This window comes from Mycolicibacterium lutetiense, assembly GCF_017876775.1.
In the GTDB taxonomy this organism is placed as follows: Bacteria; Actinomycetota; Actinomycetes; order Mycobacteriales; family Mycobacteriaceae; genus Mycobacterium; species Mycobacterium lutetiense.
Genome location: NZ_JAGIOP010000003.1, coordinates 1 through 57,671, shown reverse-complemented (window position 1 = coordinate 57,671; position 57,671 = coordinate 1). Strand labels below are relative to the sequence as shown.

At 64.7% G+C, this 57,671-nt stretch carries 52 protein-coding genes and 1 pseudogene (1 of these 53 running past the window's edge); 22 read left to right on the top strand and 31 right to left on the bottom strand.

What is annotated here, in order from left to right; translation table 11 throughout:
• The 3 genes from JOF57_RS30515 to JOF57_RS30505 all read right to left on the bottom strand — a co-directional run.
• Positions 1 to 20 carry the 5' end (the start) of a hypothetical protein gene (locus tag JOF57_RS30515; protein WP_209923886.1) on the bottom strand. The gene continues 517 nt to the left of window position 1, outside the view, so only the first 20 of its 537 coding nucleotides appear in the window; it begins with the start codon at positions 18 to 20; its stop codon lies beyond the left edge, outside the window.
• A gap of 261 nt (positions 21 to 281) precedes the next feature.
• Entirely contained in the window at positions 282 to 521 is a 240-nt protein-coding gene (locus JOF57_RS30510; RefSeq protein WP_307870146.1) for a helix-turn-helix domain-containing protein, read from the bottom strand.
• A 73-nt stretch (positions 522 to 594) separates the two neighbouring features.
• Positions 595 to 1,800, bottom strand: coding sequence for a hypothetical protein (locus JOF57_RS30505; RefSeq protein WP_234939128.1), 1,206 nt, complete (start codon positions 1,798 to 1,800; stop codon positions 595 to 597).
• A gap of 209 nt (positions 1,801 to 2,009) precedes the next feature.
• Here JOF57_RS30505 and JOF57_RS30500 point away from each other — a divergent pair, with 209 nt between their 5' ends.
• The 9 genes from JOF57_RS30500 (at position 2,010) to JOF57_RS30460 (ending at position 7,858) form a co-directional block, all read left to right on the top strand.
• Positions 2,010 to 2,795, top strand: a complete 786-nt coding sequence (locus tag JOF57_RS30500) for a hypothetical protein (RefSeq protein ID WP_209923883.1) — start codon at positions 2,010 to 2,012, stop codon at positions 2,793 to 2,795.
• Positions 2,792 to 3,055 carry a hypothetical protein gene (locus JOF57_RS30495; RefSeq protein WP_209923881.1) on the top strand — a complete coding sequence of 88 codons (264 nt, stop codon included), beginning with the start codon at positions 2,792 to 2,794 and terminating at the stop codon, positions 3,053 to 3,055. The genes JOF57_RS30500 and JOF57_RS30495 overlap by 4 nt, the downstream gene beginning before the upstream one ends.
• Before the next feature lie 162 nt (positions 3,056 to 3,217).
• On the top strand, positions 3,218 to 4,831 hold the full coding sequence (locus JOF57_RS30490; RefSeq protein ID WP_209923880.1) for a DNA cytosine methyltransferase: 1,614 nt from the start codon (positions 3,218 to 3,220) through the stop codon (positions 4,829 to 4,831).
• Between the two features lie 94 nt (positions 4,832 to 4,925).
• Entirely contained in the window at positions 4,926 to 5,159 is a 234-nt protein-coding gene (locus JOF57_RS30485) for a hypothetical protein (protein WP_209923879.1), read from the top strand.
• Complete coding sequence (locus tag JOF57_RS30480) at positions 5,153 to 5,629, top strand: hypothetical protein (protein WP_209923877.1); 477 nt, start codon at positions 5,153 to 5,155, stop codon at positions 5,627 to 5,629. Before JOF57_RS30485 ends, JOF57_RS30480 begins: the two co-directional genes overlap by 7 nt.
• 451 nt (positions 5,630 to 6,080) lie before the next feature.
• A complete protein-coding gene (locus JOF57_RS30475; RefSeq protein ID WP_209923876.1) occupies positions 6,081 to 6,344 on the top strand; it encodes a redoxin NrdH in 264 nt (87 codons plus the stop codon).
• Positions 6,341 to 6,766, top strand: a complete 426-nt coding sequence (locus JOF57_RS30470; RefSeq protein ID WP_209923875.1) for a hypothetical protein — start codon at positions 6,341 to 6,343, stop codon at positions 6,764 to 6,766. The genes JOF57_RS30475 and JOF57_RS30470 overlap by 4 nt, the downstream gene beginning before the upstream one ends.
• A 41-nt stretch (positions 6,767 to 6,807) precedes the next feature.
• Positions 6,808 to 7,188, top strand: a complete 381-nt coding sequence (locus JOF57_RS30465; RefSeq protein ID WP_209923874.1) for a hypothetical protein — start codon at positions 6,808 to 6,810, stop codon at positions 7,186 to 7,188.
• Positions 7,189 to 7,219: 31 nt separating this feature from the next.
• Entirely contained in the window at positions 7,220 to 7,858 is a 639-nt protein-coding gene (locus JOF57_RS30460; protein WP_209923873.1) for a hypothetical protein, read from the top strand.
• Here the strand turns inward: JOF57_RS30460 and JOF57_RS30455 are convergent.
• The 3 genes from JOF57_RS30455 to JOF57_RS30445 form a co-directional block, all read right to left on the bottom strand.
• The gene (locus JOF57_RS30455) at positions 7,793 to 8,149 is read right to left on the bottom strand and encodes a hypothetical protein (protein WP_209923872.1); all 357 of its coding nucleotides are present in this window, start codon (positions 8,147 to 8,149) and stop codon (positions 7,793 to 7,795) included. The genes JOF57_RS30460 and JOF57_RS30455 overlap by 66 nt on opposite strands.
• Positions 8,150 to 8,400: 251 nt before the next feature.
• A complete protein-coding gene (locus tag JOF57_RS30450) occupies positions 8,401 to 8,766 on the bottom strand; it encodes a hypothetical protein (protein ID WP_209923871.1) in 366 nt (121 codons plus the stop codon).
• A 33-nt stretch (positions 8,767 to 8,799) separates the two neighbouring features.
• Complete coding sequence (locus JOF57_RS30445; RefSeq protein WP_234939127.1) at positions 8,800 to 9,357, bottom strand: hypothetical protein; 558 nt, start codon at positions 9,355 to 9,357, stop codon at positions 8,800 to 8,802.
• A gap of 325 nt (positions 9,358 to 9,682) precedes the next feature.
• On the opposite strand from JOF57_RS30445, the gene JOF57_RS30440 reads away from it, so the two are divergent.
• Both JOF57_RS30440 and JOF57_RS30435 read left to right on the top strand, forming a co-directional pair.
• The gene (locus JOF57_RS30440) at positions 9,683 to 9,946 is read left to right on the top strand and encodes a site-specific integrase (RefSeq protein ID WP_225330463.1); all 264 of its coding nucleotides are present in this window, start codon (positions 9,683 to 9,685) and stop codon (positions 9,944 to 9,946) included.
• A 30-nt stretch (positions 9,947 to 9,976) separates the two neighbouring features.
• The gene (locus tag JOF57_RS30435) at positions 9,977 to 10,603 is read left to right on the top strand and encodes a tyrosine-type recombinase/integrase (protein ID WP_011331207.1); all 627 of its coding nucleotides are present in this window, start codon (positions 9,977 to 9,979) and stop codon (positions 10,601 to 10,603) included.
• Positions 10,604 to 10,938: 335 nt separating this feature from the next.
• Here the strand turns inward: JOF57_RS30435 and JOF57_RS30430 are convergent.
• The 7 genes and pseudogenes from JOF57_RS30430 to JOF57_RS30400 all read right to left on the bottom strand — a co-directional run.
• Positions 10,939 to 11,178: pseudogene (locus JOF57_RS30430) on the bottom strand (MaoC/PaaZ C-terminal domain-containing protein); the annotation flags it as partial.
• The gene (locus tag JOF57_RS30425) at positions 11,175 to 11,933 is read right to left on the bottom strand and encodes a 3-hydroxyacyl-CoA dehydrogenase (RefSeq protein WP_011331213.1); all 759 of its coding nucleotides are present in this window, start codon (positions 11,931 to 11,933) and stop codon (positions 11,175 to 11,177) included. The gene JOF57_RS30425 and the pseudogene JOF57_RS30430, both read right to left, overlap by 4 nt.
• A gap of 91 nt (positions 11,934 to 12,024) precedes the next feature.
• Entirely contained in the window at positions 12,025 to 13,185 is a 1,161-nt protein-coding gene (locus tag JOF57_RS30420) for an acyl-CoA dehydrogenase family protein (RefSeq protein WP_011331214.1), read from the bottom strand.
• A gap of 8 nt (positions 13,186 to 13,193) precedes the next feature.
• The gene (locus JOF57_RS30415; protein WP_011331215.1) at positions 13,194 to 13,982 is read right to left on the bottom strand and encodes an enoyl-CoA hydratase/isomerase family protein; all 789 of its coding nucleotides are present in this window, start codon (positions 13,980 to 13,982) and stop codon (positions 13,194 to 13,196) included.
• Positions 13,979 to 15,646 carry a long-chain-fatty-acid--CoA ligase gene (locus tag JOF57_RS30410; RefSeq protein ID WP_011331216.1) on the bottom strand — a complete coding sequence of 556 codons (1,668 nt, stop codon included), beginning with the start codon at positions 15,644 to 15,646 and terminating at the stop codon, positions 13,979 to 13,981. The genes JOF57_RS30415 and JOF57_RS30410 overlap by 4 nt, the downstream gene beginning before the upstream one ends.
• Before the next feature lie 7 nt (positions 15,647 to 15,653).
• Positions 15,654 to 16,829, bottom strand: a complete 1,176-nt coding sequence (locus JOF57_RS30405; RefSeq protein ID WP_011331217.1) for a thiolase family protein — start codon at positions 16,827 to 16,829, stop codon at positions 15,654 to 15,656.
• Positions 16,826 to 17,692, bottom strand: coding sequence for a CoA transferase (locus tag JOF57_RS30400; protein ID WP_011331218.1), 867 nt, complete (start codon positions 17,690 to 17,692; stop codon positions 16,826 to 16,828). The genes JOF57_RS30405 and JOF57_RS30400 overlap by 4 nt, the downstream gene beginning before the upstream one ends.
• Positions 17,693 to 17,793: 101 nt before the next feature.
• Between JOF57_RS30400 and JOF57_RS30395 the strand changes: the two genes are divergently transcribed.
• Positions 17,794 to 18,381 (top strand): TetR/AcrR family transcriptional regulator, encoded by a 588-nt coding sequence (locus JOF57_RS30395; protein ID WP_011331219.1) that lies wholly within the window; start codon positions 17,794 to 17,796, stop codon positions 18,379 to 18,381.
• 126 nt (positions 18,382 to 18,507) lie between these two features.
• Here the strand turns inward: JOF57_RS30395 and JOF57_RS30390 are convergent, their stop codons facing one another.
• Entirely contained in the window at positions 18,508 to 21,543 is a 3,036-nt protein-coding gene (locus JOF57_RS30390) for a Tn3 family transposase (RefSeq protein ID WP_011331220.1), read from the bottom strand.
• Positions 21,544 to 21,559: 16 nt separating this feature from the next.
• Positions 21,560 to 21,976 (bottom strand): hypothetical protein, encoded by a 417-nt coding sequence (locus tag JOF57_RS30385; protein ID WP_209923870.1) that lies wholly within the window; start codon positions 21,974 to 21,976, stop codon positions 21,560 to 21,562.
• A gap of 293 nt (positions 21,977 to 22,269) precedes the next feature.
• Between JOF57_RS30385 and mobF the strand changes: the two genes are divergently transcribed.
• Positions 22,270 to 23,298 carry a MobF family relaxase gene (gene mobF, locus JOF57_RS31140; RefSeq protein WP_234939126.1) on the top strand — a complete coding sequence of 343 codons (1,029 nt, stop codon included), beginning with the start codon at positions 22,270 to 22,272 and terminating at the stop codon, positions 23,296 to 23,298.
• Positions 23,264 to 28,132 (top strand): AAA family ATPase, encoded by a 4,869-nt coding sequence (locus JOF57_RS30380; protein WP_307870149.1) that lies wholly within the window; start codon positions 23,264 to 23,266, stop codon positions 28,130 to 28,132. Before mobF ends, JOF57_RS30380 begins: the two co-directional genes overlap by 35 nt.
• 74 nt (positions 28,133 to 28,206) lie before the next feature.
• Here JOF57_RS30380 and JOF57_RS30375 read toward each other — a convergent pair whose 3' ends face one another.
• Entirely contained in the window at positions 28,207 to 29,898 is a 1,692-nt protein-coding gene (locus JOF57_RS30375) for an AIPR family protein (RefSeq protein WP_209923869.1), read from the bottom strand.
• A 97-nt stretch (positions 29,899 to 29,995) separates the two neighbouring features.
• On the opposite strand from JOF57_RS30375, the gene JOF57_RS30370 reads away from it, so the two are divergent.
• Both JOF57_RS30370 and JOF57_RS30365 read left to right on the top strand, forming a co-directional pair.
• The gene (locus JOF57_RS30370; protein ID WP_234939137.1) at positions 29,996 to 31,069 is read left to right on the top strand and encodes a DNA adenine methylase; all 1,074 of its coding nucleotides are present in this window, start codon (positions 29,996 to 29,998) and stop codon (positions 31,067 to 31,069) included.
• Positions 31,066 to 31,911, top strand: coding sequence for a hypothetical protein (locus JOF57_RS30365; protein ID WP_209923867.1), 846 nt, complete (start codon positions 31,066 to 31,068; stop codon positions 31,909 to 31,911). The genes JOF57_RS30370 and JOF57_RS30365 overlap by 4 nt, the downstream gene beginning before the upstream one ends.
• Positions 31,912 to 32,278: 367 nt before the next feature.
• On the opposite strand, the gene JOF57_RS30360 is transcribed toward JOF57_RS30365, so the two are convergent.
• Positions 32,279 to 33,417, bottom strand: a protein-coding gene (locus JOF57_RS30360) for an IS3 family transposase (protein ID WP_209923866.1) whose coding sequence is annotated in 2 segments (ribosomal slippage) — positions 32,279 to 33,144 and positions 33,144 to 33,417 — 1,140 coding nt in all. Because the reading frame shifts where the segments join, the coding sequence is not laid out codon by codon here.
• A 188-nt stretch (positions 33,418 to 33,605) separates the two neighbouring features.
• Between JOF57_RS30360 and JOF57_RS30355 the strand changes: the two genes are divergently transcribed.
• Complete coding sequence (locus tag JOF57_RS30355; protein ID WP_234939124.1) at positions 33,606 to 35,045, top strand: type IV secretory system conjugative DNA transfer family protein; 1,440 nt, start codon at positions 33,606 to 33,608, stop codon at positions 35,043 to 35,045.
• A gap of 198 nt (positions 35,046 to 35,243) precedes the next feature.
• Here JOF57_RS30355 and JOF57_RS30350 read toward each other — a convergent pair whose 3' ends face one another.
• Positions 35,244 to 36,242, bottom strand: a complete 999-nt coding sequence (locus JOF57_RS30350) for a hypothetical protein (protein WP_209923865.1) — start codon at positions 36,240 to 36,242, stop codon at positions 35,244 to 35,246.
• A gap of 1,176 nt (positions 36,243 to 37,418) precedes the next feature.
• Here JOF57_RS30350 and JOF57_RS30345 point away from each other — a divergent pair.
• Positions 37,419 to 37,580 carry a hypothetical protein gene (locus tag JOF57_RS30345; RefSeq protein ID WP_209923864.1) on the top strand — a complete coding sequence of 54 codons (162 nt, stop codon included), beginning with the start codon at positions 37,419 to 37,421 and terminating at the stop codon, positions 37,578 to 37,580.
• Positions 37,581 to 37,911: 331 nt separating this feature from the next.
• Here JOF57_RS30345 and JOF57_RS30340 read toward each other — a convergent pair whose 3' ends face one another.
• From JOF57_RS30340 to JOF57_RS30300, 9 genes are all read right to left on the bottom strand, one after another.
• Entirely contained in the window at positions 37,912 to 38,478 is a 567-nt protein-coding gene (locus tag JOF57_RS30340; RefSeq protein ID WP_209923863.1) for a hypothetical protein, read from the bottom strand.
• A 28-nt stretch (positions 38,479 to 38,506) separates the two neighbouring features.
• Positions 38,507 to 40,342 carry an AAA family ATPase gene (locus JOF57_RS31395; protein ID WP_209923862.1) on the bottom strand — a complete coding sequence of 612 codons (1,836 nt, stop codon included), beginning with the start codon at positions 40,340 to 40,342 and terminating at the stop codon, positions 38,507 to 38,509.
• The gene (locus tag JOF57_RS30330; RefSeq protein WP_209923861.1) at positions 40,339 to 42,471 is read right to left on the bottom strand and encodes a TrbL/VirB6 family protein; all 2,133 of its coding nucleotides are present in this window, start codon (positions 42,469 to 42,471) and stop codon (positions 40,339 to 40,341) included. The genes JOF57_RS31395 and JOF57_RS30330 overlap by 4 nt, the downstream gene beginning before the upstream one ends.
• Positions 42,468 to 45,014 carry an ATP-binding protein gene (locus tag JOF57_RS31390; RefSeq protein ID WP_209923860.1) on the bottom strand — a complete coding sequence of 849 codons (2,547 nt, stop codon included), beginning with the start codon at positions 45,012 to 45,014 and terminating at the stop codon, positions 42,468 to 42,470. The genes JOF57_RS30330 and JOF57_RS31390 overlap by 4 nt, the downstream gene beginning before the upstream one ends.
• The gene (locus JOF57_RS30320; RefSeq protein ID WP_209923859.1) at positions 45,001 to 45,444 is read right to left on the bottom strand and encodes a hypothetical protein; all 444 of its coding nucleotides are present in this window, start codon (positions 45,442 to 45,444) and stop codon (positions 45,001 to 45,003) included. The genes JOF57_RS31390 and JOF57_RS30320 overlap by 14 nt, the downstream gene beginning before the upstream one ends.
• A complete protein-coding gene (locus tag JOF57_RS30315) occupies positions 45,444 to 45,719 on the bottom strand; it encodes a hypothetical protein (protein ID WP_209923858.1) in 276 nt (91 codons plus the stop codon). Before JOF57_RS30315 ends, JOF57_RS30320 begins: the two co-directional genes overlap by 1 nt.
• A 70-nt stretch (positions 45,720 to 45,789) precedes the next feature.
• Positions 45,790 to 46,764: a conjugal transfer protein gene (locus JOF57_RS30310; RefSeq protein ID WP_209923857.1), complete on the bottom strand. Its 975-nt coding sequence runs from the start codon at positions 46,762 to 46,764 to the stop codon at positions 45,790 to 45,792.
• 10 nt (positions 46,765 to 46,774) lie between these two features.
• Positions 46,775 to 47,914: a hypothetical protein gene (locus tag JOF57_RS30305; protein WP_209923856.1), complete on the bottom strand. Its 1,140-nt coding sequence runs from the start codon at positions 47,912 to 47,914 to the stop codon at positions 46,775 to 46,777.
• The gene (locus tag JOF57_RS30300; protein WP_209923855.1) at positions 47,911 to 48,279 is read right to left on the bottom strand and encodes a hypothetical protein; all 369 of its coding nucleotides are present in this window, start codon (positions 48,277 to 48,279) and stop codon (positions 47,911 to 47,913) included. The genes JOF57_RS30305 and JOF57_RS30300 overlap by 4 nt, the downstream gene beginning before the upstream one ends.
• Before the next feature lie 109 nt (positions 48,280 to 48,388).
• Between JOF57_RS30300 and JOF57_RS30295 the strand changes: the two genes are divergently transcribed.
• The 4 genes from JOF57_RS30295 (at position 48,389) to JOF57_RS30280 (ending at position 51,891) form a co-directional block, all read left to right on the top strand.
• Positions 48,389 to 48,808 carry an XRE family transcriptional regulator gene (locus tag JOF57_RS30295; protein ID WP_209923854.1) on the top strand — a complete coding sequence of 140 codons (420 nt, stop codon included), beginning with the start codon at positions 48,389 to 48,391 and terminating at the stop codon, positions 48,806 to 48,808.
• On the top strand, positions 48,809 to 49,633 hold the full coding sequence (locus JOF57_RS30290; protein ID WP_209923853.1) for a hypothetical protein: 825 nt from the start codon (positions 48,809 to 48,811) through the stop codon (positions 49,631 to 49,633).
• Between the two features lie 67 nt (positions 49,634 to 49,700).
• Positions 49,701 to 50,420, top strand: a complete 720-nt coding sequence (locus tag JOF57_RS30285) for a DUF2637 domain-containing protein (RefSeq protein ID WP_209923852.1) — start codon at positions 49,701 to 49,703, stop codon at positions 50,418 to 50,420.
• Positions 50,421 to 50,568: 148 nt separating this feature from the next.
• Positions 50,569 to 51,891 (top strand): helix-turn-helix domain-containing protein, encoded by a 1,323-nt coding sequence (locus JOF57_RS30280; protein WP_209923851.1) that lies wholly within the window; start codon positions 50,569 to 50,571, stop codon positions 51,889 to 51,891.
• A 170-nt stretch (positions 51,892 to 52,061) separates the two neighbouring features.
• On the opposite strand, the gene JOF57_RS30275 is transcribed toward JOF57_RS30280, so the two are convergent.
• From JOF57_RS30275 to eccD, 4 genes are all read right to left on the bottom strand, one after another.
• Positions 52,062 to 52,769: a hypothetical protein gene (locus tag JOF57_RS30275; protein ID WP_234939123.1), complete on the bottom strand. Its 708-nt coding sequence runs from the start codon at positions 52,767 to 52,769 to the stop codon at positions 52,062 to 52,064.
• A gap of 285 nt (positions 52,770 to 53,054) precedes the next feature.
• Positions 53,055 to 54,773, bottom strand: coding sequence for a type VII secretion protein EccE (gene eccE / locus JOF57_RS30270; protein WP_209923849.1), 1,719 nt, complete (start codon positions 54,771 to 54,773; stop codon positions 53,055 to 53,057).
• A complete protein-coding gene (locus JOF57_RS30265; protein WP_209923848.1) occupies positions 54,764 to 56,449 on the bottom strand; it encodes a S8 family serine peptidase in 1,686 nt (561 codons plus the stop codon). The genes eccE and JOF57_RS30265 overlap by 10 nt, the downstream gene beginning before the upstream one ends.
• Positions 56,449 to 57,671, bottom strand: a 1,223-nt coding sequence (gene eccD, locus JOF57_RS30260) for a type VII secretion integral membrane protein EccD (RefSeq protein ID WP_209923847.1), incomplete at its 5' end; no start/stop codon positions are given. The genes JOF57_RS30265 and eccD, both read right to left, overlap by 1 nt.

Genomic DNA, 57,671 nt, shown 5'->3' with positions numbered 1-57,671 from the left:
CGGTGGTCGAGATTGGCCATGAGAACACGTTCAAACGCGCCGTCGTCCAATGCGCTGACGTCGGCATCGTGATCGCGCTGATTCCGTGCTCCGATATCGGGAGCCTACGACACAGTAGCGGCTCATTGAGCCGCTACTGCCGACCCGGCGTGCGGCGTGCGAGACATCCTGGCGCGGCGCCACTGTGCATCCGTCGTATCGGACGGATAACGAGGCATCCGCACCTCAATGCCGTTTGCAGACGTCGGTCGGGCTGGTGTGACCTGCTCAGGGCAGGATTGTCAATCGATGTCGAGCACGAGCACCGAGGCGCTGGTGTTGAGTTCTCTGGCTAGCCGAGCCAGGACGGTCACGGTGCATCCGCGGTGGCCGTTTTCCAGTTGGTTGAGGAAAGTCCGATGGATGCCTGCGCGTTCGGCGAGCGCGCCCTGGCTCAGACCGACCTTTTCTCGCCGGAGCCTGATGTTTGCGCCGATGCGGCCCTGGACTGCTGCTTCGTCAAATTCTTCGCCAGCACTCACGAACGTCCTCTGGTCGGTATCCCAGCATTCTTGTCGCTCATAGTCTACAAGCGCAGTCGGCTCCTGGGACAAATCAGAACAGCGCATCGCCGGTGGCCTCCTGCCACCACTGTTCGAAACCCGAACGCTGCTTGTCCTGGGCGCCGGCCGGTGCCGCCACGTAGAGATGGTCAACCTTGGACAAGTCGGTCGCTCGGTCACGCAGAATGTGCCGCACGATGCCGTCAGCGCCCTGCACCCGTCGCCCTGGCTGGCTCGCGAGCTGGCGTGCCATCTCGTCTCGTGAACCGGTCGCGGCGACGCGCAAGGACCGAGCGGTGATCCCCTTCCCGCCGCAGCGGCCCGGGCGCACCAGCCGCCGCACCTCATACAGCGACCAGTCACACATGTCTAGATGGGCGTCGAAACGTTGCTGCACTTCTCTTAGCCCTGCTGTTGCGACGAGATCGGCGGCGCTGCTGCCCTCGATGAGTGTTTGAGACGGGTTGACGCTTCTCGCTAGGTGCTCGAGCACGAGTGCTTCTACTCCCAGCTCCGGTTCCTGCCGGTACCGTTGCACCGTCGCCGCCCGACCGTTGGCTGTGCTCATCGCGAATACGCAGAAACCGCAGCAGGACTTGGGAATCGACTCACCGAAGGTCTCGATGACGAAGTCGGTGCAATCCGCTCGGGTCCAGCCCCATTCCCGCAATGGGTACCACCCGGTCCGCAGCTCGGTGTCGAAGAGGCGATCTTTGTCGGCCCGGGCCCGTTCGTTGGCCTCGAAGCCAATGACGTGCCGGAATGGCCGGCCCCGGGTGATCCGGGCGATCACCGGGTCCAGTAGGTCGCCCTTAGAATGTACTGAGCACAGCCTAACGCCCCCGCGCTGCGGAAGTGTTGCTGCCGAGCGCATTTCATCACCGAGAGTGTAGAGGCCTTCGGCGTAGAGCTGGCGGGGGAATCGAGAGTCGTCGAGCACCACCACGCCGTCGCCGACCCGGGTGGTCTTGCGTTGGTTGCGCGCTATCTGGATGAAGCGCACGGAGCTGGCTTGGAACAGTGGCAGCATATGACGAGTCACCGCGCCGATGGTGGCGGCGCTCTCGTGGCCGGTCATCGCGGTGAGGACAACCATGTCTTCGAGTGCGAAGTCGCGGCTGGACGGGTCGGTCAGCCACCGCGCGAGCAGGGCTGAACTGTCCAGTCCCATGCCGAACGAGACGCACACCGTCGGCGTTCGCTCATCCTCGACGAGGCCCGACAGGCGTGGTGTGAATTCGACTGTGGTGCTGCCCATTCCGGCCGCCTCCCTCTTGCTTCTGTTGCCTATAGGCTACAGTAGATGTAGCCTATAGGCAACAGGTTAAGCGCCGGGAAGGGAGATCCAAACCCCATGACCACTAATGCCCGAAATCCACACGGACCCTCCGCAAGTGGTTACTCGCGAATCCGCGCCGCACTGTTCAGGCTCTCCAGAACCCATCGCGCCCCCAAGGGTGATGCGTGATGGCCAGGCCGGCGTTGACCGAGGACCAACGGTGGCTGCTGCGCTCGATCGGTGGATGGGCGATGCGCGACTGCCTACTCGGGCCCGAAGGTGTCGCGGACTTGATGTCACGCTGCTCCAGCAGTACCGGTAGCCGTATCGACGGAGGGCCGGAATGGCTAGCGAACGGCTACACCTGCGGCAGAGGGAAAATCGTGTGCCCATGGTGGACCACCGATATCGGCAGACCGCCAGTCAAATCAGTGACAATCACTACCGCGCAAATCAACCGGTACGCCCGCAGCCTGCCCCAGGATGTCACCGACGAACTCCGCGCAGTACGTCGCGCATTCAACGCCGAGAACATCCGACGCGACTGGTGCCGCTGCGGCCGGGAGGCCGAATGCCACAGGCGCAACGAAGGCGACCCGATCTACGGCGCCAAGTATCACCCGACCGAGGAAGAAGTCGACACCCACTACCGCGAGCTACGCCGCATCCAGGCATGGCAGGATCGAGTCCTTGATCGCGCGCTGGGATTCCACATGGTCGAGGACGACCTGGACAGCCCGGAGAATGAACGCGCCGGCCATTGCGCTACCTCGCTAGATGAGTTCAGCATCGGCCAGCACGTCAAGGTGGTCCTCGGCCAGGGAACTGTGAAATCCGGTGTGGTCGCAGACATCACCCCCAACCAGGTGAAGGTGCAATTCAGCGACGGCGCCGCAGGGCTCTACCGCCCCTACGAGGTGATGCCCGGACTGCTGCCGGTCGGCCAACTCGAACTCTTCACGGTCGCACCATGACCCTTCCCCTATTCGACCTCCCCGGGCGGCCCGAGCACGGCAAGCGTGTCGAGCGGACCTTGTGGGGCGTGCGCTGGCTGCGCGACTCTCCTGCGCTCACATCCAAGCGCGGGCAGATCACCGAAGCTCCCAACGAGACCCAGGCACGTCAGTGGGCCACCCATCCCGAAGCGCAGTACTGGGGCTTCCCGGCCGGATACGTGCAAGTCGTATCCCGCACCATCGTGACCTACACCAGCTCGTGGGGACCAGCGGACTGAGTATCGGGCGCCGCTGAGTGCGCTGTGCGACAACATGACTCGCGCGAAACGCAGTGAATCAGTAGCTAACCAAGTGTTGCCTATGAGCAACAGTAGGTGTAGACTATAGCCAACACCCAGAAACGCCCCCACCTTCGCACCACTCCCCCGTGAGGTAATCGCATGAACATCGTGGCCGCTCCCGCTCTCACAACAGAACAGTTCGCCGACATCCGCACCGCCCTGGAATCAGAACACTCCGACTGGCGACCCAGCGGCCAGCCGACCGGGCTCACCTACACCGACATCTTCTGCGGCTTCGGCGGATCCAGCATCGGCCTGGAGAACGCGGGCTTGCAGCTGGCCATGGGCGCCAACCACTGGGACCTGGCGATCGCCACCCACGCCCTGAATTTCCCCAACGCCGACCACGTCATCGCCGACGTCTCCAACTACGACATGCGCCGCATGCCCAAAACCGACATCTTGTGGGCATCACCCATCTGCACCGAACTCTCACCCGCCGGCGGCACCGCCGCGCCCCGCACCCAGCTGTCGCTTCTCGAAGACGAGGGCCACGTCCCCTCTGCCGGCCGCGACCGCACCCGCGCCACCTTCTGGGATGTCGTGCGGGCCACCGAAGTGCACCGCTACGACATGGTATTCGTCGAGAACGTGGTCGAGGCAGCCCGCTGGGAACTGTTCGACGTCTGGCTCACCGCCATGGACACCCTCGGCTACAGCCACCAGTTCGTCTCCGTCTCCTCAGCCCACATCGGTGACGACACCAACCCGTTCGCCCCGCAATGGCGTGACCGCATGTACTTTCTGTTCGCCCGTAAAGGCGTGCCGATGGACGAGATTCGGCCCCGACCGCTGGCCTGGTGCCCCCTGTGCGAGGCCGTCAACCCCGCCGTCCAATCGTGGAAACGCCCCGACCGCCGCCGCATCGGCAAGTACCGCCAGCAGTACGTGTACCGCTGCCCAAACGCCGCCTGCCGCCACAGCATCGTCGAACCGTTCGTACTCCCTGCGGCCGCCGCCATCGACTGGAGCAACCTGGGCGAGCGGATCGGTGCTCGCCGCAAAGCGCTGGCCGCCTCCACGATGCGACGCATCCGGGCCGGAATCGACATGTTCGCCGAACCGACCATCGTCGCCACCAACCATGGTGCGGACGGGGACTCGCGGTCCTACCCGGTATCTGCCGCCCCCATGCCGACCCGCTCGACCAAGATCGGCGACGGGATGGCCATTCCCCCGATGCTGGTGCCCGCTGGCGGAACCTGGAACGACACCGCCATCACCACCGATGTCCCGATGCGGGCCCGTACCACTCGCGACACCGAGGGCCTGTTCACCCCGGAGCCGTGGATCACGGTGCTCCGCAACCACGCCGACGTGACCAGTATTGCCGACCCGCTGGCCACGGTCACCACAGGCTCTGGAGGTGGGGGTCACCAGGCCCTGACCGTCCCACCCAACGCCACCTGCCCGCAGCAGCCGCCGATCAGCCTGGTCGTTCCGTTCCGAAAAGGCGACGCCAAGACCACCCGCGAACCCCTGCACACCGTGGCCACCCGCGACTCGGCCGGACTGGTCTCAGGAGCAACCATCGACGTGGCGGACTGCCGCTTCCGCATGCTCACCCCCCGCGAACACGCTCGCGCCCAACGCTTCCCAGACACCTACCGGGCAATGGGAAACAAGTCCGAGCAAACCATGGGCTTCGGCAACGCCGTCAGCAGCAACGTCTCTCAATGGCTCGGCGGGCACGCCATACGCCTACTGGCCTGATCTTTCCCGGAGGTGGGGAGACCACCCGTCCCCCACCTCCGGCGAACGCCCACCACCAACCCACCCCTCTGCCCGACTGCACAGAAAGGCCCTCATGACCGCCACCGATCACCAGATCACTCGACCCGTCATCGACCTGCTCGGCGACTGGTTCCCGCTGCGCGATGAGCTCTGCGACCTGCGCAGCCGGGACCACCTCAACGCTGCCCAGGACGAGAAAGTCCGCGACTTGCTCACCGAGCTCGTCGACATCGCCGACGACATCGTCGGCCACCTGGTGCCCGACCACGCCACCCGCTGCCAAATCACTGGCCGGCCACCATGCTGAGCCTCGCGCGGCCAACGCGCCGCCGATCCCGCACCGGAAAGGACGCCGCGCCCACCGACAGCCGCGGTTACGACGGGATCCTCGACGAGATCTACCACCGCTTCGGCATCGCACTGGAGTCGGTCGCCGCCGGCGGCCGCTACATGCACTTCCAATCCCGGCTGGAAACCGGCGACTGGCTCTGGATCAGCGACTACGCCGCCAACATCACTCCCCTGGCCCAACGACTCGCCCTCGAAGCCCACGACGTCCACGTTGGGTGGCACGTCGCGATCTATCCGACCGACACCCGCACCGCGTCCGCCGATCCCTTCGTGTGGCTCGCCAGCGTCACCCACGAAACCGCCACCGCCGGCCAACTGCCAGACCTCGTCGCCACCGCACTTCGCTCCCTGCCCCGCCACGAACAGCACCACACCGACGCAGACGGCCGACACCGGATCAGCGTCGGCATCGACCACTGGAACTGACCACCTCGCGTTACCTCCATTTCGGGCGCCGACCATCCGTAATGGCGTCTTGCATTCGGAAACTAACCCTTGAGTGATCCGGCGTGGTTCCACGGATGGCTTTAAATGGAAGATTGCTACATAGCAACTATCCCAGAGTCTGCGGACGGTGGAGCTCGAATCTTGAGGACCAGTAGCGAGACCGTCTACGGGGGATCAACACCGCAGCCCGTTCGCATCGAATGTGATACTGAGCAGTTGCGGGGCAGGGTAATTGCATGGAGGAGGAGGAGCTACTTACCTTCCGCGATGATCGTTGCGAAAGGTGGTGAATGGACCCAGTGGCCGTTTAGTAGAATTGCCCTAAGTGACCGATACTAATTTGCTGAAGCTATTGCATAAATGCCTTGCGCATATTAATATAGAGGAATACAGAGAATGCTTTCTCTATTCACTTGACGAGGAGTTAGAAATGACCATCACCGTCTACACCAAGCCCGCATGCGTGCAGTGCAACGCCACCTACAAGGCGCTGGAGAAGCAGGGCATCGAATTCGAGAAGGTCGACATCACCGCAGATGGTGACGCCCGCGACTACGTGATGAGCCTGGGCTACCTGCAGGCGCCCGTCGTGGTGGCCGGCAACGAGCACTGGTCAGGCTTCCGCCCCGACCGGATCAAGGCCCTCGTCAATCCTGCGGTATTGGCAGCTGACGCCACAGCGGTGTCCGCGTGACTACCGGCACCACCGACCCTTGGTCGTCGGCTCCTCGCCCGATCCAGCCTCACAACGAGGCGCTACCGGACACGGAGATGTTCGTCGACTACGCGGCCGCCACGAACACTTACGCCGGACCGTTCTGCGCCTGCGGCGACTACTCCTGTCCCGCCAGCGCCAACTCCAATGCGCGCTGCGTGAACTCCGAAGAGCCATCCGGCTACATCGGTCGGTACCCCGAATCCTGGACCGACGAAGACGTCGACGCCTACGAGGCCCAGGAACTCCTGGATTCCCTCATCAGCGAGGCCCACTACGAAGCTCACGACGACACGATGCGAGCTGTCGAACGCATCAACACACGCGGCGCCGAGCACGGTGCCAACTCATCGCATGCCACCCACAGTCACCCACGCCACCCGCTCACCTGCCTGGGGTGAACTGTTGTCCACCGCTCGACGACACCGAAGGAGTTACGACGATGCACCGCCTGACCATTGAGCGCACCGACCGCAGAACTACTATCAGCGAGCATCCCGACGGTGCCGATGCCAAGTGCACTCTTGAGCGCTACGTCGAGCACGCGAACTGCCAAACCGACACGATCCAGATGCACTCAGATTTCAGTAGCTGGCAGCTGGTCACCCTCGACGACAGCCGCGTTCACGCGACCGCAACGATCGAACATTTCGGCGCTGCCGCATCTCACGAGGATGACTCTGCTGCACTCAAAGTCGTTCGCGATAGTGCGCTCGCGGTCGACACCGGCATCGCCGTCGTCGACAGCTACGAGCGAGCTGCCGTGCAACGGCAATGGGACAAACTCACTGGAGCTTCACGGCACTTCCACCGCGCCAGCTGACCACGCCACTACCGGCCGGGACGGATTCGCCATGCACCAGCTCACGATCGCCGCTCAAACCGGCGCCACCACAACGACGCATCACGACTACGACGATGCGAGTCGCGCGCTGCTGAGCCATGCCAAACGCAGCGACACCTATCTGCGTCCCCTCGCTTCTCCCAAGCCAGCGGCACCTATCCAACGCGCCTGCTTCGAACTCATCAGCCTCGATGGCATGCGCGGCCGGCCGAACATCGCCGCCACCGCGTTCATCGAACCTGTCGTTGTGACAGCGTCCGGCACCGCTGTCACGGCCTACTACGCGGCCGCCGCCACGCTGCACTGGATTTCAGATCACCACCACGCCACAGCGGCAGCTAGTGGCGAAAAACGGTGCAGCCACCCTGCTCTGGATGCCGCTGACGCGGTAGTCCAATCACCGCTGATGGCGCGAGCACTGTGGTGCGAGGTCGCCTTCCTCGCAGAGCTACCCGAGGCGTCGGTGCTTCCTGCAAGTGTGCTCGGCGATCTGCGCGAGATGTTCGTTTCGCGCGGGTACCGTCCTGCCTCGGCAGCAGCCTTGGCCGCCGCGGTGCAGCGCCAGCTGGATACGGCCGCTACTTCAGAACAAGTTGCCGTTGCCACGTGGTGGGCGGCCTTGGTCGGCGCCAGCGCCGCCGCCCGCTGACCTCCGTTGAACATTTTGTGGCTCGGTCATTTCCGGCCCAGCCGCTTCACCGCCGCCCAGCTGATCCTCGACCCTCTCGACAAAATCCAGGTACTCGCAGGCGGCAACATGCGGATGCCTGTGCCCGGTGCTGAGCATGCCGAGTAGCGCGTCGTCTTCAAGTTCACGAGCTGCCGCGTCCAGGTTCCCCGTGAGATCGAGTTTCACCGCCAGGGCCTTGGCGAAGCTGTCCACGATCTGGCCCAACCTCAAATGAGGTTGTTGTCTCCAGTACGCGCCCAGCTCGCTCAAGACCTGCTCGATGCGTTCTGGCCGGCGCCCGCCAGGTCCGCACGGCGCGAACGCAATACCGTCGGCGAGACATGGTGGTCGGTGGAAGCACTCAACACTGAGCGAGGCTTTCGGGATCCGCTGGTAGAGGTCCAGTGCCGTCGCCCGTGTAGAGCTGGTGCGTCCGATACTGACCCGCAGCCGGGTGAAGCGACCGCGCACGCCAGCAGCAGATCGGCGCAGTCTTTCGGGTAGGCCATCTCCGGGACTGGTCACCGAATGTCCTGCTCATCGGAGCGGCCCGGCTGTTGGTTGAAAACTGTCTGGACGTTGTAGTGCTCGTCATTGAACTGGGCCAGCTTCCACGTGGCCCACTTCGGGTCTGAAGGATCCAGTTCCAACGGCACGTAGCCGTGCAGCCACCCGTCAACGATGAACTCCTGTCGGATCCACTCGTCGAGGTCGACCCCACCCCTCTGGACCCCGTCAACGACGAACGCCGCGCGATCGAGCTCCTCAGCTGAGACTCCGTTGCTTTCGGCGGCGGAACGCACACTCGAGTAGTGGGTGTCATCAAGGCCAGGCGTCATCAAGGCGACCGCCAGTTGAAGGACGTAGGGCCTGTTGTATTCCGTCATCGTTGGACCTTCCGTGATCGATTATCTGGTCTTCTAGAACAGTCGTGGCTGACTGCCCAGCAGCGCCGTTTCCACCGCCGCGCTATCCCATCCGTGGCGCACCGCTTCGCGAAGCGCCACCGACCGGGCGCGGCGCGCTTGGCGGCCGCAGTCGCGGCGTGCGATCGCCGGCCGGCCACCTCCACGGCGCGCCCGGCCCATCCGCAACATGTTGTCTTGCTGCGTGCCCGCAACGACATGCTGAACCTCGGCCCCCGGCGCACACACCTTGACGCAGATTGGGTTATCGCATTCGTGCAAGGCGAGCACATCGGCAGCCAGCGGGGTACCCGCCGCCAGAGCCAAGGCGTAACGGTTCGGCCGCACACAGAAGCCGTGTCCTTCGCGGGTCACGAAGAACCGTCCATACCCGTCGGCACCGATACCGCCCGTCCAGATCGCGCAGTCGCGCTCCTCAGGTCCGCAGACAACGTAACTGCGGAAGCGTGCGCACTCGGCCGGATGCACGCTCACGTCCACCCACAGCGACCGACCCAGTGTCTGCCACGGGAAGCCACCGTCAGCGATGCCGGCCACCGTCTCACTGCCCATCAGACAGGACTGCCGCTGGCCCCGATTGCGGCAAACCTAGTGCGCCCGAGCCGACCTCGGCTGGACGCACCTGCGGGCCTGGCCCATCGGCGGTGCCCGCCACGCCGTCGCTACCTAGTGGTTGCGGCCCCGCAGCGACCGCGCCACCGCTGCGTTCCGGGGGTCGGGGAGCAGATTCTCGAAATCCGGCGCTAAGGATTTACGGCAGATAGTAGCGTACTATCTGCCGTAACTCGTGAGTCGTCCTGCCGCGATGGTCGTTCCGGAGATGGGCGACTCCGGAAACTATCTGCCGTAGTGCTGAAGGGCGGTCGGGGTGGGATCGGTGAGCTCGCTACCGGCGCGGGCCGCCGGGATCCGGCTGGCGGACGCGACGCGGACCTTTCTGGGCACGATCGCGGCGGTGAACACCCGCCGCGCCTACGCCTCGGCGTTGGATCGGATGGTGCGCGACTTCGGCGCGGACGGCGATGTCGGGTTGTTGAACCCGGATCGGGTGTCGGGGTGGTTCGACTACGTGTGGGGCGACAAGGCCCCCAAGACCTACAACCTCCGGCTGACCGCGGTGTCGGCGGCGTGCGCCTACTGACGCGATCAACAGTGGCTGACCGGCGATCCGGTGTCGCGCCTGCGGGCGCGGCCGAGTGCGCCGGACAACAGCAAGGCGATGACCGCCGCCGAGGTTGCGGAGCTGCTGGGCATGGACGCGGCCCTGCGCGAGCGGGTGTTCTGGTCGATGCTGTATGAGTCCGCCGCGCGGGCGGAGGAGATCCTGAATCTCGACATCGAGGACCTGGACACCGTGAACCGATGCGCCACGGTCACCCGCAAGGGCGGCGCCCGCGAGGTGATCTATTGGCAGACCGGCACCGCACGGCCGCTGCCCCGGCTGATCGCCGGACGGAAGTCCGGGCCGCTGTTCCTGACCGACCGCAAAGCCAAGCCGTCGGTCGCCAAGACCGACACCGACAACTCGACCGGCCGCGCCCGACTTTCCTACCGCCGCGCCGCGACGCTCCTCGAGGAGCACACCGAAGGGATGCGACGCGGACCGTTCACGCTGCACCAGCTGCGGCACTCGCGACTGACCCACGCCGCAGAGAAGGGCGCTTCCACGCCGATGCTGATGGCGTTGAGCGGACACACCTCGGTGCGCAGCCTGGTCAAATACGCGAAGGTCTCCGCCGAGGCGCTGGGGCGCTGGCAGGCCGAGACCGATCCCGCTGCGCGGCGGCGCTCCCGCTGAATCTCTCAGTAGCTGACGGTGACGAGTTCCGGCGCGTGTCTGCGTATCTTGTTCAGCACCTTGACTGTTCGGCCCGAGCGCATCTGCTCGAGGGGGGCCGAAAGAGACCAATCAAGTGCGGCACCGTCGATGGGTGTGGTCTTCCGCGTCCGGGAACTCATAGCCGCTGCCGGGCGTGCGTGGTCGTGGTGTTTGTCGGATCCGGCGGGGGCACGGCCGAGAGTAGGGCCGTGAGGTCGCGCGAGACCTCGCCGGGGTTGGAACAGCCGTGGGAGATGAGCGCGCGGGAGCGCGGCTTCGGTCAGGCCGTATCGGATATGGACGGCGTCGTGGTGTTGCAGGATCGCCAACGTGTGGATTCCACTGGCGATCAGGCCACCGAACTGGCCGTCCTGCGCCGCCGCCCGGTCGATGTGAAACCACTGGGGATCCCAGTGGGTGGCGAAGTCGACGAGTTCGGCCTCGGTCACCGTGTGTGAGCCCAAGTCGAAACGCTGGCCGATGCCCAGGTCCTCGGCGTATACAAGGCGTGTGTGCTCATGGTGCGATCCCACCTGCACGCCGACGGGTTTCACCGCGGCGCCATGCGGATCGCGCCGTCGAGGCGGATGGTTTCGCCGTTGAGCATCGGGTTGGTCACGATCGCCTCGACCAGCTGCGCGTACTCGGCGGGGTCGCCGAGCCGGTTCGGGTGCGGCACCTGCTGTCCCAGCGAAATCTGAGCCGCCTCGGGCAGCGTGCCCAGCAGCGGGGTCTTGAACAGGCCGGGCGCGATGGTGTTCACCCGGATCAGCAGCGACGCCAGGTCGCGGGCGATCGGCAGGGTGGCGCCGACGATCCCGCCCTTCGATGCCGAGTACGCGGCCTGTCCGATCTGCCCGTCGAAGGCCGCGACCGAGGCGGTGTTGACGATCACGCCGCGCTCGCCGTCGACGGGCTCGTTCTGCGACATCGCGTGCGCGGCGAGGCGGATGACGTTGAAGGTTCCGGTCAGGTTGACCTTGACGATCTTCTCGAATTCGGCCAGCGGGAACGGTCCGTTCTTACCGACGGTCTTGACGGCGTTGCCGATGCCGGCGCAGTTCACGGTGATTCGCAGTGAGGACTCCGCGTTGGCGCGCTCGACCGCCTCGGTGACCGCGGCCTCGTCGGTGACATCCGCCGGAGCGAATTCCACGGTGTCGCCGAGAGCAGCCAGCGCATCCGTGTTCGCGGTGGGCAGGTCGACGGCGATTACCCGGGCGCCCGACTTGGCGAGGGCGGTGACGGTGGCCAGTCCGAGGCCCGAGGCTCCGCCGGTGACGAGTGCGTTGGTTCCGGTGATATGCATGAATACTCCTGACGAAATAGGTTGAGAACATCGGGTTTTTGACAAAGTGAGGTGTGACTGACGCAGTGGTGTCACTGCGCGAAGGTCAACCTCATAAGGCGCGGCCGATGAGTTCCTTCATGATCTCGTTGGTGCCGCCGTAGATCTTCTGCACGCGGGAAGCGGCGTACATCTGCGCGATCGGGTACTCCATCATGTAGCCGTAGCCACCGAAGACCTGCAGGCAGCGGTCGACGATCTCGCACTGCTTGTCGCTGCCCCACAGCTTGGCCATCGACGCGGTCGCCGCGTCGAGGGTGCCGTCGAGGTGACGCTGGATGCAGTGGTCCATCAGGGTCTTGCCGGCCAGCACGTCGGTCTTGCACTCGGCGAGTACGAACTTCGTGTTCTGGAAGTTCAGGATCGGCTTGCCGAAGGCGTGACGTTCCTTGGCGTACCTGATGCTCTCCGCCACCGCGGCCTCGGCCACCGCGACACCGCCGACACCGAGGATCAGCCGCTCACGCTGCAGCTGACCCATCAGCTGGTAGAAGCCCTGCCCCTCGACGCCGCCGAGCAGATTCGCTGCCGGCACCCGCATGTCGGTGAACGACAACTCGCGGGTGTCCTGGCCGTGCTGGCCGATCTTGTCCAGCACCCGCCCACGCTCGAACCCCGGAAGATTCTCCGTCTCCGCGACGAGCAGCGAGATACCCTTGGAACCTTGGCTCGGGTCCGTTTTGGCGACGATGACGAGCAGGTCGCAGTGCGACGCGTTCGAGATGAACGTCTTCGAGCCGTTGATCACGTAGTGGCCGCCGTCGCGAACCGCGGTGGTCCGTACGGCCTGCAGGTCCGAGCCGGTGCCGGGTTCGGTCATCGCAATGGCGAGGACGCTCTCACCGCTCGCACATTTCGATAGCCAGCGCTTCTTCTGGTCCTCGGTGGCATAGGCGGCGATGTAGTGCGCGACGATCGTCGAGTGCACGGCGAAGCCGAACGCGGTGTCGTGGGCGTAGGCGATCTCCTGCTGCACGATCGCCTCGTGGCCGAAGTTGCCGCCCCCGCCGCCGTATTCTTCGGCGATGTCGAGGCACAGCAGTCCCGCGGCGCCGGCCTTGGTCCAGAACTCGCGGTCGACCTGGTGCTGCGCGGCCCAACGGTCCTGGTTCGGGGTGGCTTCCTTGCGGAAGAACTCGGCGGCGTGCTTACGCAGCAGCGCCTGATCGTCGGTCTCCCACGGGGAGCGGTAATCGGGGAACAGCTCGCTCATGATCGGTCCTACTTTCCGGTGAATTCGGGGGCGCGCTTGGCGAGGAACGCGGCCTGGCCCTCGCGGCTGTCGGCGGAATGGATGGCAACGTGAAAGTTGCGCTTCTCGTGCTCGAGTCCTTGCGCCAGAGAGGTTTCCAGGGCCTGGAGGGCGGCATCCTTGGCCAGCGCCACCGCGAGCGGTGAGTTGGCGGCGATCCGCTGCGCCATGGCGACCGCCGCTTCGAGGGCGGTGCCGTCCGGGACGGTCTCGGCGACGATGCCGGCCGCGCACGCCCGCTGTGCGGACAGGAAGTCGCCGGTGAGCAGTAGGGCCATCGCCTTGGACTTGCCGACGGCCTGAATCAGGCGCTGGGTTCCGCCGCCGCCCGGGATCACGCCGAGCTTCACCTCCGGGACACCGAACTTGGCGGATTCGCCGGCGATGACGATGTCGCAGGCAAGCGCCAACTCGCAGCCGCCGCCGAGTGCGAGGCCCTCGACCGCAGCGAGGACCGGCTTCGGGAATCGGCCCAGGTCGGCCCAGATGGTGCCGCCCAGCGCGGCTCGATCGCCGAGCAGCGACTGGTCGCGAATGGCGTCGAAATTGGTGATGTCGGCTCCGGCGCAGAAGATCCCGCCGGCGCCGGTGAGCACGATGGCACGGATCTCGTCGTCGTGCCGAGCCGCGACGAGCTCGGTGTTCAAGGCGGTGAGCACCGCCTCGTTCAGACTGTTGCGAGCCTTGGGCCGGTTGATCTCCAGGATCAGGAGGTGGCTGTCGCGGGCCGTGCGTAGCGGGGCGTTGTCGGGGTTCATCGGACGTCCTCGTAGACGTTGGTGTGCGCGGCGCGCATGGCCTTCTTGTCGAGCTTGCCGACGCTGGTGCGGGGCAGCTGGTCCAGATACAGGACGGTCTCGGGCAATTGCCATTTGGCGAATGCATCGGCGAGCAATTCGTGGATCTCCGACAGTGGAAGTTCCTGCCCGTCGGTCGTCACGACGAGTGCTACTGGACGCTCCTGCCACTTCGGGTGCGGGACGCCGATGACGGCCGCCTCGGCGATCTTCGGATGGGCAACGAGTGCGTTCTCCATGTCGATGGAGGAAATCCATTCGCCACCCGACTTGACCACGTCCTTGATCCGGTCGGTGATCTTCAAGTAACCATTCGGGTCGATGGTCCCGACATCGCCGCTACGCCAATACCCGTCGAGGAACTTGTCGGCGTCGTCGTCGAGCTTGTGATAGCGCTCGATGATCCACGGTCCGCGCAGCAGCACTTCACCCTGACTCGTGCCGTCGTGCGGGAGATCGTTGCCTTCCGCGTCGACGATCCGGATGTCGATGCCGTTGACCGGCAAACCCTGCTTACGCTTGAGATCCCACTTCTCCTCGTCCGAGATCACACCGCGCAGCGAGGGCTTCAGTCCCCGGTTCACCGCGACCAGAGGGGTGGTCTCGGTGGCGCCGTAGGCGTGGATGACGTCGGCTCCAGTGATGTCGTGGAAGTCGCGCATCAGCGACAGCGGCGGCTCGGTGGCACCGGACAGCAGCCGCGCGCGGGAGAAGTCCGGTGCGACCGCAAGCGTCTTGATGTAGTTCATCATGGGCTGGAAGATCGCCGGCGCACCGTTTGCGACGGTGACTTGCTCCGCGATCATCGCGTCCACGAGGACGGATGTGTCCTCGGCGATGTAGCGACCGGGCAGCACGATTTTTGCGGCACTGTAGGCGGCCGCCTGGGGTAGGCCCCAGCCCTGGCCGTGGAACATCGGCGTGATGAGCATGACGGCATCGTCGCTGCTCATCCCGAGTCCGGCGACCTCGGCGAGGGTGTGCAGGTAGATGCCGCGATGCGAGTAGTAGATGCCCTTGGGCCTGCCGGTGGTGCCGGTGGTGTAACACGCGCTGTAGGAGGAGGTTTCGTCGATGACCGGCCAGTCGATCTCCGGGCCGGCGTCCGCGAGCAGGTCCTCCCAGTGCACCGCGTGCGGGAGCGTGGTGGTGATGTCGGCCAGCGGCTTATCGGTCATCACCACCCACGTCTTCACGTTCGGCGTATGCGGTGCCAGCGCCTCGGCAACCGGAAGCAGCGACTCGTCGATGAGGACCACCGATGCATCACTGTGTCCGGTGACGTAAGCGAGATCCTCTGGCGCCAAACGCAGGTTCATCTGCAACATCACGGCAGCGAGGCCGGGAATCGCCCAGTACAGCTCGTAGTGCCGCTTGCTGTTCCAGTCGAGGATCCCGACCACATCGCCCGGCCCGACGCCGATCGAGCGAAGTGCATTGGCACTTCGTTGGATTCGCGCGTAGGCATCGGCGTAGGTGTACCGGTCCCAGCCGCCGTCCGCGGTGCGGTACACGATCTCCTGCTCGGGATAGGTGCGCGCGGCGTGCCGGATGATGGTGGTGGTGTTGAGTTGATAGTGGTCGCCGTGGGTGGAGGGCAGGCCCCTCACGATCTCGTGGCTCATGACGTCCTCAGATGCGTTCGATGATGGTGGCGTTCGCGGTGCCGGTGGCCTCGCAGACGGTCTGCAAGCCGAACCTCTTGCCGGAGCGTTCGAGTTCGCAGAGCAGGTCGGTGAGCATCCGGGCTCCGGTCGAGCCCAGCGGGTGGCCGAGGGCGACGGAGCCGCCGTTGACGTTCAGCTTGTCGTCCGGGACGCCGAATTCCCGTTGGAAGATCAGCGGCACACCGGCGAAGGCCTCGTTGACCTCGAACAGGTCGATCTCCTCGACGGCCAACCCGCTTCGGCCGAGCGCCTTGTGGGCGGCGTCGAGGATCGCGGTGAACTGGATGATCGGGTCGGCGGCGGCGACCGACAGCGCGCGGAACCGGGCGCGTGGGATGAGGCCGTTGCGCTCGGCGTACTCGCGGTCGGCGATCAGCAGCGCGGCCGCGCCGTCGCTGATCTGCGAGGAGTTGGCCGCCGTGGTCCGCCCGTCGGCGCCGAACACGGCTTTCAGGCTCGCCATCTTGGCGGGGTCGATGTGCTCGCGGATGCCCTCGTCCGAGTCGATGACCGGACCGGTCGGGTCGTCGGGGTCGGCGGTGATCGGCACCATCTGGTCGCGGAACTTCCCGGCCCGCGTCGCGGCGTGCGCCCGCTCGTGGCTGCGAGCGCTGAACGCGTCCAACGCCGCTCGGCTCAGGTCGAACCTCTCGTTCATCAGCTCCGACGACGGGCCCTGCGCCATCAGCCCACCGTCGTAGCGGTCGAGTTCGCGCGGGCTGTACTGCGGGCCGAGCGGCGCGCCGGGCAGGAACGCCGGAGGCATCGGCACCCGTGACATCGACTCGACGCCGCAGGCGATCACCAGGTCGTGGGAACCCGCCATCACCGCCTGGGCGGCGAAGCTGACCGCCTGCTGCCCTGAACCGCACTGGCGGTCGATCGTCACCGCGGGGACCGACTCGGGCAGCCCGGCGGCGAGCACCGCGTGGCGGCCGAGATTGCCCGACTGGACATCGTGCTGGATGACGCAGCCGGTGATGACGTCCTCGATCGCGGCGGGGTCGACGCCGGCGCGGGCCACAAGCTCCCGCAGCGTCTGCCCGAGCAGGTCCACCGGATGCCATGCGCTGAGGATCCCTCCGCGACGGCCGACCGGGGTCCGGACCGCGCCGACGATAACGGCCTCGCGAACACTCATGACAAAGCTCCTTGTGCTGAATTACGGGGTGCCGAATCGCGGATTCCGATCAGGGGAATGTCGAGGCGCTTCGCGACCTCCTCCCATTCGCGCGTCGGCTTGGAAAGAAACGTCTGCTCGAGCTCCTCCTGGGTGCCCTCGACACCGAGACCGGCGCGGGCGCGCTCCCAGAAGTGCGGCTCGAGCGCGGCCAGCGCGACGTGGCCGTCGGAGCTGGAGTAGATCCGGTAACCGGGATGCGCCCCGCCGAGCGGCGCGCCCGCTCCCATCAGACCGTGCCGAACTGCGGCGCCGGCGTCGGCGGCCGCCTGTTCGAGGACGACCCGCTCGCGGTGTCCCACGCCGGACTCCGCGGCCACGCGCAGGGCGAGCAGGGCCGCGGACACGGCGCGCTCGGCGCCGAGCAGGTCGGCCACCGGGACGGTCGGCATCGTCGGCGGCTGGAGAGTGCCGTGCAGGGCCTGGTACGTCAGGTCATGGCCGGGCTGCTCCGCCGCGATCCCGTCGTGCCCGACGATCTCGATATGCGACAGGTGCGGATTCGCCGCGGTCAACTCGTCCAGGCCGAGCTTGACCAGCGCCGAGGGGCGCATGGCGGTGAGCATCAGGTCGGCACGCGACAGCTCGCGCGCCGCCACCGCCCGATCAGCGGGGTCCTTGAGGTCGAGGGTCACGACCCGCTGGCCCACAGTGAGCTCGTCGTACCACGTCGGCGCCACGGCCCGCAGCGGGTCGCCGGCCGGCGGTTCGATCTTGGTGACGGTGGCGCCCAGCGCCCGTAGCCGCGCGGCGGCGAGCGGGCCCGGCAGATTGATCGCGAGCGACACCACCTGCACGCCCTGCAGCGAACTCGACTGCGACATCATCAACCCCTTTTTGACTATACTGATGTATAGCCATTAATGCGCATGTACTGTCTAATGTCAAGGGTGTATGCTTTTTTCCCTGATAGGAGGCAATTTCTGTGACCGACCCCCGCGCCAGTGACGAGGACCTCACCGCGAAGGCCCGCATTCGCAACGCCGCGCTCGACCTCTACGCCGAGCGCGGCGAGGATCGCGTCTCGATGCGCGCCGTCGCCGCCGCCGCCGGGGTCGCCGTGGGATTGGTGCAGCACCACTTCAAGACCAAGGACGGGCTACGCGTCGCCGTCGAGCAACTGGTCGTCGACTATTACGCTCTGGCGATCGCCTCTGTGCCGGACGAGGGCGCCCCAGCGCAGGTCGCCGCCGCTCGAGACGAGGCGGTGCGGCACATGCTCGCGACGCATCCGACGGTGGTGAACTACATCCGGCGCGCTGTGCTCGATCCGCAGGGAAAGAGCGAGTTACTCGAGCGGCTGACCGACCTGAGTCGCAGAGAGATCTCCAAACTCCGCTATTCGGGCAAGACCTCGACACGGCGATCCGAGTCCTCACAGGTCATCGGGCTGATGGTTCGTCAGCTGGGGCAGCTGCTCATGCAGCCGATGATCGATGACATGTGTGACTTCCTCGACCGGACGGGCGTGCCGCACAGCGACAAACTGACGCTCTCCGTGACCGTAATCTAGCGGTAGTTTGTTGGGTCAGGTCGGAGGTAGAGGTGCAGGCCGTGGCCTGTTTCGCGGCTCAGGAGAGACTTCCGCCGACATGCGTCGTCAGGTCCTGAGCGGTCATCCGCCACCCTTCGACTCGCGCTACTCGTCGTCGTCGGCGTCCGGGTCGCGCAGCGGTCGGTGAACTCCGCTGGGGTCGGGCAGGTGGAAGCTGTAGTGCCCGTCGATGCCGATGTGGGCGCGCACGAACGCCGACAATCGCTCGACATCGGTGTCGAGCACCGGGTATCCGCCGGCTCGCAGCGCGGCGAGGGCGCGGTTCTCGTAGACGGTGTTCCACACGACGACGCAATTGAGCACCAATCCCAGCGCCGAGAGCTGGTCTTCCATGCCCTCGTAGTAGGCGCGGGTCATCTCGCCCTTGCGGCCGTGATAGATCGTGCGCGCCAGGTCGTGACGACCCTCGACGAGATTGGACTGGGCCTTGCCCTCGCGCCGGTAAGGTTCGTCGTCGGCCAGGCGCAGGATGTGCAGGGTCTTGAAGATCCGCCCGAAATGGGCGATGGCCTGGCCCAACGCGGTCGGCTGCCCGTCGCGGGAGATCATCCTGGTGACCTCGTGCGCCGACACCTCACCGGAGTGGATCGACACCGCGATCCGGCACATGTCCTCCCAGTGCGCGGCGATCTTGGCGGTGTCGATCACCCCGCGCGCCGCCTTGTCCAGCGGCCCGTAGTCGGCTCGGGCGTCGATGCGCCACAACCGCTGATCGGGCAGGTTCGCCAGCTGCGGCCGGTACTGGCGGCCGATCAGATGCAGCAGTCCGAACACGATGTCGGAATACGACCCGGTGTCGGTGATGATGACCTCCGGAATCCGCCCGCCGTGCTGGGACACGATCACGTCGATGGTGTGCAGCGAATCGCGAGGTGTTCCGCGCAGCACCTTGCCTGCCAGCCCGGCGGACTGGTCGTTGAGCATGTTCAACCAGGTGATGCCCAGTTTCCGGCCGAAGTACTTCGGGTTCGGGCGGGCGTTATGGGTGCGCACGGGCACCACGAACCGCATCCCGTCCACCGAGGCGACCAGCCCGCCGCCCCACGCTTGGGCCAGGGGGATGTCGGCCTGGGCGTCGACCAGCACGGCGTTGGCCGCCTCGATGGTCTCGGCCCGCACGTAGCACTGGTCGACGTGCAGCAGCCGATCCCTGGTCAGGGCGTCGACACCAGGCGTTGTCACCGGTTTGAACCCGACGTTCATCGCATAGGAACAGAGCACGGCCGCCACCGACAAGCCGAGGTCGGCGACGCGGGCCTCGTTGCCCGAGGTGTGGGTGAACGCCTCGGTGAAACCGGGATGCCAGCTCATCACCTCCGTGACCAGTTCCGGCAGGTCCACACGCGGGATCATCGCCTCCACCCGGCGGCGCAGGTCGACCAGCGACGCGGGCTCGGCCTTGGCGTCCAGCGCGGCGACGTGCAGTTTGCCGTCGGCGTCGATGCTGGCTGGGGTGTCCTCGCCCAGCCGTGCGGCCAACTCCCGATAAGCGGTCTCCAACGCCGTCGCGTGATCGGTCAGCAGCTGCGTCGGCGCGGCGGGCAGGCCCAGCGCGTTCATGCCGGCGTCACGCGCAGCCTCCCAGGCTTCGCCTGCCAGCAGGTGCGCCCGCGGGTCGCGCCACCGCGACGAACGCACCGCGAAGATGCTGCGGTGCTTGAGGTGTCGGTGGAACTGTTCCAACACGCAGATCGTGTAGGAGTTCCGGTCGACGGTGCCCTCCGGTCGGCCCGGCGTGTAGATCAAGCGCTTCCACGCGCCGACGATCAAGTCGTGGTCGACCTTGCGGGCGTCCAGCAGGTTTGCCGGGATCTTGCCCGACGACCTGGATGTCAGCAGCTCGGCGAGGGTCTTCATTGCCGCCAGGACGGCGGCGCCGTCACTGGTCGCGCCGAACTCGATCGTGTCCATCAGCATCGACAGGAACGGGCGGACCGTGGCGAACTTGCCGGCCAACTCGATCAACCGCTGCCCATCCAGCTCCGCGTCGTCGGCGGGCACCAGCTCGTCGACCGCCTGGACCGCGTGCCGCAACTCGGCCCGGGTGACGGTCTTCTCGATCATGTCCAACACCACGCCCAGCCCGACGTCCTGGTTGACCTCGACCATCTCCAGCAGCACCTTCACCGCTGCCGCGAGCTTGCCTGCGTTGCGTGACACCCTCGGATAGCGACGCAGCTTCTCCTCGCGAGACTCCCGCTCGGCCTTGGACAGAAGCTTCGTCGTCATCAACATGTCGAAGGTCTCCAACACGTCGTCGACCGCCCGCGCGCTCAACACAACGACCGTCGCGGCCAGCACCGCCAAGCGCTGCTCACGCGTGGGCAGCCGCCGCAGCGCGGCGGCCTTGCTCGCCAACCCGTAGGTCGCCAACCCCGTCAACCGACGCGGCGGGATCGCCCTCACGTCGATGCTGTCCACCCCGACCGCTTGCAGGTCGACAACCCTGCGCAGCGCCGCGAGCATCCCCTTCGACGACGCCTTGAACACGCCCTTGCGCAGCCGCTCCAGCTCGCTGACCTTCTGCCCGCCCTCCGCAGGAACCTCCAGCAGCCGCAACAAGGCAGACGCGGACTCCGAGGTCAGCTGCTCGCCGAGCTGGCGCCACAACCGGGCGTCCGCCGCGTTGCGGCCGTCGCCGATCAGCCGCTCCAACGTGGTGATCCCCGGCAGCAGCGCCTGACGCTTCCGCAGCCATGTCACTGCGTCGCCGAAGATCGCCTTCGGTCCGTCGCCGGTCATCCACGCCTGGTCGACGATCCACGACGTGAGCTCCGACTCCATCTCGCCGAACGGCTTGAGTCCGTACACCTGCTGGATTTCCCAGGCGTGTTCGAGCTTGGTCTTCTCCCGATCGGTGTACCGCTTCACCATCGACGGATCGGAGATCTCCAACTGCTCGGCCAGATACTCGATCAACGCGGGCGGGACATCCAGCGGATCAGCCAGGAACATTCCCAGGTGACGCACCGTCACCACCTGCACCGCGAACCCCAGACGGTTGTAGTCGCGCCGCCGCGCAGCGATCAGCCGCCGGTCCTCGTCATCCAAGTAGCAGTAACGCTCCAGCTCCTGCCGAGACAACGCACCGAACCGGCCATAGCCGCCCTCATCAGTCACGACGACATGAAATCACCTACAGCGCAAGGTCGCTCGGCGATTGCCCCTTAGCGCCGGATTTCGTCAATCTGCTCCCCGACCCCCGTTCCTGCAGTTGCTTGACCAGTTTGAGATAGCTTCTGACTTTCTTCTCCGGCACGTCACCCAGGCAGGCGATGTCTCGGATCGTTTCCCCACGTTCCTGCATCCGCGCCAGCGCTTTGGCTCCCGCGACGCGCTGTTCATGGCGACGCTGCTCGGCGTCACCATGAACCTGGGCGCGCCGCTCACGCTCCCAATCGTCGACCGCTTCGAGCTTCTGCTCTGCCAGAAGGAACGCCACCATGTCCTCGCGATTGGCTGCCTCGCGCTGAATTCGCTCCTGCTGTGCGCGAGTCTGGGCCTCCCTCACCTTGCGGCGGACGTCGCTCTTCGACTCGATCTTCTCGCTCATGGCCGGACCGTACGACGCTGCGGCCGGCAATTTCTAACGCTCAAACCATATTTGTCCTCAACATTCTTCTCATGCCCTGTCCCTTTTGAGTACACCGATCCTCACCTGCACCACCGTGCCGCACCCATCGCACCCATCCATCCCCTCCCATCGCGCCCTCAAGCACCCCCCGACACCGACCTACCAGCCACCCACCAAAAGCCACACACCTCTTGCACTGAGGATCACGATTCGGTAACGAAGCGTGGTTGGCCGTTAGAATTGACGCGCGTCAAGTTTCTAGCGTGCGCGTTATGACCGCCACCCTGCACAAGTTGACCGCCGGTGATGGCTACACCTATCTGATCCGCCAGGTCGCCGCCCACGACGCCACCGAGCGCGGCCGCGACACTCTCTCGGAGTACTACAGCGCCAAAGGTGAATCCCCCGGCCGCTGGGTGGGTTCAGGCCTGGAGGCCTTGTCGCACAGCCAGGCCAGCGGGGTGCCTTCGCACATCACCGATGAGGTCTGGACCGTCGCGGCCGGCTCCGAGGTCACCGAGGACCAGATGATGGCGCTGTTCGGAGAAGGATTGCACCCCAACGCCAATGCGATCACCAACCATTACCTAGTAGCGGGCGCGCCCGCGCACGTGGCGATGCACGCCGCCCGCCTGGGCAAGCCGTTCACGATTCGCAGCGGCGAAACCGAATTCCAGCAGGCGCTGGCGGTGGCCTACCGGGAGCACAACGCCGCGGCGGGCAAGGTGTGGAACGCGGCGATCGACGACGACATTCGTGCCCGTATCCGGACTACGGTGGCGCGACAGAAATTTCTCGACGAGTTCGGACGCGAAGTTTCCGATGATCGTGAACTGTCGGGCTTCATCGCGCGCAATACCCGCCAGCGCACTACCGCTGTCGCCGGGTACGACGTCACCTTCTCCCCGGTGAAATCGGTGTCCACGTTGTGGGCCGTGGCACCGATGGACGTGGCCGACGTGATTGAGCAGTGCCATGACGCCGCGGTCGCTGACTCTCTGGCGTTTTTGGAAGCCAATGCCGCGTTCACCCGCACCGGTGCACGAGGCATCGCACAGGTCGACACGACCGGCTTGATCGGCACCGCCTTCACACACCGGGATTCGCGCGCGGGGGACCCGGATCTGCACACCCACGTGGCGATTTCGAACAAGGTCGCACACGTCGACGCCAACGGTATTCAGCGCTGGCTGGCGCTTGACGGCCAACCTCTGCACCGCGTGCTGGTGAGCACTTCAGAGCTGTACAACACGCGACTCGAGGCGCATTTGGAGGAGCGCCTCGGGCTTCGATTTCGCTGAGGTCACACCGCCGGGCCGTAACAAGCGCCCGATCCGCGAAGTCATCGGCGTCAGCACGGAATTGATGGCGCGGTGGTCTTCGCGTCGAGCTGCCATCGAATCGCGCACCGCCGAGCTGGCCAAGCAGTTCCAAGCTGATCACGGCCGTGAGCCCACCAACGTCGAATCCATTGCGCTGGCTCAGCAGGCGACCCTGGAATCCCGTGAAGCCAAACATGAGCCGCGCTCGCTGGCAGAGCAGCGCCAGACCTGGCTGGCCGAAGCCGTCGAAATCCTCGGCAGCAGGCGGGCATTGAGCCGGATGCTCGGCGCAACACTGTCCGCCACCCGGACCCATCGCCGCGCCGCGCCCACACCACAATGGATCGCCGAACACGCCGCCAAAGCCATCGCCACCATCTCCGAATCACGCGCCACCTGGCAGCGCCACCACGTGCTGGCCGAAGCGCAACGCATCGTGCGCGCCACCGGAAATGTCGGCGCAGCGGACCTGGCCGAAAAAATCACTGCCGCCGCGCTCGATGAACCCGTTTCGCTGCCCCGCGCCCGCATCAACGACGGGGAGCGAGGCGAACCGAACGCGTTGCGTCGGCGCGACGGATCGAGCATCTACACCCGCAACGGCACCGACCTGTTCACCAGCGCGGCCATCGTGGCCGCCGAACGCCGCATCCTGCACACCGCGACCCTGCGCACCGGCCGTGTCGTGGGCACCGACGACGTCGAGCTGGCCCTGGCCGACTCCGCGGCCCGCGGCAAAAAACTCAACCCCGGACAGGTCGCCCTGGTCACCGAAATGGCCACCAGCGGCCGCCGGGTCGCACTCGCCCTGGCCCCAGCCGGAGCAGGCAAAACCACCGCCATGGCCGCACTGTCACAAGCCTGGCGCAGCAGCGGCGGCAACGTGCTCGGCCTAGCCTCGCAAGCAACCGCCGCCATCGAACTCGGTGGCGATCTGGCCGCCCCCACCGACACCCTCGACAAGTACATCAACCTCATCGACAACCCGTCCAACTCCGTTGTGCCGCAGTGGTTCGACCAGGTCGATGAATCGACCCTGCTCATCATCGACGAGGCCGGCAAAGCCGGAACACTGCAACTGGACACCGTCATCGCCCACGCGATCGCCAAAGGTGCCAGCGTGCGGCTGGTCGGCGATGACGGGCAGATCGCCTCGATCTCGGCCGGCGGTGTCCTGCGCGACCTCGCCCACAAGTTCGGCGCCCTCACCCTCTCGCAGCTGGTGCGCTTCGTCGCCCCCGAGGAAGGCGCAGCCTCGCTAGCCCTGCGCGCCGGAGACCCCTCCGGTATCGGCTTCTACATCGATGAGCACCGTGTGCACGTCGGAGCCGAACACACCTCAGCTGAAATGGCGTTCGATGCCTGGCTGGCCGACACCCGCGCCGGCCTCGACAGCCTGCTGCTCGCGCCGACCAACCCCATCGTCGATGACCTCAACGCCCGCGCCCGAACCGCCCGAATCTCAGCGGCTTTCGCCGAAAACCCGCGCTACCGCATCGGCCCGGAAGCCATCCTGTCCGATCACCTCGCCGCCTCAGTCGGCGACATCATCCGCACCCGCGAAAACGCCCGCTGGCTGCCCCTGAGCCCCACCGACTACGTCCGCAACGGCTACCGCTACGAAATCCTCGAAGTCCACCCCGATGGGGCGCTGCGCGTGAGCCATCTGGGCACCAACCGCACCCTCACCCTGCCCGCCGACTACGTCTCCCAACAGGTCACCCTCGGCTACGCCACCACCATCGACTCCGCCCAAGGACTCACCGCCGGCCACAGCTGCCACGTCGTCGGCGCCGAACACCTCACCCGCCAACTGCTCTACGTCGCGCTCACCCGCGGCCGCGTACAAAACCACGTCTATCTGTCCACCGCCGAAGCCGATCCCCATCGCATCCTCGCGCCCAAAGCCACCCATCCCGACACCGCGGTGGATGTGCTCACCAAGATCCTGGCCCGCGACGGCGCCCAGATCTCGGCCACGACCGCCGAGCGTGTGGCCGCCGACCCGTTCGCACGCCTGGCCCCGGTCACCGAGATGTACCAAGACGCCGTCGGCGCCGCCGCCGAAATCTACGCCGGGGCCGAAGTCATGGCCCTGATCGACACCCACGCCGACACCATCTACGCCGGCCTGACCGACCAACCCGCCTGGCCCACCCTGCGCAAACACTTGGCGATCATCGCCGCCAATGGCCAGGACCCCATCGCGCGCCTGGAGGCTGCCGCCACCCGCCGCGAACTGGCCACCGCCAACGACGCTGCCGCGGTGCTGGACTGGCGCCTAGACACCACCAACAAACACAGCGCCGGCACCGGGCCACTGCCCTGGTTGCCCGCCATCCCCCGAGCCCTGCTCACCATGAGCGAGTGGGCCGACTACCTGCCGGCCCGCGCCGCACTCACCACCGAGCTGGCCGACCACATCAGCGCCACCGCCCGCGCGTGGACACCGGCAACCGCACCGTTGTGGGCACGCCCCCTGCTGCACGCCGACCGTGACCTGCTCTGCGACATCGCGGTATTCCGCGCCGCATTCCGCGTCCCTGAACAAGACACCCGCCTGCTCGGCGTCGACCAACCAGCCAACCAGCCCCGCCGCATCCAACGGTCCCTGCAACAACGCGCCAACGAGGTACTCACCGCGCGCGTCCCCGCAATACGCCAATACGGCGAACTGATCGACTCCATCGATCCACGCCTGCGCAACGACAGCTTCTGGCCGCAACTGGCCGATCACCTGGCCGCGGCCGCACCCAGCCGCCCCGACCTCCCCGAACTGGTGCGCCAAGCCGCCGCGCTACGGCCACTGCCAGACGAACTACCCGCCGCCGCCCTGTGGTGGCGCCTCTCAGGCCAGCTCAGCCACACCGCCACCCTCGACACCCCGGACAGCCACCTGCGCCCAGCATGGACCGGCGACCTCAACCGCATCTTCGGCACCGCCGTCACCGAGACCATCACCACCGACCCGGCCTGGCCCGCCGTGGTGGCCGCGGTCGCCGCCGCCGACCCGGCCTGGCAACCCCACCAACTGCTCGAGGTGGCCGACGAAGCGCTCGCCGACGCCGCCGACCACGGTCAAACCATCACGCCCGATCGCTACGCCCGCCTGATCGCCCACACCATCGACATGCTCACCCACGGCGATCCGACCACCCATACCCATCACGACGCACCCCTCCCCGAGCACGCGCCCCTGTCGGTGGAGGAGGAAGAAGAACTCTTCCACCACGACCCCGATCACCTCGCCGACACCGTCACCGACGACCAACTCGACCAGACACACCCCGACCACACGCTCGATGCTGATTACCTTCCCGTCCACGAGCCGCCACACGATGACGAGCCCGAACCACCCAGCCCCGCTGAAGAACTCGGCGCCCTTGAATTCGACGACCTCGCCACCCACCGGGTACCGCCGCCGCCGCTTCCGGCCGCACTTCTCAACATCGCCGCGTTGCGCACCGCACTGTTCAACGAACTCACCACCTACGAACAACTCGTCAAAGACGCCGAAACACTCAACGGACCCCACCTGCGCGCAGCCGGCCCCCAGATCACGACCATGCGCGAAGCCGCCGACGCCGACCTGCCCTACTTCCACGCCGTCCAGGAGGTCATCGATCAATGGGCCGACGCTGACATCGCTTACGAGCAAGCCCAAGCCCAAGTGCAATGGGCACAAACACAACTCGACCTACTGCGGGCACAACCCGACGCCGACCCCCTCGACATTGCCTCAGCAAGGGCCGACCTCAACCTACGGCGCATGACCCTGCCCTCAATGTCCCCCGCAGAACGCTTCTACCCCGCCCTGAGCGCCGCCAACCAAGCCCGCGCCGCGGCGGTCGGCGGCGCCGACAACATCATCACTCACGCCCACGCCGACAAAGTGATCGCCGAAGCCTCCGCCGCCGATTGGGCAGCCCAACTCCAGGCCCGTCGCCGCTGCCACGAGCTACGCCGCGACCTCGATCGCGCCGAACTCGCCGCCGCAGCCGCCTACGCCGCCGCCGACACCCTGCCCATCGACCACGTACTCAACCAACACGCCGCCCTGGACGCCGAACTGGCGATCCTTCACGCTGCGGGCACCGCGCACCCCGCCCTACCACTGACCATCGATCCCACGCACCAAACCCGCGAGACGGCAAGCCTTCTCAACGTCGCCCAACTGCCGTTCACCGTCAGCGTCATCTCAACGCAACCATCCAACGAACTTGCCGACGCGCTGCACGACTGGCACACCGCAGCTGAACAAGCAGACCGCCGCATCTACACCTGCACCGACGACCCTGCACAAACCACCCCCGCCACCACGGTCGCAGACCTACACCAACAACTCCTCGACGGACAATGGCAACCCGAAAGCGGCGACATCCTCATTGTCGACAACGCGGCCGCCGCCGACCCCGCCCAGCTCGCGGCCCTCGCCACCCACGCTGCCCACAACCAAGCCCGCATCGTGCTGCTGGACACTCACACCCCAAGCTGGCCACCGCAACCATCGGCCGCACTGCTTCATCTGCTGCGCACCGACCTGCCATGGACAACCACCGCAGGCCACGGCGCACCTGCAGACAACCTCAGCCCCGCCTCACCACAGGCACCCGACCTACAACCTGTGCTCGACCAAGCCGCACGACTTCACCCCGACGCTATTCCGCATTCGATCAGAGAGGCCCTGGAAACCCGAAAGAGCTTGCGCCAGACGCATAAACGCGCCCACGACGCACACCTGGCGCGAACCTGGGCGCGGGCACAACACCGTGCAGCCACCCCAGCAACCGGTCTCGGACACGACATCGGTTGACCGACACAGCCACGGTTCTCGCCACCCACCAGACGCACACCATGGCAAATGATGGGAAGAGTGCCGCTAAAGCGTCACATCGTGTCCTTCACGTGGCGAACCACGTCTCCACAGCGGGACGCGTTCTTGAACAGGCTCGCCACGTAGTTGCTCTGAAAGCGTGTATTCACGGCCTCGATTGTCGCCGCATATACCGGGCCGACGAGATCCGGGATTTCGGTCAAGGTCGCGGCGATATCAACTGCCGGGTTCGTCATCCACCCCGGCTTCAGCCGCTGGAACACTTGATATGCGATCAAGCGATTGCCTTGCGCGCCAATCAGTCTATCGCGTCCTTCCCGCTTGGCTTGTTCTTCGGCGAGCGCCGCCTCGACAGCCCGAAGCCCCTGCACCGCACGCCATAGGTCTGAGCCGTGAAGTCCACTGTGGAACAACTGTCGATACTGCGAGGTCGGGTTCTGATCTTCGGCACCAACCCAAAGTCGACCGATCTCGCGCTTGGCTTGAACGGCGAGCTCATGGGTAGGGTGCGCACACGCCATGGCGATCGTCGCCTCGATCACTGTGAAACCGGTCGCTGACGCAGGTACGGTTTCTCCGCTCCTGATCGCGTAGCGAACATTGTCTATCGCGAGTTCTTCCGCGAAACGTGTCTGCTCGGGATCGAGTGCGACGAAATCACGTCGCTCCACTCGGTTTTGAGTGTTTGTCCCGCGGGTGACCTCAGAGCCGAAGTGTTCCGGGCAGTGTTCGAGCGAGATGAAGCGAACAAGGACACGAGCGTCTGCGACCGCTTCGGCGTGATCGCGGACGGCTTTGCCGATGCAACCGACTGTCTGCGCACCGTTCACTACCGAAACGCCCCGAAACGCGAACTTTCCGACCTTCTTGCTAGTGCTGTTGATGGCGCCCCGCGCGACGCTCTCACAGAGCACGGTGATGCCGTTGTTGAGGTACCAGAACTGCTCGGGATGGGCTGCGAGGGTCTCGATGATCGAGGCGTTTACATCGGACTGGTGGCCAAGGTAGAGCCGGAGGTTCTCCGCGAACAGACTTGAGCCGTGCTCTGTGAACCATTCGGCGATGTCGACCGCCTCAACTTGACCGTAGAAAGCGGTGTAGGGCTCAGTGACCGATCCCCAGTCATAGACAGTGACGTCCAGATCTGGCTTCACTCCCCGAACCTCACGCGTGAGAAAACTGTGCAACTCGCGCTGGGTAACCATCTGGAAGGAGATCGTGTCGGAAGCGTCGTTGATCTCTTCCATGACGTCCTCAATGGGACGTTTCGCGTTGTCAGACAAGGGATCTATTCCAGAATGGGCGAGGATGAGGACCAACTTGACCTCTGCGCATGAGAGCGCGCCTTCGATCTCCGCCTGTTTGGCTCGGACTTTCTCGTTGAAGCGGTCGAACTTCACGTTGATGATGTCCTGCAGACCTTTGACGAATTTGTGGACGTCGCCAACCGCCGGCGACCCCTTCCCGTCTTGCTTCCATTTGCTTTGGACGAGATAGACCACCGTGTTGCCGCTGTTATTAGCCACCAGGACGGCGTCGACACCATTGTCGTCAAATCCGTCAGTGATCGCCGCCGCCGCCTCGGTGTCGGTGACCCCGGCTACCTGGGTGAGCGCCCAGGCCGCCAACCCCCGGGTCAGCCGAGCTGTGTCCTGCTGATCGAGCGGGACGTCCGAAACGTCGACGAGCGTGCCGCAGGTAGAGAGCACCTTGTTGCGGATCTGATTCAATTGCACGGTTCCCACGACCGGCACTCTACGGCTGGTGTCCGTCACCTCCGCTGCGAAAGCCCGGACTTCGAGTTGCGGCACGCCGGGCCCCCTTCCGGGGCCGACGTATCCAATGTGGGACCCTGTCGACGTGGTGTGGGAGTCATCGTCAGCGGCGATCTTGGCACGGGCGCAGAAGTTCCCCCGAATTCGGTATATGGGATCGAAGTACCGGCTCCTACCGCACCTGGAGCGAGTCTTTGCCGAGGTTGGTGGCTCGACAGCCGTGGACGCGTTTTGCGGTTCCGGGGTGGTTTCCTACTTGCTCAAGGCTCAGGGCTACCAGGTCACCTCAAACGACTTTCTCACGTTCCCGACGGTGATTGCCCGCGCCGCGGTGGCGAACTCCACGGTGCAGCTGGAGCAGGACCTGATTGACACCATTTGCGGCCCGCCCGCTGACGACCGTGATTTCATCCAGTCGCAGTTCGACGGGCTCTACTTCACTGCGGCCGACCGCAAGTTCCTGGACTCGGCTTGGTCACATATCGATCAGCTGACTGGCTACCGGCGGGATCTGGCGATTGCGGCGCTGGTGCTATCTGCGGCACGCAAACAGCCACGCGGGGTGTTCACGTTCACTGACTCGACCCGCTACGCCGACGGTCGGCGCGATCTCCAGATGAGCCTGAGTGAGCACTTCCGTGAGCGAGCCGCCGACTACAACAAGGTGGTGTTCAGCAACGGCCTCCGCAGCAAAGTGCGTTGCGGCGATGTATTCGAAATCCCTGACACAACACCCGATTTGGTTTATCTTGATCCACCGTACGCGCCGCCCAGCGACGATAATGACTACATCAAGCGCTACCACTTCTTGGAGGGGCTGAGCGTGTACTGGCGCGGGGTCACCATCATGGAGCACACAAGGACCAAGAAGCTGGAGAAGCGGTTCACACCGTTCGCCTATAAGCGCACGATCGAGGACGCGCTGAGTCGCACGTTCGAACATTTCCAGGACGCGGGAACGATCGTGCTGTCGTACTCGTCGAACGCGATCCCGGATTCAGCTCGCATCGTAGATTTGCTGGGCAAGGTCAAACCTTGCGTAGAGGCAATCGCCATTGACCACAAGTACAGCTTCGGAACGCATGCTGCAGCGACACGGCGAGATGTCAGCGAGTACCTGTTCATTGGGCGAGACGAGTGACCGCACCCGTCTCCTTCGCTGACTACCTCGGTGCATTACGAACGCTCACGCCGCACGTCGATCCCACTGAACCTACCCAGGACACCCAGGAGATTCGGGACGCGGTCGCTAGTTTGTCCACCGTCGCGCCAGTCACCAAGTCATCGCTGGCGCAGTGGGCGAATTCACATCCGCACTGGGTATACGTATTCGGCCTGATCGTGGGGCTCGGCAAAGAGAAGCTCTCCATGGCTCTACGTGACGGACTGAACACCTCTGGATTCATCACGTTGGCCCGACAGAGTCCGGCTGACCTGATCACGTTTCTCGATGACCGGTTCGACCTCGTCCAAATGGTGGCGAAGCAAGTCAACGCACAGTACGGCCTGGCTGATGTTCTCATAGCGCGCGCAGGAACTCGCGTAACCGCCACTCGGGCAAGCGACGCGGGACGCAGTATCGAGGACATGATCGAACGGGTTGCCCAAGACCTCGGCTTGCCCTATGTCCCGAGAACACGGTTTCGCGGACGCGGCAGGCAGACCGGTCCGGGCGACCTCGTCATACCCAACACAGAGGACGCCGCGATCGTCGTGGCCGCCAAAGGCTTTGACTCGACCGGAAGCAAACTCACGGCGGCATATGAAGAAATCGCGAAGATGGCCGCGGTCCGAAAGCCGTCGCAGTACATCATGGCGGTGGTCGACGGGATCGGCTGGAAAGCCCGCCAGGCCGACCTACGGCGGATCCATAACCTGTGGGCAACGAACGAGATCGACGGGCTCTATACGGTTTCAGCGCTCGAGCAGTTCCGCGCCGACCTGAAGAACGCTGCGCTGATCCGTGGGCTCATTACTACCTGAAATCGATGAAAAAGCTGCCATTGGTCCATCACCATCGATAGTTCCCAACGAACAAGATTAATCGCAGCCGCCACGTTTGATCCATCAAGATCGGCACTTCGGTCTGCGGTTCTCAGCGCTTCTCGTTTGTCCATAGTCGATAGTCAATAGTCGGTTAGACGCTCGCTGCGCACATTCTGTCGGTTCCCGTCGCACAGCATTTGTGTTCCAGTCGGACATTGCGAGCTCGTGCGCAGCCTGGGTTGCAGAACGCGGATCGTGTTCGGGCGCGTTCATATACCGCCGATTCGGTCTGATGCTCATGGCGTAGCGATCATGGTGGCTCGCAGATGCGGGGCTGAGCGGGACCCGTTTGGTGGTCCAGTCGCTATGCGACTTTCGGTTGATGGGTCGTGGCCCACTGTAGGGCAAACTCGGCTGGGGTGAGCTCGCCGTGGGCAGAGTGGGGTCGGTTGGCGTTGTAGTCTCGGCGCCAGTCCTCAATGATTACCCGGGCTTCCAGCAGCGAGTCGAAGCGCCAGAGGTTGAGTAACTCGTCACGCAAACGGCCGTTGAACGATTCGACCCAGGCGTTCTGCCAAGGCGATCCGGGATCAATGAAAAGTGAACCGGCACTGTTGAATCGGCACCAATCACTGACGGCGTGGGCCACGAACTCTGGCCCGTTGTCGAAACGCACGTAGTGCGGCGCCCCGTGGATGAGCGCGAGGCGATCCAACACCTCGACGACGCCGTCGGCGTCGATGCTGCGATCGACTTCGATCGCGAGCGCTTCACGAGTGAACTCGTCGATGACGTTGAGCATCTTGATGGTGCGGCCATCGGCTGTGGTGTCGAACTGAAAGTCCATCGCCCAGATCACGTTCGGCCGGATCGGCGACATCGCACCGACGGCGACACCGATGCCCGTCAACCGCTTCTTGCGGCGACGTTGCGGCACCCGCAGGCCCTCCTCGCGCCAGAGCCGACGGATCCGCTTGTTGTTGACCTCCCAGCCCGCCCGGCGGGCCATCTTCGCTGCTCGCCGCCAGCCCCAGCGCGGCCGATCGGTGGAGAACCGACGCAGCCAGGCCCGCAACTCGGCTTCCTCGGTGGTGACCGGTGCTGGTTGCAGGCGCATCGTCGAGCGGTGAATGCCGACCACCGCACAGGCGCGACGCTCCGATACCCCGAACCGCTCGCGCAGCATTGCAGCTGCGCGGCGTTTGCGGTTCGGGGTCAGAAGTTTCCCGAGGAGATTTCCTTGAGCATGTCGATGTCGAGGGCCTGGTTGGCGACCAGCTTCTTGAGCCGAGCGTTCTCGGCCTCGAGTTCCTTGAGCCGTTTGGCGTCGTTGGCCTTCATGCCGCCGTACTGGGCCACCCAGCGATGCCACGTGGACTCGGTGACCTCCAGATGCCGGCACACCTCGGCCAGCTCCTGCCCGGTCCCCAGAAGCTTGTTGCCCTCGGCCAGCTTGCGGATGATCTGATCCGGCGTGTGCCGCCGGCGCTTATTCGATGCCATGTCGTTGGTGATTCTTCCTGCCCGAACACTCGGGCAACAGAGTCCCACAACGACTGGACCACTACAGGGGGCTCACCTCAGGGCCACGCGGCGAAACGCCCTTCGACATCCGCCGCGAAACTGGCTGCTGCTCACAAAGTAGCCGCGGGCGTTAGCGAGAAACACCCGCAACAGCCAAAGATCGGGATATGACTGAGAACCGCGTCTCTGAACACCGCATCTACACCCCCTACTGCGGTTTGCAGTACGACGAGACGACCAACCAGCCATTCATGGCGGAAAGTGCCCCGCACCTGCTTATATCGGCTCCAACGCGAACGGGAAAGACTCGCAGGATTCTTTCGCCGGCAGCTGTCATACATCCCGGCCCGTACGTCGGGGTGTCCAGCAAGCCTGACCTCGCTCAACTGGTCATGTCCAGGCGCTACATGGGACCAGTCGGGGTGATTGACCTGAGACCAACCAAAGCCGTGGTCTGGCCGGCCAACGTGCGTCAACTCGTCACCGACCCCACCCGATCCATCGAAACCGGCGACGACGCACTCACAGTCGCCGAAACCATGCTGGCCACCTCCGGCGTCGGTTTCGGAGGCGCTGCCAGCGGCCAGACCGTCGCCGCAGGCGGACTCTGGGAAACCAGCGCTGCAGCGCCCTTGGCCTGCCTGCTCTACGCCGCCAGCCCAAAGGGCAACAACCTCGGAATGCCCTGGGTCCTACGCGCGGTAGCCAGCCGAGGAGACGATGAGGAGTCCGAAACCCACGTCGGCGAAGTCGAATATCCGTCCTGGACAAATGCTTTCGCTCTATGCCCCTACAGCGACCTACGGGAACCGCTCATGGAGCTGGTCGCTATGGACTCCAGGTTGCGCGACAGCGTCACCATCACCATGAAAAAGGCCATCACACCGTGGGTTCGGCTCGGCCTGGCCAACAACCGCGACACCACCGCAAACGGGCCACAAATCGTCGAACACATGAGCATCGACTCATTCGACATGTCCATGCTCGAGGATCCCAACGCCAGCCTGTTCGTCATCGCACCTAACTCCGGAACCGTGGCCGGCGCCGCTGTCGCCTTGATCGACTCGATCATCCAGCACTTCCGCAAGAAGTCCGACACCGATCAGCTCACCCACCGACTCCTGCTCGAACTCGACGAAGTGTGCAACTCCTGCCCGCTACCGTCGCTGCTCAACTACGTCGGAGAATCAGCAGGTCTAGGTGTGAACATCATGGCCACGGTGCAGGCGTCGGAGCACTTCGAGGTCGTGTTCGGAGCCTCAACCGCCCAAGCATTGCGCAAGATGTTCCCCGGCACCCTCATCATGTATGGCTCGCACGAAAAGTACATCCTCGAAGAGGGATCCGACTGGCTGGGACTGGCCACGCGCCGCACCGAAGCCTACGAACCCCACGGGGGCAGCCGCGGGCAATCATCAGTATTCGGACCCCAAATCGACTGGCAAGACTTCCTCCCCCAAAACCGCGAGGAAGCCCACATTCTCGCTCGCGGTGGTCCAGGAACCCGTGTCCACATCCCCGACTGGACCGACTTCCTCACCATCTGGGACCGCGTTGTCCAACAACGCGCGTCACGCGCAGTACGAGGAAAGACGAACCCTAGATGAGATGGGTTGTCTCTGATCGCTTCGACCCGCGAGCTCTGCCCCTCGCCGATCGCCACTACAACCGGTAGAAGATCGGTAGCAATCAGTTCGTGCCGCCGGGATCGTGTCTGGTGTTGCTGGCACTCGATCGGCCGCACCAAGAAGGACAGTCTGTACGCGCTCGGACTGCGCATCCGGCGATGCATCGAGCTACCGTGATCACTTCGGCTTGCGATCCCGTCGCTCGGCGAGGCTCTTCAGCACCGTGGCCAGTCCGTCAGCGGCCAGGCCTTCGTCGCGCAGTTCGAAGCGATGTGGGGCCGCGCGCTCGCCGTCGAGGGTCGTGCCGTTCGCCCTCCGATTCGGATCTTTGTGCACGACAATCAATCCGAAATCCTCCAGAGCCGAATGAGTGTCCCAGACAGCGCGCGACAAGTCGTACTGCAGCAACCGCTCGCGCCCGCTGATATGGAGCTGGTCCGGTGCGTGAGTGCGGTCGGAGCGCTGTGCCAGGTCGCGAAGCATCAGCCACATCGCAATCTCCGACTTGCTTAGCGCATGGACCCAGCCGTTGAGGAAGAACGCTAGCGGGATGGTCACGACCCTGCTTGCTGTTCTCGGTCTGGTGTAGCGCTTCACAGCGGACGCTGACGCCCGGGTGTCCTCATTGAGATGCACTACGTTGAACCGGGGCGCACCCTTGCGGCCGCCCGTGGGCAATTCGGCCAGGCCCTGTTTGTCCAACTGGACAAACCCGCCTCGGATCTGGCGCTTGCGGTTCTCGCGGGAGTTACTCGAGAACGTCGATTCCTCTGAAGGCCTGTGCGAGGCTGGCACCGCCAAAAGATTGACGAGCCCGACCGGATGGTCCTCGGAGGCCTCGATCGGGATCTTCACCAGACCGTCCTTGCCAATCGTGGCGCGCGGTTGAGTTTGGGCCAGAAAGCACAGCGTGAGGCTGAGCGGCAAGGCCACGCCCTTGGTCAGCGACGCGAGTACGGCCAGAGGTGGCGGGTCAGGCAACTTCGGCTTGGGCCGATCGACAAGCCTCTCTAGGTCGTACTCGACATCTTCGACCAGTGGTGTCAGACGGCGGACATAGCCGCCCCGCAGTGCGATGTCGTTGGGGGCGTCTGGGCCGGCCCAGCGCGCAAGCCCGTGGCGGACTTCTTCGTCGACTGGGCGGCGACCTGCGCGCAGTGTTTCCAGGCGTGCCATGCGTTCCCCGATGATATCGCGTGGCGCTGGTGGATCGGCGTTCTGAGCGTCACCCTGTCCGTCAGTCATGGCGGCAACGATACCCGATCCCGCCCCTTTCCAGAAAGCGGATTGTCGGTCCTAACGCATTTCCGAGGTTCTGGAATCTTCGTCTAACTTCGACATCGACGGTAGGCGCGACAATCCGTTGTGCCTACCGCGTCGAGTGTACTCGACAACCGCGACGATCCGCGCTTCTCTTGAATCGTCAAGCCACGGACATCCGTGGTCGAAACAAGCCTCGGGCCCGGGGTTAACTGCCAACTCTCCTGAAAGGAGGCTCGCCATGAAACCTGACTACGTACCGCGTCGTCGGCCCCGCCCGATCTGGCCCGCAATCGGCGCTATCGCCGCATTCGCCCGCACTCTGCTCGACGTCTGGCGGTTCTTCCACGACAGCTAGGGCATGGGGCGGTCGGGTGGCAGAACAAGCCGGCGACCGCCCCAGCCACCGCGATCGCAAGCCGATCTACTCGGCGCGCAGAAGTTGCAGCTCCCAACGCACCATGTCCAACGCCGCGACCACCGACGGATCATCGGGATCCACGCCTTCACCGATCAAAGCCCAACGCTCCACGAGTTCCACAATGATTTAGACGCGGCCGATACCGTTTCGGTTCCCTGCGCCAAACGATGGCTGACAGACACCGTCGCGCAGACAGTCCAAACTCAGCAGAGCTGCCGGCGCTGGGAGGCGACACGCCCATCGACGCGCACAGTTTCCCTGCGATCGCTGCAATTGGGGCTGCGGAGAAAATTCACCGGTGGCGGTAAACATTCCGCCGCTTGGAAGTCTCAGCTGAGGTTCCGGCTCACGGCGCATGTTACGAAATGCACAACCCGACCCGGTCGTGCCCCGTCGTGCCGATATTGGACACGAAAACCCCGTCCTGGCTCATCTGCGATCAGTCAGACTTTGGGGTGTGGGGAGGGTGCAGATGTTGTGATTCGGTGTATTTGGAAGCGAAGGTGGCCGAGGTGCTGGCGTGTGGAGCGCCTCGCGAACTACGGTCCGAACCACAAGTGAAAGGTGAAGTAGCACAACACACAAACGATCGCCCCCTCAACAAAACCCTGGCAGGTGTCGCGGGGGCGATCGTGTCCATATCGAACGGCTAGGAACGAAGGGACATACCCATGTTAGAACGAACGAAGGCCGCTCTGAGCGGTGATCGACGAATCATGGCTCTGCTGGTCGCGGGGTGGGCGGCAGTGGCAGTGGTCATCTCGCTCCGCGAACCTGCGGCCGCCCCGGTGGTCATGGTGCCAATGGTGGTCACACTGCACCGCGTGATGTAGGCCGCTGACCGCGATGGTTGGCCACCCGCTGCGGTGGCCAACCATCGAAAGCGCCGATGCCACCGCCGTATTCAGGTCGGCTGGCGCCGAAAAACCCTGGCATTCAAACAAGTGCGGACAGTGGAAAGTGGAATCGGGTCATGGCGTCGCGGACCGTCGGTGTTGCGGCGGCCGGGCCTAGCTGCCGTCCGCCGCCAGCAAAGGGGCAAAATCCTCAGCCAAAAAAGGACCGCTTCAGCTTTGCACGCCAGCATCTTTCGGAGTATGCAAACACCCCACCCTCACAACAATCCCGAACTGTCGGTTGGGGTGGTTGGGGTTGGGCTCGTTCTCACACAGTGAGGGAATTCGCAGCGTCCTGAGCGACATTGGTCGAGACCCACCGGAAGAGGATGCTTTCGTAGTCTTCGCGCTGGTCTGGCCATCCGGGCACTGGTCGACTCAGACGGAATCTGGTTCCGAGCAGTTCCGAACTGTCAGCATTGGGCGGAGGGAACGTAGACGGCACACCGGCACCGGTGGACTCTATCCGGTTCTTCATCCATGCGTGACCGTGCGGCGTGACCTCCTTTTCAAGGATGTTCGCTTCCACAACCCACCTGCTTTCGCCGCGCTCTGGTTGCTTGCTAGACAGGACGAAGGCGACTAGGCACCCGCGTGGCGGTTCTTGGACGGATTTCCAAGAGCCACTGGCGTAGTGGACGATGTTGGCTACGGGCACTACCAGGCCGCCGCCGACATCGATTGAGGTGACCAGTGTGGCTTTGAGCCTTCCGCCGGATACAAACTCAACCCGGTCGAAGCCGGCTTCGGTGCCATCTACGAACACGACTCTCGCGTCGTCAATGACGTCGAGCACGGTGTTGCCTACTGGCTTGGCGGTATCGAGAAGGCCCATAGGTTGGTTCGCTTCCTGTGTTAGGTGTCTATGCCTGCTGGAGGTGCTGGGGTAGCGGGATTTTGGCCGAGTCCATCACGATGGCCGCGGCGCCGCGCAGATCATCAAGGGTTACCGTGCTGGCTACGTCGAGATCGGCCGTTGTGAGGTCGATCGTGTCATCTTGTGCCAGACGGTTTTTCATTTTGTCTGTGGACTTGTCGAGTATGTTGCGGATGAACCGACCGTTGTTGAGTACGTCGGTCAGGGTGAATCCTTCGGTGCCCTTCTCGATGAAGCCGGCATCACCGGCAGGGGTGGCGTAGAGGTATTCGACCAGGCTGCCGAGGTGTTCGCGTGCGTCGTCGGTGATGGTGACATCGTAGTTTCCCGCGATGAGGTCGGCGATTTCGACGAGTTCGGTTGGGGTGTAGGACGGAAACTGCAATGTGTGGGGAAAGCGGCCGCGCAGTCCAGGGTTGGCCGTCATCAGATTATTCATCGGGCCGACGTAGCCGGCTAGGCACAGCATGGTGTCGCGGCGATGTTCCTCAGCGAACGTCATCAGAACATCGAGCGCGATGCGTCCGAAGTCACGTGCGTTGTCTTCCTGGTAAAGGGTGTATGCCTCGTCGATGAACAACACACCGCCTTGCGCCTCTTCCAGAAGTTTCCTGGTCTTCGCCTCGGTATCCCCGATGTGCTCACCCACCAGGTCGTGACGGTTGACTTCACGGAAGTACGACGACCTCAACAGCCCCATTCCGCGATACATCCGACCCAAAATTCGGGCGATGGAGGTTTTCGCGGTCCCTGGTGCACCAGTGAGCACCATGTGCAGCGGACCCTGTGCCTGGCCGACTGTACGTCCCCGTTGAGCCATGATCTGGTCGTAGCGCTGCACGTTCTTCAGTTCGATCACGTGCGCCTTGACCGAGGTCAGGCCCACCAGACTTGTGAGTTCACTACTGGCCTGCTCCAAGACCTTGGCCGCCGCCTCGCGCTGTTCGTCATCGTCGATGTCGGCCTGGGTGGGACCTGAGGAGGGGTTCCATTTTTCGGTGCGGGCACTGATAGCGGCTGCGGTGGTGGTCAGTGGCGCATAGGTGGGATCGGCCAGTGCATCTATCGCGCCGGGAAGAAGGGTGCCGTTGAGGATGGCGGCCTGAAACGATGCCCGAGCACTGGTCTCATCGCCCAAGCAGCGTTGGCACAAGCCTTTGTAGAAGGACGCTTCAGCGACGATCACCGGGGCGATGGGCTTGCGCTGTACCAGCGGATCCAGGATCGTCAGAGCCACCCGGTACTGGGCCAGACTGGTCTGGGCAATGCCCAACAGCAACTCCAAGGAGTTGTCGATCTGCGGCGTAGCCGTGCCATCGGTTTGAGTGGCCCAATGCACCACATCAGACCAGCGCTGCGTGACATAGTGCAGCGTCGCCCTGACGAACAAGTGGAGACGTTCGGTGATCGGCCGCGCCTCAGCATGCTCGGAGCGCAAGTCCAGACTGTTGAGCGCGTCCTCGGCTGCGTCGTAATCACCCGTCGAGATCAACGTTATCGCCCACGCCAGCTGCAAGCCACCAGGTGTCGTCGGATACAAGTCCAGGTAGCCCACCGGCGCACCGACGGAGGGCCGCAACGTCTCGTCGCTCAGCCCGTGGCGACGAGTCTCACGATGCAGCGTGTCGCGAGTCTGTACGGCCATTCCCAGCACGGCGGGGGTGACCTCCCCCGCCGCGGCGCGGCCCACCCAGGCATCACACATGCTGGGGTCACTTTCGGTCGCACGACGAAACGCGGACAGGGCCGCCGACTGATCGCGCGGGTCACCGAACAGCCCCAGTGCCGCCAACCCCCGGTCAAGCAAATCGCGTGCGGTCACTGCTGAGTCCCCCTTGAATCACGTGTTGAGCTGCGCGGCCGCAATTCTAGAGCCGCTGACTGTGCCTGGCCCGGATCAGAGTCACGGTAGCGTTCGATACCAGGCGCTTCCTGGCCCGTCGTCTGCACCAACTCCCGTCCGCTACCCGCGTCGCCCTGTCGCTGGGGCCGGCCGCGTGAGGGCAAACGGGGACTCGCCGCGCTGTCATATCCTGGTGTCGAATCACTGCCGGCCGGGCGACGATCGTGACCGTGGCCGCCGCCCCGGTTACCTGGACGATCTGAGGCGTGCTGCTGGGCACCCTCGCCTGTGGCGGCGGCGCGCTGTTGCTTGGCCTTCTCGCGGTGCTTGCGAACGGCGTGCACGGCGGCTCCTGCCGCCGCCGCAGGCAGCGCGACCTCGGGGGCGGCGATATCGGCGACTGCGGTTGCCGCTGCGCGTCCCTCCGTTGCGGTGGCACCCTTTTCCGCGGTGGCAGCGGCGGAGCGGCGGTTGAGCAGCCGCTCTGCGACCCATTTCTTGCTGACCTGACTGCTTTGCGGACGCTGCGTGAACGTATCGAAGCTCGGAGCGCTGGTCGCGGACTCGGGACCGTCCTCAGCGCCATTTTCACCACCGGGGCCGCGGTTGCGCCGGAACCGATCCCGCAGGCGATCAGCTTGATCGCGGGCCTCGTCGACGCGGCCGCGAGCATTGTCGTAGCTGTCGCGCCCATGCTGCACGGTCGAACCAAAAGCGCCCCGCACACTCTGGCTGATAGCACCGATCCCATCGCTGTGGAATTGCCGCTCGATGAAGCGGAACAAGAGCAGCAGAACCACCGACGCCGCCATCACGATCAGCATGCGCGGGGTCACACTCAACGTCCCGTGCCCCAACGCCCCGGTTGTCAACGCGAACCCCATCCACACCATGACCAGACCGAGAAATGCCGTGTAGACAGCCAATTCGACGGCGTGAATGAGAAGCTGCCACCCGCAATGCTTGGCGTAATGCAAGGCTCGCTCAGCCAGGCCGGTCATCCCGATCATGAAGGCCGGTCCCATGACGGTGCCGAAATATGCGGCTTTCAGACCTACCAGAAAGTTTGTGATCGCCACGTACCAAAGAAACACCGACAGCACGAACCCGCATGCCACGAACACTGCCGCCGTGAAGAAATCGCCACCGTCAAGATGCTGGGCGTGGGCCATTGCTGTGACTGCGCCGCACCCACCTTCGCTCACCGGCCCCATCGCGTGGGCCGGCCCCGGGCCTGACCCGCCTCCGTTGATGATCGCGTCCGACCACTTGGCAGCACAGCCGGGAATGTCATCGACGACCGTTCCGAAATTCACCACCTGCATCGGCTGCCGCACAGAGGAGGTAACCAATTCTCCAAGAAGCGAATTCAACTGTGCCTCAAGTGATTGACCAGGAGCGTAGGGGTTGCCGCGCGTCGCCTGGGCGATAGCAAAGCCGGTCTCGCGGCCAAGGGCCAGCAGACCGTGCTCGCTGTAGAGCTCCCCGATCGGGTCGGCGAAGACCGTCATGAGTAGCACCGTGAACAACGCTCCGGTGCCGATCAACGCCCAGCCGCGGCCGCGGTCACCGCGCAGAATCCGCATTCCTCCGATCGTCACGCACAGCGTCAGCGAGATCGGCCCCAGATATGCCATCTGTGCCACGGTGTTGACCGCGTTGTAGACGGGCCTGGCGATCGAAGCGATCGCCACCAACCATCCCGCCGACATAGCGAAGCGCACCAGCCACAGCGAAACGCCGAGCAGAAACACGTATCCGCTCGTGGCCAGCGTCAGCCACCACGCTGCGGTGGAATGGGTCACCGCCGTCTCCAGGGCTTGCCCCATCCATTTCATCCAGCTTGTCGGGTCGAGCAGCGACACGTCTTGGCCGTTGTTGAGTGCGGCTTCTGGCGTGGAGACCATCGACACGAAGTACGCGGCCGCCGGCACGTTGTAGCTGTCGCGCAGCCCCGTCCACCCCACCAGAGCTTCTCCTGTGGAGGCAGCGGCGCGCGGAGCAGCGCATACTGCCCACAGCGCCAGGGTGTGAACCATGCCGATGACCACGATGACCCGACGTAGGTGCGGGTTGGTGGCCGACCAATACGCCACGCGCTCGGTCATGCAGCGCTCCCCTCGACAAGTAGGGGCGTGCTGTCCATATCGTCGGCGAGGTCGGCATTGGGTGCCCCATAGAACTTCACGCGCGACTTGCGGGCGAACTCATCGACAAGGAATCCTTCGCCGCGCCGGTGCGGGGCGACAATCCCGATCTCACTGTCCCCGTAAACGCGTGTGGTGTCGGCGGGGCTGGTGTCCACCATGTAGGACTCCACCACATCGGGGTATTGCTCAGGATCGATGCCCGCCCACGCCAGCGTGTCCTGCGCCAGCGTCTCGTCAGTGACTCGAAAGAGCCACTTCTGAGTGATGAATTTGTCTCCCATGCGTGCCAGGTGGGCAAAGTCCTGGCAGATCAACCACACTCCGGTCGCGTGCTTGCGTCCCTGGGTGGTGATGCGGTGGGCCGTGCGGGCGCCTGGCGGATAGGCCAGCAACTCGGCGCATTCCTCGAAGATGATGGTGCCGAACTGCTGGCGACGCTGGAACAACTGGTGCTGGTCCAAGTCGACGAGCAGCCCGTACATCGCCATGCCTGCGACCTGACGAGTCTGCAGATCCAATCCAGCGCCTCCAGCCGACGCCGCGGCGATATCCTCTGCCGAGGGCAGGGCCAAGTTCTCAGTCAGCCAGATGGTGACCTGGGATTCGGTGTCGTAGGGCTCCTTGCGGGTCGGGTCGAACAGCGCTTGCGTGTAGTGCGACGACGCGGCCGCCTCCAATAGGAGCAGTAGTTCGTTGTCGTGCGGGTTAGGTTGTGCCCGAAGGTATTCGATGAGATCGCGCATCCGACGAATACCGTTGCCTTCGCGGTGATCGGGCCGCAGCGCCACCTCGAACTGCGCTCGCATGGGGCTACGGGCGTCGATGCCGAGCATCGGCAGTATGTGGTCGGCGGCGCGGGATCCGGCTTCCTCGTAGGGGAAGATCAGTAGTGGGTCCAGCGACATCGCCGATCGGGTGGGGTCAATCACCAGGACGTCAGGTGCGGATCGGAATGCCCGTGCCCATTCGCCGTTGGGGTCATAGATCCGCAATTGGCCGCGGCGCAACATCAACTCGAATGCCGAGAGTTTGACGCGGTTCGATTTTCCTGAACCCGGTTCACCGATGACAGCCAGTCCGGTGTTGTGGTTGCGCCGTGCCGCACCTTCCGGGTCGTGCAGGATGGGACGTCGCCGTGCGGTGTTCTGGCTCATCGCCACCAGGCTTCCCGTCGAGTTTCCGCATTCCTCACTGCTCAACGGCAGAAACCGTGACCAGCGGTGCGCGGTGGTTGGGTGCCGAAACTGGTTGACGGGGCTGCTGGTTTCGCTTCCCGGGTTGAACGATTTCCACAGGTGCCGGTGTGATCCGCGGCGTCGGGCGAACGCAATGGCCACGGTGTCGAGTTCTTGACGGATCTGTTTGACCGCGTCGTTGATGACATCGATCGACTCGGCACCCACGGCGATCACCGTGGCGATGTCGAGTTCGCGTTCGGTGGGGTTAGCGCTGAGTTCACGAGAAAAGTCCATGGTGCCATCGAGCTTGTCGAGCAATGCCTCGGCGTCCGCGTCGTCCCGGCGGGCGGCGCGCTGGTTGAGCTGATCGCGAAAGTTCTTGGCGTTGCGGCGATTGGTTGCCAAACCCTGTTCGGGGTTCCGGCTGTTGAAAAACTCCCCGTAATCGATGACTGCGGGCGTATCGATCCGGTCGAGAGCCTGGAAGAAATTCGCACGGGGAAACCTGATGCCGTTCTTCGGAAACGATTCCAAGGTCAGTAGGGCTTGATAGCTCACCGGTCCGACCAGCTGATCGTCGTTGTCGCGTTCCTGGACGCGCACCACCGAGTGCCGGCTCGGCCACCAGCGGTACCGCCGTTCGCTGTTGGCGCTCTCATCGAAATCCCAGCGACCGAACATGTATCCCGGCAGTTCATCTGGACCGACCTCGCGCGGTGGCAACGGTTCCCGGAACACCCCGCGCAGTGCGGTGTGCCGGTGGTGCCACAGAATCTGGGCCGGGGTCGCGGGCAGAATGTTGAACTCGTCAGGCATCGCCTCAACGATCTCCACGGCAAGTTCGGCGTAGGCACGCAACGACGACTCCGAATCGGCGTCGCGCCCGATCGCCCAGGTCGCCACCTTCCCCAACTTCCCCGCCGTGGTCCGCCCGTCTTTGCCCGAATCGACCGGGATGGTCAACCAATTCACGCGTTGATCCAGCCCGCGCCCATCCCCAATCTGAAGGGGATCGGCAATGATCGCCGGCCACTCCTGGCGGCAGTACCCCTCCCACGCAGAGTCAGGCCGGTGCTGCCCCACCATGTTCGACACCAGAAGCTCCTGGTCATCATCGGCGACCAGACCGTAGAGCATGCTGCCGGAGGGAAGATTGCGGCCCAGGTTGCGGTGTGAGGCCGCGGCCCGATTGAAGGCAGGCATCGGTTTCAAAATGGTCGGCACACCGTGCACCAGAAAATCGGCGTACACCCCCGAGTTCGTGAAGCGGAGGTTGCCCACCACGTTCGTGGGCGGATCGAACGACGTATCAACGTGAACCACGACGACTCCTCACCGTCACCGGAACTGAAGGGGCAGGGCGAACCGCAGGTGTCGAAGCGCCCACTGGGCTTGGCCGCACCGATGTCGCGGCGCGACGCCCCGCCACAGCGGTGGCGAAGAACTGGGCGCGTGTGAAGAAATCAGGCCTGGCCTTGGGCAGCAAGAATCGCAGGGCGACAACAAGGATGAACGTCGAGGCCACACCAACACCGAAAACCTTGAGCAGATCCGGTGACTGAGGGTGATGTCGCATCCATATCAGGACCGGACCCATGATCGACAAGATCGCCGCCAGCTCCGGCCACCGGTACGGCCCACCCAGCAGCTTGTTGCCTTGTGATGTCTCACCGACCCAGATCTGAATGTCACGGATGCCGGTCCAGATGTGGGCGTTGTCCCCTGACCCCTGCGCGGCGTTGGACTGACTCATCAGGGGGCGTAGAGGCTGTTGGAGTGGGGCAGTTCCTTACGGACTTCCTGGTTTCCGAAGTCCTTGATCGCCACGACGTTGGAGATCAGGATCGCCAGGAACACGCCGCCGAAGAACACCCCGATGCCGGCTCCGATGCCCATCTTCACCGAGTACTTCAGGGACAAGAAGATAGCCAGGGCCATGGCGCCGATCACGCCCCAGAAAACGATCGAGCCAAACACGCTGGCGCCGAGCCCATTGAGTCCCCCAGCGGCGACATTGACGGTGACCATAATTGTGATTTCCCTTCTGTTGCAACGGATATAGATAGCGCCCCGGTCCCTATGCAGACCGCGACAACAGCTAGCCTCCCGACGGGCTTGGCGATGCTGGCTCTGGCTGCGAGTCGGCCAGGGCCGGAACCGGATCAATGCCGGCGACAAACCAATTGCCACCGGACGCACGCAACTTCAGCGGATACGACAGGTCATAAGGCGTCCAGTTGGAAGAAGACACCGATACGGTTACCCGAACCCCCAACAGAAAGTTGTCTTCGGGGACCTCAGGTGGGTCAGCGATCGCTGAAACGCCGGTCACCGTGGCGCGGGCGTAAGGCACCTTGATCGGCCTCAACCCCGAATCCGTGGTCACATATCGGTCCAAAGTCCCGGCCGGTTGGCACTCGTTCTGGGTGCCGTCCCCGGTGTTGGCCAGGCATGGGTTGTTGGTCAGAAACGTGCTGACGAAGCCGGCAAGCATGGTGGCAATGGGGTGGTTGTTGGCGATCGACACCGGATATCCCAGCTCGACATCTGCCCCCAGAGGCGGTTCGTCGACCGACGCCAGATTGTCCAGCGCACGTACGGCGTCCCCGCCATACACCCCCACCGGAATTTGGTAGTAGGCGCGTACCGGGGCAGCGCTGGCATACTCCTGCTCGGTCACCCCCACCAAGACCCCGTAGGTGCGCAGGTTGTCCAACTCGCCGCCAGCTCGTCGCGCGTACGCCGCTGGATGGGTCACGATCAGCGACGGCGTGGCCGGCAGGGTCAGCTTGCCGGCGTCGGGAAAACACCGCGACAGATCCGTGCCCTGTGCGCTTGATGCGCTCAGATACGTTGTCACACAGTCGATAGCGAACGCCTTGACAAGGTCGGCCGCGTTGATCGTCTTGTCGGCGATCTGAGCGATCGGAGGTGGCGGTTGCGGAAGAATCCAGTCTTTGAGAGTGCCCATGCCGCTGATCGATGAAGTCACCACCAGCACGCCGAGGATGATGCGGCCCGCGCCTCGGGTGCTTGTGCGGAACCGATGCTCCCAGGTCTTGTTGAGCTTCACCACAATCCCCTCAGACCTCGTGCCCAATGAGTCGAATACTGCTGATCGCGAACTTGCCGTCGGACGGGTCGGCCCGGTTGTCGTCGGGCAACAGTGCTTCGTCGTTGGTCGCCGGAACCCCTGGGCCCGACCCGAGGATCGAGCCGACCAAGTCACCATTGGTGGGTTTGGCCGGCGCGGTGGTCGGTGTGGCGATCCGAGGCGGTCGGCTTGTCTCCTGGATGAGCACGGTCACCACCGAGGTCAACACACTTGGCATGGCCATGCGGACCTCACCATGAGTCAGGCCAGTGTCTTGGGACTTCACCGTGTTGGCCGGGTCGTCGAAACTCCACTGCACCCGTTTGACCACCCGATACTGCGGCCACGGATCAGCCTGATTGACTCCATTGCCTTTGAGCACCGCCCCTGGGGTGATAGCGACTGCAGTGACCCGTGCGGGCCGGTCCAGGACAAGCGTCAAGTACTCGCCCGGGGTGTCGGTTGCACACACCCACGGCGCATCCGAGTTGAGGTCTGCAAGCAACTGCGCCGGGGTTGACCCGGGCAACCGATCACACGCGGAGGTCGCGGTGAACCGCAACGGTCCATCGACCTCCTTGGGGGTCTGCGACACCGGAGGTGGAGGCGCAGGCTTGGCCACCGGGCTCGGCGGTGACGGCGGCGGGACAGGATCGCGCGAGGTTGCCGTTGCGATCACCAGCGTGACGATCGTGGCCACCGCTGCCGCAGCGGCAAAACCGCCGGCTACCCACGGGTTGAATCGGCGCGTACGGCCCTGCTCCTCGGTGTCAGGGCTGCCGATTCCGGTGACGTAAGCGGACGTGTCGAGATCAACCGGCGCCGAGGGCAGTTCAGCCCCTCCTAGCGCCTCGTCGCTGGCAACGGCATCCAGTGGACCCTCGTCCTCGTCGAGCTCGTCGACATAAATGTCGTCATCGTCTGCGGGCTCGCTATCGAGATCCGAATCCGCCTCGTCGTCGGGTTCATCGGGCATATCCGGGTCATCAAAACCAGCGCGGCCGAAACGATCCGCCTCGTCGGTGCCGTCGGCGCCCCTGACCGCAGAGGCTCGGACATCGTCACCGGAGCCGTACTGACGCTTCAACCGGGTAATCCATTCGGCCGGTTCACGATTCGGTTCGGTCATCGACGGACCTCGCCCCCGAGGGAAAGCACACCCGAAACTGGCTGGCGGACAGGCCAAGTGGGCGGAGGACGTAATCCTCTCTCATCACCACGAACCAGGTACAGCTCCCCCGCGGCCGCCGACAACGGCATGTCGTTGCCGACCGGGTGCACGATCGACGCCTGCGGCGCCATCGAGTTGCACAGGTGGCCGGCATGATCGCGATCAGCCTCGCCCCGGTGGCGCAGCAACCACCGAGCACCCAGCCACACCGCAACCAGCACACACACCAGCGGCCAATAGCTGATGATCAGGTCGAGGACCGCAACCACGACAAGGCCCGCCAGCGCGCAACCCATCGCGAGCACCGTCAGCAGCAACTTCATGGTCAACCCCTTCTCCCTGATGGTCAGCTTTGGTCGTCACAATAGTCAGCTTCAAGCCATTTTGTCGACGGCCATAGACGACTTTGGTTGAATATGGTTGATTTCTGGTGTGGAAGACATCAACAACAGCCACGACTCGGTGGCCGACAGCGGACCAGCGCGACTCGACCACTTCGTCCGCAGACGCACCGCACAGTTGCGCATCAGTTCCAGCGAACTGGCCAGCAGGGGCGGCCCCGATCGGTCAACCCTCCACAAAGCCATCAACGGCACCGGACGCCGACTCCGGGACTCAACGCTGACCCGCATCGACAGCGCCCTCGGGTGGGCACCCGGGTCAGCCGCACGAGTCCTCGACGGAGGCCTCCCTGAGACCCGGATGGCCCTCACCGGCACCGACGACCATGCCGTCACTGTCATCGGCGCCTCGCTGGACATCCTGCGCGAAGCCCGCGATCTCATCAGAGAATCCGAAGCGCTGCTGCAAGGCCTGCTCGGCGACCGCGCCGACCAGCCACAGGTGAGTTAGATGCCCACCGCCATCGACACTTTCGCCGAACAACGCCGCGCCTGGATCGCCGGACACGCCGGCATCCTGCTCATCCAAAAACGTCGCGCCGAACGCCTAGGCAAGGCCATCCGAGCACGCGACCGCGCCCGCACAGGAGCACGACCAGATCCGCACGACGACGACGTCACCGCGCCCCTGGTGTTCCGTCAGATGTCCACACCGACCGGAGGATTCGAGACCGCCCTGGTGGTGGTCTGCGCGCTCGCTGCTCCTCTCGCGTGGCCCCTTGGACGGCTGCTCTACGGCAAGATCACCACACTCATCCCCGACCGGCTTATGGGCTACCCGATCCCCGCGCTTTTCGGTACCGCCGCCATCTGCGGCCTGCCACTTCCTGTGGTTTACGACCCTGCGGCCAGCTTCACCTCGGTTGTCCTCGTGCCCTGGCTCCTGGCGCAACTACCCGCAGTGTTTCTCGCCGCCGCGATCTACGGCATCCTCGAAGGATGGTTGGCAGTTGAAGGCTCCAGCCACTGGTGGCCGCTGACCCCCGAGGCCACCGACGTCGATGAGAATCTCTTCCTCGGTGGCCGCGACGTGGCCATGCCCACCCTGCTCGATCCACCGGCCCCCCAGGTTCCCCGGCGCCGGCCCCTTTCGGTTCCGCGCTTCGGAGTTCCCACCCTGCACTGGACTCCATTGCTGATCGCTAGCGCACCCGTCGTCCTCGGAATCCTTTGGTACATCTGGCAAATCGCCGCAGCGATGCTGCACCTGCCTCTCGACATGCTCCACAACAGCCCTCCGGCCTACCCCGAATACGACTACACGCCCTACCCCTGAGGCTGCCATGGACAACGCACTCGTACTCACAGCCCCGCTGCCGACTCTCACCTTTAGCGCCCGCCTCATGGCTTTGGCATCCGCAGCCATCGAGGCGATATTCAGCTCCGTCGCCGAGGCTGAACGTAGACGCGCCCGACTCTATTTCCGGATTGTCCTCGCCCTCGCGACCGCCACCTCCATCGCCGGAAACGGTGCTCACGCATGGGTTTCAGAGACCATCGACGTACCTCGTCAACTGGCAGTCGCGGTTGCCGTCGCCCCACCGGTGATCCTCATGCTTTCCATCGAGGGCCTAGCCATCCTCGTCCGCAACCTGCGTACGTTCAACTTCATCGCATGGGTGGCTCTCGCCATGACAGCCGTGATAGCTGTCGGTGCCTTCGTTCTGTCCTTCGAATCCCTGCGCGACCTCGCAATACGCTCAGGAATCACCATCGGACTGGCCTTCTTGTGGCCAGCGATCGTCGATGTCACCATCGCCCAATCCACCATTGCGCTGGTCGTCCTGACCCCACGGGCCAAAGACCCCGAACCCGAAGGCGCCGAGCTCGACACCGAAGACTCAGACGAGGCGGAACTCGACAACTGCACACCTGATGCCGAACACGCACTACGCGCTACCAAAGTTCTTAATGCCCGTCGCCGACTTCGCAAAAACACCGGCGAAGTGCAACGCGTTCTCGCACTCGCCGACCGCGGCGAAGAGGTCGCCGACATCGCCGCACAAACCGAGATGCACCCGAGCACGGTGCGGCGGATCTTGGCCGCCGATCTAGCGGACTGACGCATCACTGGCCCATGAATCAGCCGCATGTGGCAGTCCACGCCACGTGCGGCGTTGTCGGGCAGTTTCAGCCACAGCCGCATCCCACGAATCCGACACGATAACAGGACATAACTAGACCTATGTTAAATGCTGTTATTGTCCATGCATGGATATAACCCGCACCGCCCACATCGGCGCATACCTTCAACAACACCGACTGCAGCGCGAGCTCAGCCAGAGCCAGGTCGCCGACCTAGGAGGTCCGTACCGCCAAGCCCAAGCCGCCATCGAAGCCGGCGACAACACCGACATCAGCCGCTACGCACGCGAATACGACCGCGCCTACCGCTGGCCCGTCGGCATGACCGAGCGCCTGCACCAGCACATCCAAGCGGGCCTCACCGAGGAGCCACAGACGGCCACGTACGGCGACCGGTACACCGAAGCCGTCAACACCACCGGCGAACCGCCACGTGTCGCCACGCTCGGCTTCATCGCCGAACCTGGCCCCGACCTCGGCCAGCCCGTCGACCTCGAACCCGAGCAGACACTGCTCACCAACGGCCATCCCCTCGCGCTCACCACGCTCGCCAACAGCCGGGCCGGCATCACCTTCCTCGACACGACTGTCGACAACATCACCACCGCCGATGGCGACACCCACTACCTGCGGCAGATCCACAAAGAACTCACCAGGTCTGAGACCATTCCCACTCGGAAAACCGTCACCTACCAGGTTGGGGCAGACCAGGACTACAACCGGTTCGGTGACCTGATCACCGTCGACCCGGTCAATTCCCTCACCGGGACCTCAGGAGCCCGAACTCTCGCCGCCGGACTCATCGCAGCAGCCCAATACGACGCACAGCCAGGAAAAGTCGAGTCCATCGCTTACACACTTCTGGGCATCGCCGCGTATGGCGGCGGGATGCAGACCATCACCGACCTTGGTCCCCAAGGCGCACAGGGATACACCAGTTTCCTGGACTACTGGAACACCACGTTCTACAAGGCCAGCCAAGCCAGTCCAGCCTTAGCATCACCAGACCGGACAGTCTGCGCGCTCTTCGCGGGCCTGCTCGCCGCTCGCGTCCGCGACAGCACCTGGCGCATCGACGGCCAACAACGGCCCGCCACACACATTCCGCACACCGGCCCCGCCCTTGTCGACGTCGACGAATGGAACCTCAGCGACAACATCGTCATCACCTACGACGCCCAGCTTGCCCCCGAAATCCCCGTTGCCATCACCAAAGGATTCCGCACCGGCGCCCTGCACTACTACGCCGCTAACGCCTGGACAAAGATGGCAAGCCACGCCGTCGCCCAACACCTTGGCAGCGGCATCGGCCTCACCACAGCCCCCGACGAAGCCATCCTCGCCGCCCGCGATGACAAAACCGCAACCCTGACGCACTGGATCGGGTCGACCGCGATCTACACGCCAACGTACGGGCTTCCGCGTCGGATCAACCTGCCAAACTGTTGATGGCGCCGAAGTCGGCGCGGCGACTGCGCTCCGAGTTCACGTACTGGCATCCGTGGCGATCGCGGGGATCCAGTTCCGGCGTCGGACAAGGCGCGACACGTCCCACCCGGAAAGTGGAGCGGTTCAACGGCAGCCTGGCCATCAAACGCATCCACAGTCGTAGCGATGTCTCAGCGCTGTCCCTGAGGTCTCCACGATGCCCAGCGTTCCGGTGACCGCCGGGCCAGGGCGTACAAGTACTCGTTGAGGTCGCCGCCGTTGAACTGTGCAATGGTGACCACCTCGTCACCGGCTTGGTGGATGGCGGCCGCATGGATCGCCGGGTCCTGCTCGTCGAGACTGATCGTTGGATCGCCGAATGTAGCTCCACATTCTCGGCATTGGTAGTAGCCGAACAGAATCGGCTTTTCACATACAGGATCGAAGCGAGCGTGGACGTTGTCGCCCGTCATGATGTGCGGGCCCGTATCCAACTTCAGGTGTGAAAGGACTTCCAGCACTTCGTCAGGACTTGCCCACACAACTCCTTCCCGGCCCGGACTCCAAAGGCGCCCGCTGTTGCCGAATTCACGTGCGTCCATCCACGGTGGTAGCAATTGGAGGTAGTTGTCGGTGGCGCCGAGGTCGCGCATCTCGTGCGAAGCCAAGACGGTGCCGTCTTTGGTGTGAACGGGTTCCCATTCGCCGAAAAAGCAGCGATATGGCCACCCGGCTTCGTTGATTTGGCGTCGGTCGAGCACGACGTTTCGTTCCACGACGGCACTGATCGTGACCGGTTTGCGGCTGGTGCCGTAGACGTTGACGACTTTCTGATCACTGAAGTCGGGATCGGGCTCGATCGGACCGTCAACAACCACGCGATAGACATCGCCGGGCACCGGACCTACGCCCGGGGCGACGTACTGTGCGGCATAACCTCGCGCTACCCCGAGATGAGTGGTGAAGTGCACCCGATCGGGCTCGTACTTCGGCATCTGCAGGGGCAGGCCGGGAGTGCACAAATACGCTGCGGTGTAGTCCAATCCGAGCTCAGCGGCCGGATAGATCAGATCTCCGGGCCGTCCCCCAGGCACGCCGCCGTGGTAGAACGTCCGCTTCCATCTCCGCTTCTGAGCTTTCTTCGCCATTCGATCACCCATCCCCCCATGAGATTTGACGCGACACTACTGCTGGCTGCCGACAAGGGCGGGCTGCGGTGGCCGAGCCGGCGCCGTGGCGGCGTCTTCGCCGCGGATGGTGATCGGTTCCAGCGGGACGTCGAATTTGGCGGTGTTGAGTTGCAGAGATTTTGCGCCGTACTGATCGATCCAGATATCGGGGCTGTAGCCGGGGCGCGGCGGGCCGACTGCGACCGCGCTGCGTGCTCCTGGGCAAGGATTGCTGCTGCTGATGTGGTGAAAGACCATGGTCGGTGGCCTGGGTGGCTGCTCGGTGTGATCTCGGGTCGTCCAAATCCTCGAGGAGGCACCGGTCATCGACCACCGGCCCACGGCGTCGTAGACCGCGACGAGCTCGCCGGCTGCCGAGGCACGCCGGATCAGCTGTCGAACGGTGGCATCGTCGACGTTGGCCGCGATGCGGGTTGGTCCGGCCGGGTCGAAGAACGGAATGAGCACCGATCCGGCCTGTCGTGCCGTGCGGTCGTCGCGCGTCGCGCCGATCAGAATGCCTGACGGGCCGACCGCGACACACTCGTCGAGTGCGTCGGTGAGCTCGATTGTCGGCAACAAGGTGGTCAGTCGCGCCGCACCAGGGATGGTGCGCACCAACACTTCCCACTGTCGGCCAGTGCACCGGCGCAAAGTCGTAGCCGGGGTGGTGCGAAGTGGTCGACTCGTCACCAACCGCACGAGGGCGCCAACACGTACACCCTCGTCGTAGCGGCGCAGCGCGACCACCACCGTGGTGTGGTCGGCGTCAATCGACCAGAGGTCTTCCAAGGCTCGCGGTGTCAGGTGATCGGCGGGCAGGTAGTAGCTGGTGGTGTATCCATGCCCTGGTTGATGCAGTGTGGCCCAGCAATCGTGGTAGGTCGCGTCGAGGCGTTCCGCTCCCCCTACGGTGGCCGCGGTGGTATTGCGCATCTGGGCGGCGGTGAGAATTTCGGCGCGGCATCCGGCTTGGCGCAACGCTTTGACAATGCGCTGTGTCGCGGCGATGACAGCGGTCACGCTGTTCGGGCGCCACATGAGACCGGAGGTGGTGTCGGCGGCGTGGGTGTCGAGGCGAACCACCAGGGTGGCGCTGCGTTGCCCGACGACGGGTCGGCGGCCGATGAACGCGGTGAACGCCGCGCCGTAGGGGTCGGCGGTATAGCTGCGCGTACCTTCGGCGACCACATCAACATCGACCCCCAGACTCGCCCGTTTCATCTCACCGGCGATGACGGTCAACGGCACCGCGTTGGGGGTCTCAGCCCGATTGGCAGTCAGCAGGGTGGGCAGGTACGGCCGGCCCCACAGCGCCACCATCGTGACGACGGTGTGGTCCTCGACGAGCACCCCCACGTGCGTGGTGTCGTTGATCGCGACGTCGGTGAAGCGATCCTTGCGAACGCGATCGACGGCAGCAGTGTCGGTCTGCTCGTCGTCGCTCGGCGATCCGGGATCGGGGGTTGGTGCCTCTTCGCGCTTGTTGTCCGAGGGAGGTTGCATCACCTCGTGCAGGTGGTAGCGACGGCGACGAACCCAGTGCGCAAACTGGATTGCCCACTGCCACAGGGTCATATCCCGAATGGGAACTACGAACAGGCACACCGCGAGCGCAGCGCCGACCGCGACTGCCCATATCGCTGGGGCGCCGGCGGCGTACGCGGCGGCCGCGATGGGCAGTGCGGCGATTTCGGCGGCAATAAGCTTGCCGACGTACGGATTCAGAGCCATCGGTCCTCCCATGCGCCCGCCGAAGTTTCAGCGCGGCGACGTCGTCTCATCACAGTCATTCCCCAGGCCGCGGCGCCGATCACCATTGCGGCGATGCCGGCGACTGCTGCTGCGCCCCATCGTGGCCGGGGATCAGGGGCCGGGGGTGCAGGCTTGTGTCGCAGGGGCATGTCGACCCCTGGCGCGAGCCAATCCCCCGGGGGCACATCCCATGTCAAGGCGGCCACCGGATCGAGCACGCCGTATCCCACGACCGTGTCGCGGCCTCCAGCCGGAGGTGTGGCGGTCGCCTGCAGACGCCGAATCACTTGGTGCGCCGAAAGATCCTTGAATTTCGCGCGGACTAGAGCAGCGACGCCGGTGGTGTAGGCCGCGGCGAACGAGCTGCCCACGATCGGCTTGAGCTTGTCGCCGTCGATGGAGGCGTTGACGACTTTCCCGTCGGGGGACAACCCCACCGTGTCGGTCCCTGGTGCTGCCAGACCCACCCACGGGCCGTGCAGCGAGGCCGCTTCGCCGGTCAGGGGGGTGCCGGAACTGTCAGTGGCTGCGACGGTGAGCACGAACTGATCGAAGATCGCTGGAGCGGCGATCGTTCGGACCGTATTCCATCCCAGCGGATCGCCTGGCGTGTTGGGCGAAGGTTCGGGATTTTGGTCCTTGCACTGCTCGGTGCCCGCGTTGCCCGCGGCCGTGACGATGACGACGTCGCGGTCCACGGCCGCGTATCGCAGTGCGGCACCCAGTTCGGTCAGGTCTGCGGGCTTGGCTGCCGAAATGCAGGCCACCACAGAAATATTGATGACTTTCGCACCCAGGTTGGCCATATGCACCACTGCCTGAGCCATCCCATGGATATCGCCGACACGGCGCACATCTTGGGTGTTTTCTCCGAACTTGGGTTCGGCGAATCCGAAGGTTTGCGCGGTCTGACGAATGCTGATCAGCGTGGCATCCGGGGCGATCCCGATGACGCCATCGGGCCCGCCACCTGGTGGCGGCGACGCGGGCGCGGGCACCGCCGGTGCCGGACCCCACGCCGGAGCTGCCTCCGGCGGCGGCGCATCCCCTGGAGGCGGAGGGGGCGGCGGCGGTGGCGGTGGTTGGGTGACCGTCGCGGTTACGGTCACTGTCGGTGGTGGGGGCGGTGGCGGTATCGGAACTGGTTGCGGCGCACCTTCAAGCGGTGGGGGCGGGGCAGCATCGACGGGACGCACAGGCAGCGGGGCGCCGGAAGGCGCAGCCCCGATCAAGGAAGCAATGAGGGTGCCATGAGCGTCGCAGTCCGACAAGCCGTCACCGTAGCGACCCATCACGTAGTCGCCCCCGGCGACCAGGTGCGGTAAGCGCGGCTGCGGTGCCACCCCAGTGTCAATGATCCCGACCACCACACCCGCGCCGGTGGATTCCTTCCACGCCGCGGGCATGTCGAGCATCTGAAGCGGAGGGGGCAGTTCACGGAAGTCGCTGCCGGGAAGTTCGGCGGTCTGCACGCATCCGGCGACCTGTTTCATTGGCTCGGCCGGGCCGGGCTCAGGGTCGGCGGGTGCGGGGCCCGGCGGCACGACGGGCGGCTCCACTGCCCAGGCGGCCCCGGTGTCGCAGACAGCCACGACGGTCGTGATCAGCCCTGCGGCGAGCCCGACGCGGCATCCGCGTCGAATCCTGCTGTTCATCACACGTCACCGAGCATGTTGCGCATCATCGAGGCCAGGCCCAGCAGCCACACCGCCAGCGGCAGGAGCGGAAGCAACAAGGCGTACTCGACGAATTCGACAATGCGTCGAATCGGCGCGTTGACTTTCGCGGTCACCACGACCAGGCCGACCACGAGCCCGAGCACCGCGATACCCACGATGACGGCAACGCACACCAGCGATGTCGTCAGGTCCGGTGGTGTGGTGGAGGCCGCGTAGCGTCCGATGATCACCGCTACTGCCACGACGGGAGCGACCGTGAGGATGATCGATTGCCAGCGGTCGGCGAACGAACGTGCTCGCAACAGCACGATGAGCGCGATCGATAGCGCCACCACCAAGTACCACGCTGCGTACTTCTGGCCGGGGATGACCGCATAGCGGGCGGCCACCACGAGCACCGCCGCGCAGCCCAGCATCGCTCCAGTGGCGACGGCGTTGCCCCGTCGTGCCCATCCGGCGATCTGCTCAGGTTTCTCGGTTCCGGCCGGGTACACGGGCGAGACCGAGTCGCGCGGCGAATTGGGGCGTCGTTCGAAGACTCCCCGCCCGGTCAGCGATGGGAACCATGGCCCGGGAACCCCGGAGGTGATCACCATGGTGTTGGAGGTGTAGGTGACGATGATGAGCACCACGATCAACATCACCATCGCGAGCCGTTCAGGTCGCACCTGCCATCCTGATCCTTCTACGGCCAAGACCGCTGCGGCGGCCAGTCCCGCGACGACGATCGCCGCGACCGCGCTCAGATGTCGATCGGTCCAGATGGCCAGGAGCACTGCCGCGCCGGCGGCGGCCAGTACCGCGGCCAGAGCGTGCCATGTCGTGGGATGACCCGGTATCGACGTGGCCACCGCTGCGGCCAACGGGATGATGGCCGTCCAAGCGAACCCATCAGCGGCGGCGCGCCGTTGCGGTTGGTTGGCGTTAGCGGCTGCCCAGGCTCCAGCGACGAGCGCGACGGTCAGCACCCACGACACCACCGCGGGAATCCATCCACCGCTGTACCACCAGGAACGCAGCAATATGAGCTCAGCCCATGCGGTGAGAGCGGCGCCGAGGGCCAGTGCGACCTGGCGCGGTGTGTGCTCATCGGTGCGGGTGAGTTGGCGTTCGGCCTCTTGGGCGACTGCGGTCGATACGTCCTCGATGACCGGCTCGAAGCGTTCGGTGACCTCAGAAGGCAACAGCCACAGGCAAT

Excerpts from the sequence above, each read along its gene's own strand:
- eccE (WP_209923849.1), bottom strand. The coding sequence starts at position 54,773 with ATGGCTCTGAATCCGTACGTCGGCAAGCTTATTGCCGCCGAAATCGCC.
- JOF57_RS30485 (WP_209923879.1), top strand. The coding sequence starts at position 4,926 with ATGACCGCCACCGATCACCAGATCACTCGACCCGTCATCGACCTGCTC.
- JOF57_RS30495 (WP_209923881.1), top strand. The coding sequence starts at position 2,792 with ATGACCCTTCCCCTATTCGACCTCCCCGGGCGGCCCGAGCACGGCAAG.
- JOF57_RS30385 (WP_209923870.1), bottom strand. The coding sequence starts at position 21,976 with ATGAGCGAGAAGATCGAGTCGAAGAGCGACGTCCGCCGCAAGGTGAGG.
- JOF57_RS30480 (WP_209923877.1), top strand. The coding sequence starts at position 5,153 with ATGCTGAGCCTCGCGCGGCCAACGCGCCGCCGATCCCGCACCGGAAAG.
- JOF57_RS30280 (WP_209923851.1), top strand. The coding sequence starts at position 50,569 with ATGGATATAACCCGCACCGCCCACATCGGCGCATACCTTCAACAACAC.
- JOF57_RS30415 (WP_011331215.1), bottom strand. The coding sequence starts at position 13,982 with ATGAACCCCGACAACGCCCCGCTACGCACGGCCCGCGACAGCCACCTC.
- JOF57_RS30405 (WP_011331217.1), bottom strand. The coding sequence starts at position 16,829 with ATGAGTGTTCGCGAGGCCGTTATCGTCGGCGCGGTCCGGACCCCGGTC.
- JOF57_RS30355 (WP_234939124.1), top strand. The coding sequence starts at position 33,606 with ATGACTGAGAACCGCGTCTCTGAACACCGCATCTACACCCCCTACTGC.
- JOF57_RS30465 (WP_209923874.1), top strand. The coding sequence starts at position 6,808 with ATGCACCGCCTGACCATTGAGCGCACCGACCGCAGAACTACTATCAGC.
- mobF (WP_234939126.1), top strand. The coding sequence starts at position 22,270 with ATGACCGCCACCCTGCACAAGTTGACCGCCGGTGATGGCTACACCTAT.
- JOF57_RS30350 (WP_209923865.1), bottom strand. The coding sequence starts at position 36,242 with ATGGCACGCCTGGAAACACTGCGCGCAGGTCGCCGCCCAGTCGACGAA.
- JOF57_RS30400 (WP_011331218.1), bottom strand. The coding sequence starts at position 17,692 with ATGTCGCAGTCGAGTTCGCTGCAGGGCGTGCAGGTGGTGTCGCTCGCG.
- JOF57_RS30490 (WP_209923880.1), top strand. The coding sequence starts at position 3,218 with ATGAACATCGTGGCCGCTCCCGCTCTCACAACAGAACAGTTCGCCGAC.
- JOF57_RS30425 (WP_011331213.1), bottom strand. The coding sequence starts at position 11,933 with ATGCATATCACCGGAACCAACGCACTCGTCACCGGCGGAGCCTCGGGC.
- JOF57_RS30330 (WP_209923861.1), bottom strand. The coding sequence starts at position 42,471 with ATGACCGAGCGCGTGGCGTATTGGTCGGCCACCAACCCGCACCTACGT.
- JOF57_RS30445 (WP_234939127.1), bottom strand. The coding sequence starts at position 9,357 with ATGGGCAGTGAGACGGTGGCCGGCATCGCTGACGGTGGCTTCCCGTGG.
- JOF57_RS30300 (WP_209923855.1), bottom strand. The coding sequence starts at position 48,279 with ATGAAGTTGCTGCTGACGGTGCTCGCGATGGGTTGCGCGCTGGCGGGC.
- JOF57_RS30340 (WP_209923863.1), bottom strand. The coding sequence starts at position 38,478 with ATGGGCCTTCTCGATACCGCCAAGCCAGTAGGCAACACCGTGCTCGAC.
- JOF57_RS30305 (WP_209923856.1), bottom strand. The coding sequence starts at position 47,914 with ATGACCGAACCGAATCGTGAACCGGCCGAATGGATTACCCGGTTGAAG.
- JOF57_RS30500 (WP_209923883.1), top strand. The coding sequence starts at position 2,010 with ATGGCCAGGCCGGCGTTGACCGAGGACCAACGGTGGCTGCTGCGCTCG.
- JOF57_RS30320 (WP_209923859.1), bottom strand. The coding sequence starts at position 45,444 with ATGAGTCAGTCCAACGCCGCGCAGGGGTCAGGGGACAACGCCCACATC.
- JOF57_RS30420 (WP_011331214.1), bottom strand. The coding sequence starts at position 13,185 with ATGAGCGAGCTGTTCCCCGATTACCGCTCCCCGTGGGAGACCGACGAT.
- JOF57_RS30285 (WP_209923852.1), top strand. The coding sequence starts at position 49,701 with ATGGCTTTGGCATCCGCAGCCATCGAGGCGATATTCAGCTCCGTCGCC.
- JOF57_RS30345 (WP_209923864.1), top strand. The coding sequence starts at position 37,419 with ATGTTAGAACGAACGAAGGCCGCTCTGAGCGGTGATCGACGAATCATG.
- JOF57_RS30410 (WP_011331216.1), bottom strand. The coding sequence starts at position 15,646 with ATGAGCCACGAGATCGTGAGGGGCCTGCCCTCCACCCACGGCGACCAC.
- JOF57_RS30370 (WP_234939137.1), top strand. The coding sequence starts at position 29,996 with ATGTGGGACCCTGTCGACGTGGTGTGGGAGTCATCGTCAGCGGCGATC.
- JOF57_RS30460 (WP_209923873.1), top strand. The coding sequence starts at position 7,220 with ATGCACCAGCTCACGATCGCCGCTCAAACCGGCGCCACCACAACGACG.
- JOF57_RS30290 (WP_209923853.1), top strand. The coding sequence starts at position 48,809 with ATGCCCACCGCCATCGACACTTTCGCCGAACAACGCCGCGCCTGGATC.
- JOF57_RS30315 (WP_209923858.1), bottom strand. The coding sequence starts at position 45,719 with ATGGTCACCGTCAATGTCGCCGCTGGGGGACTCAATGGGCTCGGCGCC.
- JOF57_RS30505 (WP_234939128.1), bottom strand. The coding sequence starts at position 1,800 with ATGGGCAGCACCACAGTCGAATTCACACCACGCCTGTCGGGCCTCGTC.
- JOF57_RS30265 (WP_209923848.1), bottom strand. The coding sequence starts at position 56,449 with ATGAACAGCAGGATTCGACGCGGATGCCGCGTCGGGCTCGCCGCAGGG.
- JOF57_RS30475 (WP_209923876.1), top strand. The coding sequence starts at position 6,081 with ATGACCATCACCGTCTACACCAAGCCCGCATGCGTGCAGTGCAACGCC.
- JOF57_RS30450 (WP_209923871.1), bottom strand. The coding sequence starts at position 8,766 with ATGACGGAATACAACAGGCCCTACGTCCTTCAACTGGCGGTCGCCTTG.